The organism is Halopseudomonas aestusnigri (genome assembly GCF_002197985.1).
GTDB classification, from domain to species: Bacteria; Pseudomonadota; Gammaproteobacteria; order Pseudomonadales; family Pseudomonadaceae; genus Halopseudomonas; species Halopseudomonas aestusnigri.
In genome coordinates this window covers 56,275-110,563 of record NZ_NBYK01000011.1, presented here as the reverse complement: position 1 = coordinate 110,563, position 54,289 = coordinate 56,275, and the positions used below count along the sequence as shown (strand labels likewise).

Genomic DNA, 54,289 nt, shown 5'->3' with positions numbered 1-54,289 from the left:
CCAATCCTGCGCTACTCGCCCGCGTAAACGGGACTAACCCCGGGTGCGCACTCCACCTGCTGAGCAGTCGGCAGAGGGCCTTGGTGCAATAGCCTGAACCTTCGTTCCGGAACACCGGAATTCACTTACTTACCCGGCGGCCTTCAGTCGGTGCTCCCACAACCTGCGTGCCAGACGACGCATGTTCGGAATCTCGTCGGTTTCATCGAGGATCGGACGACCGATCAGCGTCTCGATGATGTCTTCCATAGTCACCAGTCCGCACCAGCTGCCGAACTCGTCATAGACCAGACACAGGTGCTGTTGCTCCTTGAGCATCTGGGTCATCAGCGCCTCGATATTCTGGCTGTCCTGAACGACCTTGACCGGCTTCATCAGGCTGGATACCAGAGCCTCGCGGTCATCGGTTGCCAGCAGGTCTACGCGAAACAGCACACCCAGCGGGGTTTCGTTCTCGTCGAGCACCGGATAACGCGAGAACTGGCCGTGCTGGACGCGCTGGCGCGCCTGCGCAACCGTCAGCTCCGGACTCAGAGTTTCGCTTACCGTACGCGGGGTCATGACGTCGCGGGCGCGGATGGTATGCAGATCCAGCACGTTATGGATCATTCGTTGTTCTTCCTCGTCCAGCGACTCAAGCTCCTGGCCAAGGCTAGCCAGGGCCTTGATCTCGGCACGCAGGTCATGTTCCGGCGTCTTGCCACCGAGACTGCGGGTGACCAGATCGGATAGCAGAATGAACGGTTTCAGCAACAGGATCATGCTGTTCAGCACGCCGGGCATCAGCGGTGCCAGTGCCGGCCAGTAGCGAGCGCCCAGCGTCTTGGGCAGGATTTCCGAGCCCAGCAGAATCAGCAGGGTCATGATCGCGGACGCGACGCCAAGGTAGCCATCACCGAACACGATTGTCACCTGTGCGCCAACGCCGGTGGCGCCAACGGTGTGAGCGACCGTGTTGAGGGTCAGAATGGCCGCCAGCGGCTGGTCGACGTTTTCTTTCAGCTGTTTCAGTCTGGGATAAAGTCTGGGGCGTTCGAGCTTTTGCCGGGCGATGAAGCTGGGTGTCATGGACAGCAGTGCAGCTTCAAGGATGGAACAGATGAAGGAAACCAGAATGGAGAGGACAGCAAACGCTATCAGCAGGGACATGGGGATCTTGAGTGGCCAATGATGTGGCTAGTATAAGACCGTCGCATTCCGGCTCAATTATCTGGCTGATTCAGGATGTTTCAGACTGCTCTGCCGGCGTTTCTCCGCTGCGTATGGGCTTCAATGCTATCCATGTCCAGTGCGGCGATAACGTCTGCTGATTATGGGGAACGTCGTAGCTGTTTTGTTGCGACAGTGTCTGCATCCGGCACCCAGTCGCTGACGATGATGCTGTCGGCACGCCTGGTACGTTCGACCTTTTTGCGGGCACTGATCTGCGCGACGCACTGGTCGTCGTTATTGAGGATCACGATGCACTCCAGGCACTGAATGCATTCGTCGTAGTCGATCGCGCCACTGCGTTTGATGGCGCCGATCTCGCACTTGTTGTGGCAGTGTTGGCAGGGTTTGCCGCAGGCGTCAATGCGCGTCAGCCAAGAGAACAGGCGCAACCGGCCGACGATCGCCAGGCCAGCGCCGAGAGGGCAGACATAGCGGCAATAGAATTTGTGCACGAACAGGCCGATACCCAACAGCAGCACCGCGTACAGTACAAATGGCCAGCTGCGCACGAACACCAGGGTGATTGAGGTCTTGAAGGGTTCCACCTCGGCCAGCCGCTCGGCCAGGGTCAGTGAGTAGAAGGCGGTGGGAATCAGGCCGATCAGAATCAGGTATTTCAGCCACTGCAGTCTGTGGTGCCAGCGCTCGCTGATCTTCCACTGGCGCAGGTGCAGCTTTTTCGCCAGCCAGCTGACCATCTCCTGCAGTGCACCAAAGGGGCAGAGCCAGCCGCAGAACAGGCCGCGCCCCCAAAGGAACAGGCTGATGAAGGTAAAGGTCCAGAGAGTGAAAATCACCGGGTCCATCAGAAAAACGGTGATGTCGAAGCCATGCCATACGGCGAGCAGCAGGGTGAAAATATTGACCACCGAGAGCTGGCCCTGGGCGTAGAACCCGATGAACAGCAGGGTGAACAGCAGGAAACCGGCGCGCAGCAGATGAAAGCTGCGGGCGTGCCGGCTGACACGCTGCTGATAGATGAATAGCGCGGTGACCAGCGCCAGTGACAGCAGCAGAGCGCCGATTTGCCAGGCACGTTGCTGCCACATCTGCAGCCAGATTGGCGTGGGGGCGGGAGCGGCGCTGGCTTCTTGCAGCTCGAACAGTCCAGGCTCCAGTGTCAACGCATGCTCAAAGTGGCTTTGCTGCTCGCTCAGCGGGTTACGGCGCAGGGTAACGTTGAGTTGCAGCGCGGCAGGCTCTACCGGATTGAATGCCGCGTGGGTTTTGATGCGGAAGATATTGGCCTGCCAGTCGCCTGGCGGTGCTGCCAGCAACGGAAGCAGGATGCCGTTGTTGAAGTTCATATCGTGCAGCTCGATCGCCTTGCCATGCTGCAGCAGGTTGATACGACTGGGCGCGGTGGCGGGAATAAAGTCTTCCGGTACGTGCGGGTACTGGCCGCGTGAGAGCACCAGCAACGCCTGCTCGCCCGGCAGCAGTTCGTCTTGCAGACGACTGAAGGCTGCCTCGCCGAGCAGATTGCGGCCGGTCATCGGGGTGTTCAGGTAGGCAAAGTACAGCTCGCTGAACGGCAGGTCGCTATCGTCTGAAAAGCCCGGGTACAGATTCAGGCTGTTGCCCAGTGCTGCTTCCACTGCGGGCGTATCCAGCTGCCACTGCTGCAACAACCCTCGAGTCAGCAACTGCTGCCAGTCCAGTGGCTCGAACAGCTCGGGACGGGCGACTGCCTGTGGTCCCTGGGCAAACTCCGGCAGCAGCGCGCGAGCAACCGTCATCGCCGATTGCAGTACCGTTTCGTTGAGGATGACGACTGACACGGTGGCCTTGCTGACGCCGTCGATGTAACCCACCGCATCGCCATCGACACTGCCGCCGTGGGTACTGCCGACGACGATGGGCGTGGCGATGTTGCGGCCCGTGTACTGGCCGGCGAAGTCGAACAGGGCCTGTTCTCCCAGGCCATGCAGGAACACCGGTTCATGGTGCTCCAGCACGCTCACCCCGGTCAGCTTGCCTTCCGGAGTCATGCCGATCAGCAGCCGAATCGGCTTACCGGAAAAGCCCTGCAGGCTGGAGTAGTCGGTTGACTCAAAGGCGTAGCCGAGCAGCTGATCCAGCTGGAATGCCTGATACACGGGCGGGCTGCCCTGCTTTTCGATCAACCGGGTGGCACTGGGAAACAGATACTGCACGGCCTGCTGCCAGCCGGGCGCCGGCGGGCTCTCGGCTCGCAGATTTAAGCTCAACAGGCAAAGCAGACAGACCAGCAGAAGCTGACGGAGCGTTGGGTGACGCGCAGACATGGAGGCTCATCCTTGTTGTTGTGCTCCCATGCTGGCGAGCACAAGGGCAGGCGAGCCATCCAACTTAGGGGGCGAGCCGTTGCTACTTCAGTCTTAGTTCGCCGCCCTGGCGCTTATAAAAAACGCCTCGTTGGGGTAGTCTGCCGGGACCGCCTGCGGGGCCCCCTGGAGCACGCAGCATTACAACAACAACGCGGATGCCAGAGCATGTCCTACGATGTCAGCCAATTGCGCAAGTTTGTCACGCCCGAGATTATTTTTGGCGCAGGATCGCGCAAGACCGTCGCCAATTACGCCTCTACTTTCGGTGCCCGCAAGGTGCTGCTGGTATCTGACCCGGGAGTGCAGGCCGCCGGTTGGGTAGTCGATGTTGAGCAAAGCCTGATGGAGCAGGGTCTCGACTATGTACTGTTCACCCAGGTCTCTGCCAATCCGCGCACCGAAGAGGTCATGCATGGTGCCGAGGTGTACCGGGCAGCCGGTTGCAACGTCATTGTCGCCATTGGCGGCGGCAGCCCGATCGACTGCGCCAAGGCCATCGGCATTGCCGTGGCGCATGATCGGCATATTCTCGAATTTGAAGGCGTGGATACTATCCGCGCTCCCATCCCGCCGCTGATCTGCATTCCGACCACCGCCGGTACCTCGGCTGATGTGTCGCAATTCGTGATCATTTCCGATCAGCAGGAGAAGGTGAAGTTCTCCATCATCAGCAAGGCGGTGGTGCCGGACGTGTCGCTGATCGACCCGGAAACCACGTCAACCATGGACACCTTCCTGTCTGCCTGTACCGGAATCGATGCCATGGTGCACGCCATTGAGGCCTTCGTCTCGACCGGCAGCGGGCCGATGACCGACGCTCATGCCCTGGAGGCGATGCGCCTGCTTAACGGTAATCTGGTACAGATGATCCAGAACCCGCAGGACATTGCCCTGCGCGAGCAGATCATGCTCGGCAGCCTGCAGGCGGGGCTGGCGTTTTCCAACGCCATTCTTGGCGCTGTACACGCTATGTCACACAGCCTCGGCGGCTTCCTTGATCTGCCGCACGGGCTATGCAACGCGATCCTGGTCGAACATGTGGTGGCGTTCAATTTTGACGCCGCGCCGGAGCGCTTCAAGGTGATCGCCAATACTCTGGGCATTGATACCCGCGGAATGACGACTCCGCAGGTGCGCCAGCGGCTGGTTCAACATCTGATCGAGCTGAAACAGGCAATGGGCTTTCACCAGAGTCTGCGCATGCATGGCGTTGATACCAGCGACCTGCGCACCCTGTCGCTGCACGCGATGGATGACCCCTGCATCCTGACCAATCCGCGTGAATCCAGTCTGCAGGATGTCGAGGTGGTCTATGCCGAAGCCCTCTGATCCGCGCCGTGAGGTGCTGACGGGGCTGCTGGGGCTGGGGTCGCAGTCCTCGCGCAAGAGCTACTACCCGGAATTGCTGGCGCGGCTTGAGGAGCTGGAGGACGAGCGCAACCGCTACAAGTGGCTGTTCGAGAATGCGGTGCACGGGATTTTTCAGGCCAGCCTGACGGATGGGCTGCGGGCAGCCAACCAGTCGCTGGCGCGGATGCTTGGCTATGACTCGGTCGGTGCGCTGGTGCACGCTCGGCGCTCGCTGGCCGAGCAGTTTTTCATCGAGGGGGCAGAGGAATTCCAGCGCATTCGCAATCACCTGCTGCGCAAGGGCGAACTGACCGGCTATGAAACCCGGCTGCGTCGTGCCGACGGCAGCCTGATGGACGTACGCATGAACATTCTGCTGCGCCCTGACGCTTCCGACCATGTGATTGAAGCCTTTGTTGCCGACGTGACCGAGCGCAAGCAGGCGCAGCAGGCAATGCAGCAACTGAACGATGAACTGGAACAGCGGGTCCTGCAGCGCACCCGGGAGCTGGAGGCGCTGAACGAAAGCCTGCGTTTCGAGATTATCGAGCACGAGCGTACCCAGGGTGAGTTGCGCGAGGCGCGAGATGCTGCCGAGCAGGCCAATCGCAGCAAGGACCGCTATCTGGCAGCTGCCAGTCACGATCTGCTGCAGCCGCTCAATGCCGCGCGGTTGCTGATCTCTACCCTGCGTGAGACCCCCTTGGATGACGCTGCGGGTCTGCTGGTCGAGCGTTCGCACACGGCGCTGGAAAGTGCCGAAGACATGCTCAGCGACTTGCTGGACATCTCGCGGCTGGACCAGCCGAATCTGCAGCCCGATTGCGGTGACTGCGCGGTATCCGACATTCTGGAGCCGCTGTTGTGTGAGTTCGGCAGCGTGGCTGAGGCCGCCGGAGTGGGCCTGCGCGGGCGCTTTGGTGATCAGGTGGTGCGGACCGATTACCGTCTGCTCAGCCGGATCCTGCGCAACTTTATCAGCAACGCCATTCGTTACACCGAACGCGGTGGCGTGCTGGTTGGCTGCCGGACGCGCGGCAGTGAGCTGTGTATTCAGGTTTGGGACACTGGTCGTGGTATCGCACGCAGCGACTTCAAGCGCATTTTTCAGGAGTTCAATCAACTGGACGTGGAGCGGTCCGGCCAGCGTCGCGGTGTCGGGCTGGGACTGGCGATTGTCGATCGTATTGCAAGGCTGCTGAATGCCCGCATCGAGGTACAGTCACGCCTGGGCCGGGGCTCGATGTTCTCGGTCAGTATTCCGCTGGCGGTCGCCGCCCCTCAGCGAAGCAATGCTCAGGCCAGCCAACTGCTCAGTGCAATCGAGGTGCCGCTGCAAGGGCGCCGGTTGCTGGTATTGGATAACGAGCAGATCATTCTGCAGAGCATGCGCAGCCTGCTGGAGCAGTGGGGTGCCGAGGTGCTGACTGCCGTCGATCTGGAGCAGGCGCAGGCTCGGTTGGGAGCGCACCCGCCAGATGCGCTGCTGGTGGACTTTCATCTGGATGACAACCGCTCCGGCGCTGAAGCGGTAGCGGCGCTCAGAGCGCGCTATGCCCGTGAACTGCCGGCCATCATGATTACCGCAGATCGCAGCGAAGCCTGTCGGCAGATTGCCCGAGAGATGGACATCATCGTGCTCAACAAGCCGCTGAAGGCCGGCAAACTGAGGGCTACTCTCGGCAAGCTGCTCAGTAAGGATGACTAGGCTATGCGCAGGTCCGGCAGTTGGGCAGGTTGTTGCCGCCCGGCAGGTATCACCCTGCCAGAGGGAGCCGGCACCAGCCGGTCGTGCGTACTTGCATACAGTCGCCGCATGCTGCCGGCAATGGAACTGTAATGGTTGTTTCTGCAGTGTTGCATTGTCATGAAAGAGACTTGGACATGTCTTCGGAACGCCGCTGAAAGTTCATCGTTCATTGCCTGATCTGTCACGTTCGCTCGCCATCCTGTTCGGGTTTCCAAGCAAACCAAACCTGAGAGGAAGGAACCGATGTCCATCGAACAACGTGACCAGTTGGTTATCATCGATCACGGTGAGGGTGATGAACCCCTCAGCAACCGACAGATGAACCGTCTGTTCTCCAGTGTGCTGGAGGCCCGTCTTGCCCGCCGCCAGCTGCTCAAGGGTAGCGCCGGTGCGGCTGCCCTGGGCTTTTTCGGTCTGGGACTGGCTGGCTGCAAGAGCAGTTCCAGCAGCGACGACAATGGCGGCTCGCCGTCACCCGCTCCGTTGCTGGGCTTTTCCGCCGTTGCTGTCAGCAGTGCCGACGAGATTGTCGTTCCGGAGGGCTACAGCTACCAGGTGATCATCCCCTGGGGTACGCCGATTCTGGGCAGCTTCCCGTCATTTTCGGTCAACAGCACCGGTGCCGATCAGGCCGAGCAGGTTGGCTCGCACCACGATGGCATGCATTTTTACCCGATTGATGGCAGTTCCGATGACGGCCTGCTGGTGCTCAATCACGAGTATGTCGAACCCCGCCTGATGCACGCCGCAGCCCAAGGGCTTGCGCTCACCAGCAGTGCCTTGCCGCCGCTGGTTGATGGCGAGCGCCCGGCTGACCAGGTACGCAAGGAAGCCAACGCCCACGGCGTATCGGTGGTCCGCATCGTCAAGGGTGCCAACAACGAGTGGAGCGTTCAGCCGGATGCGCTGAACCGCCGTATCACCGCGCTGACGCCGATGGAGATCCATGGCCCGGTTCGCGGCAGTGATTTCGTCAAGACGCTCTATAGCCCGAACGGCACCATGACCCGCGGCACCCTGAACAACTGCGGTAATGGCTATACGCCCTGGGGCACCTACATGGCCGCCGAGGAGAACTGGGCCGGCTATTTCACCAACAAAGGTGATAACCCGCGCGAGCATTCCCGTTACGGTGTGCAGACCGGCGCGACCAGCCGTTATGCCTGGGAACTGGCTGACAACGGTGCGGACGAGTTTGTCCGCTTCGATGCCAGCATCAAGGGCGCAACCGCCGCAGATGACTATCGCAACGAGCCGGTCTGCTTCGGCTGGATGGTCGAGATCGATCCATTCGACCCGACCAGCAACCCGAAGAAGCGCACCGCCATGGGCCGTTTCGGCCACGAGGGTGTGGTTTTTGCCCCGGCTGAAGAGGGCAAGCCGGTCGTCTGCTACTCGGGCGACGATTCCCGCTTCGAGTACATCTACAAGTTTGTCACTGCGGCGAACTACAACGCGGCGACCGCCAATGGCAGCCTGCTGGATGAAGGCACTCTGTATGTCGCCAGGTTCAATGATGACGGCACCGGCGAGTGGTTGCCGCTGGTCTACGGCCAGAACGGTCTGGACGAAGCCAACGGCTTCACCAGTCAGGCCGACGTGCTGGTCAACACCCGCCTGGCTGCCGACTTCATGGGCGCTACCCCGATGGACCGCCCGGAGTGGGGCGCGGTTGACCCGGCCAATGGCGATGTTTACTTCACCCTGACCAACAACACCAGCCGCAACGCCGGCAATGTCAACGAAGCCAACCCGCGGGTTGCCAACCGCCACGGTCATATCATTCGCTGGAAGGAAGACGGTGGTGATCAGGCAGCGACGACCTTCAGCTGGGACATTTTCCTGTTTGGCGGCGACAGCGGCGAGAGCGGCGTCGACACCAATATCGGTTATGACCCGAACGGCGACGTGCTGACCGCAGACAATATCCTCAGCTCGCCGGATGGTCTGTGGATTGACCCTGACAGCCGCGTCTGGATTCAGATGGACAGTGGTTACACGGACCCCTTCGGCAACTGCGCCATGCTGGTTGCCGATCCGACTACCGGCGATCTCAAGCGCTTCCTGGTTGGCCCAATCGATCAGGAAATCACCGGCATCACCATGACGCCGGACCAGAAGACCCTGTTCATCAACGTTCAGCATCCGGGTGAAGGCACCAGCGCCACCGACTTTGCTGCCGGCAACTACACCAGCAGCTGGCCGGACTTCACGCCGGCAACCCGTCCGCCGCGCTCGGCCACGGTCGTGGTGTGGAAGAACGATGGCGGTATTGTCGGTAGCTGAGACGTGATTCAGGCAGCGCTGCCGGCGCTGCCTGGATAGAAAAAATGCCGGATCATTGCGGGGTCGGCAGCTGCTGACCCCGGTTTTTACGGAGAAATCGTCATGGGTATAGGTGGAATCAGTATCGGCTCTCTGCTGATCGTGCTGGTGATTGTCATGCTGCTGTTTGGTACCAAGCGCCTGCGTAATATCGGTAGCGACCTGGGGGGCGCCTTGAGCGGCTTTCGCAAGGCGGTTCGCGATACCGACGAAGCTCGCGATGCGCTGACCATGGATGTCCATGAGCAGGTTGCCGAGCGCAGCGAAACGCGCTCGCGCGCCTGAGGCCGGTGCCGCATGTTCGGTAACGGCATGACGGAATGGCTGGTGGTCGGGGTGGTGGCGCTGATCGTACTCGGCCCCGAACGTCTGCCTTCGCTGGTGCGTATGGCGGGGCGGGCGACCGGCAAGGTACGCGGGCTGTGGGCTGACGTACAGCGGGAGCTGGACGGTAGCCTGCCAGCTGATGAGGTCAGGGAGTTGGCCGAAAACGTTCGTGAGCTGCGCGCTCAAACCAACGTCAAACAGTTTGTTCGGCGTCTGGCGGTAGATGAAGAACGCCGCCAGGGCTGAGCCCCGGCGGCGACAGGACTGTGTCGATCCGATCAGTCAGGTGTGCAGGATGGCAGGCCCGCGCGCGGATAGTTCCCTTCTGCGACCGGTCCGTCAATAGTGTAAGTGCAGCCAAAGTCTTCTGCCGCCACGGTGGCGGGCGTCAGCCAGTCATCGCCGCCTGGTTTCGGCCCGCCTTGCTCCCAGTCAAGCATGGCCGCCAGGGTGGCAGTGAACTCTGCTTCGGTAAAGTCGCAGTGGCCGGGAGCCCGTATAGCGCGCTGTACCAGCAGGTCGTCACTGCCATTTTCTGCTGCGCGCCGCGCGTATTCCTGTTCCATCAGAATCGGCACAAACAGATCACCAATGGTATGTGCGGTGACAACGGGTACATCAAACTCGCCATTGACCTTCGGAATCCAGCGCAGGCCGTCATCGCGCAGATCGTTGGCACCCTCTGTTGCTGTGGCCTTGACGATCATGCTGTTGAAATTGATTTCGTCTGTGGTTAAGGGCTCGCCCAACTCGCTTTCAAAGCGATAGGTAATGGCGTTGGTGTCGACCACGTTATCCAGCAAAATGCCGTCGACAGTGCCGTCTGATCCGGCAAAGCCCTGCAGCAGGTCCTGGAACAGGCCAAAGCTGATTGGATACATCGGTCGCTCACCGCCACTGAGGTTCTTCAGCGTCTGATAGAACGCCAACCCTTGCTGTGTCAGGCCACTCGGAAACTTGTTCGTGGTGTAGTCGTTCCAGAGCACAGTGCGGGCGTTGGCTACGATCGTTGCAGCTTCTTCTTGGGTCAAAGGGAATTCATCAATAGGGTTACCGGATAGTGTTGCAAGCGCGATGGTGTAGCCTGCAAAGAAATTGAAGAGCTCGGTATCTCCGACGACGCCGCACATCGGTGCGGAACCGGAGTAATTGACGACATTATTGGCTGTCGCCAGCGTCTCCCGCTCTACCGCCGCCGCAGCAATGTGACCACCCATGGAAACACCGGTAATGTAGTATTTATCCGGCGTATCCAGTGTGCGGCCGTTTTCGGCGGCAATATCAGTGAACGCCAGGGCCAAAGCGTTGGTATCTTCCAGACCTGCACGCACATCGTAGAAGTTGGCGCTGTAACTGGAGGCTGCCCAAGCGTAGCCCTCTTCGAGCAAATAACGGCGCATGGGCGGAGTGTCGACTGTCAACTGGTCGATGTTGTTGATGCGGAAACCGTGGGTGTACATCACCAGCATACCGTTCCAGTTTGCCGGCACTTCAATTCGGTAGCCTGCACCGTTCAGTACGCCTGTCCAGCGGCTTGAGTCGCTGTATTCCGGCAAGGCATCGAATGGCAAGCCGGCTTCATTCACGTTAAAAAAGCCTTCCTCCACACGTTGGTCCTGCAACCGGACCCGATTGTCGGCCTGATCGTTGGATGACGATCCACCGCCACCCCCACTCAGACAACCTGTCAGCGTCAGGCTGCTGATCACCATGGTCAGCAACGCCGTCTTTTTCAGCCTTGTCATTCTTGTTGTTCTCCACGCGCAAGTTGATTGTTGTTTATTGGTTCTTGCGGTTTTGAGTAAAGGGTGACTGCTGGCAAAGGGCAAGTATCGGGTGTCTCTTTTTGAGACGTTCTCGCGCGTGTGGATACGCAGCTATCAGCGGATTGGATTGCTGTAACAGGGAGATCACCCATTGGGGTGATCTTTATCCCATGCTTTTTCGTGGATTAACCCAAATGGGTGATTTGGCTGGGTCGGGGGACTCGCTAGCGTCGTCGCTCCGGTGCGATCCGTCTGGATTAACCTGTTCAGGGGGGTTGCCGGGAGATTGCATTATCGTGACAATCGAAACGGCCTCGCAGACACATTGCAGGCGTATAACAATAATTTTGCAAAGAAAGGTCAGTACCTTATCCCCAACTGCCCCGTGCCCGATCAGAATCGGGTTTCTTTGCCATGGAGAGAGCATGCCCCAGGTTGCCCGTTTATCGCTGGAAAACCTTGTTACGCTGGTTTGCGGCGTGTTCGTACTGGTTGCGGCGTGGCTTCTCGGGCGTCTTGTCTGGGTTCTGATCGAGCCGCAAAGCGTGTTGCCGGCCGTCGATCCTGTCCCTTACTCCGTCTCTGCTTCCGAACTCACTACCACCCGGCCCGGCTTTCGCGAGCTGGCCATGCTGTCCCCCTACGGCCAGGCTGATCGGGCTCCCGTGGTGGTAAACGCGCCCGACACCAAGCTCAGCTGGACGCTCAAGGGCGTGCTGGCCGACCCGGACCCGGCGCGCAGTGCCGCCATTCTGGTCACGCAGGGTCAACCTGAAAAACTCTATCGCGTCGGAGCGACGCTGCCAGGGCAGGTCCGCCTGGAGCAGGTGCTGGGCGACCGGGTGATGCTGATGCGAGATGGTCAGCTGGAAACCCTGCGACTCAAGCGTAATGATCTGGCTGGTAACGGGCGTCCTTCCCGCAGTGCCGGTCGTGCCTCGGCGCTGCCCGAGGTGGATTCCAGCCAGACCCTGGCCCCCGATGGCGGTCTGGCCCGTATCGACCGTGAGGCCTGGCTCAATGATCCCCAGCGGTTTGCCGATGTCATCAGCGCCAATCCGGTGATGGTGGATGGTTCCCTGTACGGAATAGAAGTGTCCCCTGCACGTAACGCCCGCGAGTTTGAAGCGGCAGGCCTGCAGGCGGGTGATGTGATTACCGACGTCGATGGCACACCGGTTTCGCAGATCGAGGACTACCGCGAGATTCTCGGCCAGATGTCCGGCGCCAGCTCGGTGTCGGTCTCGCTTGAGCGCGATGGGCAGCCCATGAACATTACGATAACGATGGATTGATACTGATGCCGATGCAGTTTCGCAAACAACGGCTGGCGCTGGCGCTGGCGTTGAGTCTGGGGGTGGTGGGTAGTCCGGTGTTGGCACAGTCAGCGACGGAGACGGCGGAGCGGGACCAGGACCTGGTGCTGAATCTGCGCGACGCGGACATCAATGGCCTGATCGAGATTGTCAGCCAGGAAACCGGCATCAACTTTATCGTCGACCCGCGGGTCCGCGGGCAGGTCAATGTCGTTTCCGGCCAGCCGATCCGGCGCGAGGAGCTGTACGACCTGTTTTTGGGGGTGCTCAAATCGCAGGGCTTTGCGGCGGTGCGCGGCAGTGACGGCATGGTGCGCATCGTGCCGGAGGTGCAGGCCAAGGAGAACGAGGTCGCAGGCCTGACCGGGGACACGCCCGGCGACGAATACATCACCGAAGTGATTACCGTGAACAATATGGATGCCGGCCAGCTGGTGCGTATCCTCCGGCCGCTGGTGCCCAAGGGCGGGCATCTGGCTGCCGCGGCTGCCTCCAACAGTCTGGTGATTGCCGATACGGCAGCCAATGTCCGCCGTATTCAGGCGCTGATTGCGCGCATGGACCGTGAGTCGACCGAAGACTTCGAAGTGCTGCCGCTGGAGTACGCCTCGGCACTGGACGTGGTGCGCATCGTTCAGGGGCTCGACAGCAACGCGCCGGCGGAGGAGTTTACCCGCGGTCCCAAGCTGATTGCGGATGAGCGCACCAACTCGGTCATTCTGCGTGGTGATCCCGAAGCGCGGGCGACGCTGCGATCGGTCGTGCGCAGGCTGGACGTGGAAGGAGATCAGGGCAACACCCAGGTGCATTACCTGCGTTACGCCAAGGCCGAGGAAGTGGCCGAGGTGCTTCGCGGCATCGCCGAGGGGCGCGAGCGCAACCAGAGCGGCACCGCCTCAACCAGCTCGGGCAATGCTACTGCGAGCACCACGGCCGAGCAGAACCGTGTTCGCATCGAGGCCCATGAGAGTACCAATGCGGTCGTCATCTACGGGCCGGCGGAGCTGTCCCGCGAGTTGTCGTCGATCATTCGTCAGCTCGATATCCGTCGGGCCCAGGTTCTGGTCGAGGCAGTGATCGCCGAGGTGTCCTATGACCGCGCCAAGGAGCTGGGCGTGCAGTGGGGCTTCGGCAGTGAAGACTCCGGAGTCGGCATCATCAATTTCAATCGCAATGGCAACAGCATTGTGGATCTGGCGGCCGGTGTGAATGCCTTCCTGGAAGGGGATGTCAGCAGCCCGCCGTCGCTGGGCAGCGGCCTCAGCCTGGGCGGAATCGGCAGCATTGGCAGCACCCAGATAGCCTTGCTGGTCAATGCCCTGCAGGGTGATACCGCCAGCAATATCCTGTCTACCCCGAGCCTGTTGACCCTCGATAACGAGGAGGCCGAAATTGTAGTCGGTCAGAACGTGCCCTTTATTGTTGGTCGCTCGGTCGAGGATTCGGGGCAGGCATTCGATACCATCCAGCGTGAAGATGTGGGTATCAAACTGAAGATTCGCCCGCAAATTAACGAGGGCAATGCGGTGCGTCTGGAAATCGCCCAGGAAGTTTCGCAGATCGCGCCGGGCACCAGCGGTGCGGCGGATATCATCACCAACAAGCGCAGCCTGACTACCCATGTCATGGTCGACGATAACCAGATGATCGTGCTCGGTGGCCTGATCGACGATCAAATGGTCGAGACGGCCGACAAGGTGCCGGGGCTGGGCGATATTCCGGGGCTTGGCCGACTGTTCCGTTACGATACTGCCTCGCTGCAGAAGCGCAATCTGATGGTCTTCCTGCGCCCGGTGATCGTGCGTGACTCGGCGGTTGCCGAAAGCCTGACCCATGCCAAGTACAGCTATATTCGTGACCGCCAGGTGGCTGAGCAGAACCGCCATGGGCGGATGGATGTCGGCGAGGGTGTTCCGGTGTTGCCGGACTGGAACTACCTGCTGACGTTGCCGCCACCGTTCGAGAACGCCATGCAGGGTACCCCGGCGCCGGCGGCCATCAGTGCACCGCCCAGCGCTGGCCGGGAGTAGTCGATGAGCGAGCAGCAAAGCAGTGTCGCCGCGCCAACCGCCGAGACCGGTTATCGCTACGCCCGGCGAGTAGGGATACTGACCGGGGCCATGCGGGAGGACGGCCAGCTGGAAGTCTTTGTACGCGCCGATTGCGATCCGCAGGGCCTGCTTGAGTTGCGCCGCCGCCACGGTTGCCCGTTGTTGCCCATCGAGCTGGACGACGACGCTTTTGCAGCCCGGTTGCGTGACCGGTACGAACGCTCTGCCAACGATGCAATGCAGTTTGTTGAAGGGCTGGGTGAGGATGCCGACCTGCTGTCGGTAGCCCAGTCGCTGGCCGAGCCTGAGGATCTGCTCGAATCACAGGATGAAGCGCCGATCATCCGGTTGATCAACGCGCTGCTGTCCGAGGCGGTCAAGGAAAACGCGTCGGATATTCACATCGAACCCTTTGAGAATCGCCTGTCCATCCGTCTGCGGGTGGACGGTGTATTGCGCGAGGTGCTGGAGCCGCCGCGCGCACTGGCGCCAGTGATCGTCTCGCGGATCAAGGTCATGGCCAAGCTGGATATCGCTGAAAAACGCCTGCCCCAGGACGGTCGGATCGGCCTGCGGCTGGTCGGGCGGGCGGTGGACGTGCGGGTTTCGACCTTGCCGTCCGGTCACGGCGAACGGGTGGTGCTGCGTCTGCTCGACAAGCAGGCCGGGCGCCTTGAGCTGCGTCAGCTGGGCATGTGCACGGAGCATTATGCGGCCATGGAGCGGGTGATCAGCCGCCCGCATGGCATTGTGCTGGTGACCGGGCCGACCGGCTCGGGCAAGACCACCACGCTGTATTCGGCGCTGATGCGGCTCAATGATCGCAGCCGCAACATTCTTACCGTCGAAGATCCTATCGAGTATTACCTCGACGGTATCGGCCAGACCCAGATCAACAACAAGGTCGACATGACCTTTGCCCGTGGTCTGCGCGCAATCCTGCGTCAGGACCCTGACGTGGTGATGGTCGGTGAGATTCGCGATGTCGATACCGTTCAGATCGCCATTCAGGCCAGTCTGACCGGTCACCTGGTGTTTTCCACCCTGCACACCAATACGGCGATTGGTGCCATTACCCGTTTGCGTGACATGGGCATCGAGCCGTTTCTGTTGTCGTCCACGCTCAATGGTGTGCTCGCCCAGCGGCTGGTGCGCACCCTGTGCCCGGACTGCCGCGAGCCGCATCAGGCGAGCAGCAGCGAGTGCCGTCTGATGGGCGTGGATGAGCAGCAGCCTCCGACCCTGTATCGCGCCACCGGTTGCCCTGCCTGTAACGGCAGCGGTTATCGCGGTCGCACCGGGATATACGAATTGATCGAGGTCGACGACACCCTGCGCGGCATGATCCACGATGGTGCCAGTGAGCAGGCGATGGTGCGCCATGCGCGGCTGTCGCAACCGGGTATCCGACAGGACGGAATGCGGCGAATACTGGCGGGTGACACCACGCTGGAAGAAGTTCTGCGCGTTACCCGGGAGGACTGACCGTGCCGGCCTTCGAATATACCGCGCTGGACGCCAGCGGCCGCACCCGCAAGGGCGTAGAGGAGGGGGATTCGCCCCGTCAGGTCCGCGGCCGGCTGCGTGAGCAGGGGCTGACACCAATGAGTGTCAGCCAGGTGGCCGAGCGTGCAGCGGTCTTGCGCATGCCGGTGCTGCAGCAGCGCATCAAGCCGCTGGAACTTGCCCTGGCTACCCGGCAGATGGCAACCCTGGCGCGCGCCGGCCTGCCGATTGAGGAAGTGCTGGCCACGGTGGCGCGGCAGAGTGAATCGCCCAAGGTGCGCTCGGCGCTGACAGCGGTGCGTACGCGGGTGATGGAAGGTTTGCCACTGGCCCACGCGCTCGGCGAATTTCCCTCGGTGTTCCCGGTCATCTATCGCACCACCATCGCTGCCGGTGAGCAGGCGGGGCGGCTGGATCTGGTGCTGGAGCGACTGGCTGATAACGTTGAAGCGCAGAACGCCATGCGCCAGAAAATCCAGCTGGCGATGTTTTATCCGGCCATCCTGACCTGCGTCGCGCTGCTGGTAACGGTGGCGCTGCTGACCTATGTAGTGCCGGAGGTGGTCAAGGTGTTTGACGGCATGAATCAGCAGTTGCCGCTGTTGACCCGCATGCTGATCGCGGTCAGCGATACCCTGCGCGACTGGGGTCTGCTGATGCTGCTGATACTTGGAGGGTTGGGCTATGGCCTGCGCACCCTGTTGCAGCGGCCTGCCTATCAGCGGCGCTGGCATGATCTGCTGCTGCGGCTGCCGCTGATTGGCCGCCTGACCCGCGGTCTCAACACCGCGCGCTTTGCCCGCACCCTGAACATTTTGGCCGCCAGCGGTGTGCCGCTGCTTGATGCGTTGAACATGAGTGCCAGTGTGATCACCAACTTGCCGATGCGCGAGGCGGTCAGCGAGGCGGCCCAGCGTGTGCGCGAGGGGGCCGGAGTCGGGCTGGCGCTGGAGCGCAGTGGCTATTTCCCGGCGATGACCCTGAGCCTGATCAAGAGCGGTGAAAGCAGCGGCACCCTCGACGACATGCTGGAGCGGGCGGCGGAAACCCAGGAGCGCGAGCTCGAGGCGCGTATCGCCATGGTGATGGGTGTTTTCGAGCCGCTGCTGATTCTGACCATGGGCGCGGTAGTGCTGGTGATTGTACTGGCGATTCTGCTGCCAATCTTTGAACTCAACCAACTGGTGAATTGATGATGAGCAATAACCACGTACGCCGTGCCGCGCAGCGCGGTTTTACCCTGATTGAAGTGATGGTTGTGGTAGTCATCCTCGGGATTTTGGCGGCGGTGGTGGTGCCGCGGGTCATGGACCGGCCGGACCAGGCACGTATCACCAAGGTGCAGAGTGACATTCGTGCCATCGAAAGTGCGCTGAATCTGTATCGACTGGATAACTTCAGCTATCCGACCACCGAACAGGGTCTGCGCGCCCTGGTGCAGGAGCCCACCGGCCAGAATGCGCCGCGCAACTGGCGCAAGGGCGGCTACCTGGATCGCCTGCAGCAGGATCCGTGGGGCAACGCCTACCAGTATCAGAACCCGGGTCGCGACGGTCGTCTGTTTGATCTCTACAGCTTCGGCTCCGACGGCCGCAGCGGTGGCACTGACAGCGCTGCCGATATCGGCAACTGGAATCTGGATCAAGAAGACGAGCGCTGACAGTCATGCGAGTTGGTCACCCATCTGCGCCTTCGCGCCAGACCGGCTTCACCCTGTTTGAGGTACTGATTGTTCTGGTGCTGATCGGGGTGATGGCGGGGCTGGCGACGCTGTCGCTGGGTGACGGGGCGGAGCGCGAACTGCGCCGCGAGGCTGATCGGCTGGCTACGGTGCTCAAGCTGGCCCGTGACGAGTTGCTGATCAGTGGCGGCAGCGAGCGGGCGCTGGGGATTCGGCGCGACAGCTACAGCATGCTGGACCTGGTCCTGCTTGATGACGCCACCCGCGAGTGGCAGCCGGTAAATGACGCGCAGCTGGGCCTGCATCGGGTGACCGAGGGCCTGATCGAGCTGGATTTTGAAGCCTCCGATCAGCCCCGCAGCCTGTCGTCCAGCCGGGTCTGGACCCCTCAGCTGCGGCTGAGCAACACCGGCGAGATGACGCCGGGCCTGATTGTCCTGCGGGCACGCGAACATAGTCTGGAGCGCTTTATTCAGGTTGAGTTGACCGGCCATATCGAGGTGCTCAGTGAACGTCCATAGCAGTCGCGGTTTTACCCTGCTGGAAGTTCTGGTCGCGTTGACCGTGCTGGCGGTCGCGCTCGGGGCGCTGGTCAAGGCGGGCAGCGATCATGCCCGCAACACGGCGTATCTTCAGGAGCGTACCTTGGCCCATTGGGCCGGCAGCAACCTGCTGGCCGAATATGAATCAGGCATGCGTCCGGCGACCGACGGTGAGCTGAACGGGGAAACCGGGATGGGGCCTTACCGTTTTGGCTACCGTGCCAGGATCAGCGATTACACCGCGATCTCGCCGTTTCCGCTGCCGGCGGTCAAGCGAATTGATATTCGTCTATGGCTGTTGCCCGGCGATGAAAGCGATCAGCGTGCGCTGGTCAGCGGGTTTGTGCTGCCATGAAGCCGGTCAGCGCACAGCGAGGTTTTACCCTGCTTGAGCTGCTGGTGGCGATGCTGCTGTTTGCGGTCATGAGCGTGGTGGCCTATCAGGGCCTGCGTGCCGTGCTGGAGGCCAATGAGGTCAGTCGCGGGCATGCCGGCCAGCTGGCGGATCTGCAGGTCAGTCTGAGTGTGCTGGAGCGGGATCTGGCCCAGCTGGTGGACGTGCGTGTGCGTGACGAGTTCGGCGATCGCCTGCCGCCGCTGCGCCTGCTGGCCGGTAATGAGCAGCCGCTGCTGGAGCTCGTGCGGGCGGGCGCCGGCGGCGAGCAACGCCTGCGTCGCACCGCCTGGCGGTTGACCGAGCGCGGGCTGGAGCGGGAGTTGTGGCCCGGTGTGGACGTAGCCGATGCCGACAGTGTGCGTCTGCAGCCCTTTGCCGATCTGGTGGCTGAAGACGAGCGTCTCGGGGTGGAAACCGGCTTCCGTTTCATCGTGCGGGGAGCCAGCGGATTGGAGCGGCTCGACAGCTGGCCGCCAGCGGATCTCGACCCCGAGTCCACCCAGTTGCCGCTGGCGGTCGAGGTCCAGCTGGACATCCCTCGTCTGGGAGTGATTCGTCGCCTGATTGCGGTGGGCCAATGAAACGCAGAGAGCAGGGTGTGGCGCTGATTACCGCGTTGCTGATTGTCGCCCTGGCGGTCACCGCGGCGGTCGGCATGGCAATGCGCGGTCAGGCGGATATTCGGCGCAGCAGCGCGGTGTTCGAGCGTGACCTGTCGCGGGAGATTGCGCTGGGTGCCGAGAAAATGGTGTTGCAGGTGCTGGAGCAGGTGGAAGATGCAGATGAGCTGATGTGGGATACCTGCCTGTCACCCGTGTTGCCGTTTGAGGTCGATCAGGTGCGCCTGCAGGCAACGCTGGACAACATGCGCTGCCGATTCAATCTCAACGCGCTGGCGTCTGGTAATGAGGATCTGCAGGCCGAGTTTGCCCGGCTGGTTGACCGGGTTGCTCAGGATTCAGGCGTTGCCATGCCCGCCGGCAGCCAGCTGGCGCTGGCCGTCACGGACTGGATGAATCCCGAAACCGATGATCCGATTTATCAATTGCAGGCCCCGCCGCGCCTGTCGGCCAACCGCACCATGCTGGTCGCTTCCGAGCTGGCCTCGGTCAACGGTATGAGCGCCGAGGCCTGGCAGGCGCTGGCACCCTACGTTACCGCTTACCCGTCCGATCAGAGCCCGATTGACGTGGAGCGCAGCAGTGACCTGATCAAGGCGGTTTTCAGCGACCGTACGCAGCCCGGCGATGATGCACCGTGGTTCATGCGGTTGCAGATTGTTGCGCACTTCGGTGAACGCAATTTCTATCAATGTACGCTGCTCGACGCGCCCAATGGCAAAGTCGTGTTGCGCGAACAGTCGGCCTGCGAGCCGTAATGACCACAGGAAGCTAGGCATGCTGATAGTGCTGTTGAGCAACCCCGACCAGCCGCTGCACTGGTGGCATCTGGAACGGGATGGGCAGATTCGGGATCAGGGCTGCGATACGCTCGCCGTGCTGCAGGGACGCTACCCGGGAGAGCGCGTCAGGGCGCTGCTGGCTGATGGCGTCAATCTGGTGCGCGCCAACCTGCCTGCGCAACGGGCGGCCGCACTCAGGGCGGCGTTGCCCTATGCCCTGGAAGACCAGCTAAGCCAGGATCTGGATGAACTGCACATTGTCATGGGGCCCCGCCGCAGCGACGGGCGTATCAGTGCGGTGGTGGTTGAACGGCAACTGCTCGATGACTGGCTGGTGCGCTTTGCCGACGCCGGCCTGCGTCTGGAGGCCATTTCGCCGGTAACCGCTGTGCCGGCTGCTGCGGTGCCAGCCTCCGGGTTGCGGGTGCAGGCCTCCCCATTGCCGCAGGACACGCGCTGGCTGGTCAGCGACAGTGCCGCAGAGGCTGTGTTGCTGGAGACGGGCATGCTTGCCCTGTGGCTGCGCAAGCGCCTGCTTGAACTGCCCGAGGTCGAGCGCAGTGTCGAGCTCGCGGGTGCTCAGGCGGCGGAGCTGGCATCGGTGTTGCCAACGGGCGTGATTGTTACCCGGAGCGAGACTACCTTGCCGCTGCTGTCGGTGCTGATGACCGCCGACTTCAATCTGCTGTCCGGGCCCTATGCGGTCAGCATGGCTCCGCCCCCGTGGCGGGCCATGCGCCCGGCCCTGCTGGCGCTGGCGGCGGTGCTGGTGCTTGGTATCGGTGTGCTGGCAGCTGAGCGTATCGCCCTGGAGCAGCAGCGCACTCTGCTGCAGGCCCGTATCGATCGCAGTTTTTCCGATGCCTTGCCGGGCGAGCCCATGCTGGACCCGGTGATGCAGTTCCGTCAGCGGCTGGGGACTGTTGCGGGCGGCGACGATCAGTCCGGCGCCGGTCAGTTGCTGTATGCGCTCTACCATGCGGTGGCGCAGCAGCAGGGTGTTCAGGTGAAACAGGTGCGTGCGGGCAGCGATGAACTGGAGGTCGACCTGCAGGTCGCGACCTTTGCCGATCTCGAACAGTTACGTGCGGCTCTGGCTGCGACCGAAGGCATGAGCGAAAGCCTGCTCGGAGCCGATTCGGACAGCGGCGCGGTGACCGCGCGGCTGCGTATTTCCAGGAGCGGATCATGAAGGCATGGTGGGCAGGGCTGGCGCCGAGGGAGCGTCGTATTCTCGTGTTGGGCGCAGTGGCATTGGGCCTGATCCTCGCCTGGGTCGCGGTCTGGGAGCCGCTGCTGCAAGGTCGCAGTGCACTGCGCAGTGACGTCGCCAGACTGTCGGCGGAGGCGGTCTGGATGGAGCAGGTGGCGGATGACGTGCGTCGACGGGCACGTCTGGAGCAGCGTGCCCCGGCGCTGCCCGGAGCAGGTGGCTCGGTGCTGACACTGATCGAGGTCTCGGCCAATGCGGCGGGCCTGCGCTCCGCGCTCACCCGGGTACAACCCGAAGGCGAGGGCGCCCGGCTGATCATGGACGCGGTCGGTTTTGATGCGCTCATGGGGTGGCTCGCGGAGCTGGAGCAGCGGCAGGGGCTGCGGGTCAGTGAACTGATGATCGAGGGCCAGCATGCTGCCGGTCAGGTGTCTGCACGTCTGTTGCTGGAGCGTCGCTGATGGGCTGGCTGAAAGGGCGACGGCTCTGGTTGTTGGCAAGTCTGGTCCTGCTCGCGACGCTGATCAGCAATCTCCCGGCGCAGCTGGTCTGGCGGCAGGTACAACCCCACCTGCCGGTGAAGGTTGAGCTGGACGGGTTGACCGGTACGCTGTGGCGCGGCAGCCTGGCGCGCCTGCAGGTTGATGGCATTGATCAGGGTGCCCTGGAGTGGCGTTGGCAGCCTGCGGGGCTGTTGGCGGGTGAGCTTGAACTGGATCTGAATTGGCGGCCGCGTGACGGTCAGGTACAGGCGGTATTGCGTATGGCCGTCGACCGGCTGTCGCTGGAAGGCGTGCGTGGTCGCCTCAGCGCTGCCAGTATGGCGCAGGTGAACAAGGCGCCGTTTGTGTTGCAGGGAGACTGGCTGCTGGATATTCCCAGGCTGACCCTGGCGGATCTGCGCAAGGTAACCGAGGCCAGTGGACGGATTGCCTGGCAGGATGCCGGTGGCGGGCTGCCAAGCCCCCTCGCGCTAGGGAATCTGGGTGCCGATCTGGCGGCGGAAAACGGCTGGCTGGTGATGAATCTCGCAGACAATGGTGGCCCCCTGGGCCTGGCCGGTACCGCCCGCTGGCAACCGGCCAAACCGCTGAAACTCGATACCCGGCTGCTTGCCCGGGCCGATGCTGATCGGGATCTGGCCGCGGGTCTGCAGCTGCTGGGCCGGGCTGATCCCGACGGCTGGGTGCGCTGGCGCGTGCAACTGCAATGACAGAGATGAAAACGATGAAGACAACTCGAATGGGCTGCTGGATTGTTCTGGCATTGAGCCTGACGGGCTGCGCCGGCAATCAGGTGCGCTCACAGGGCCAGGAGGCAGCGCTGGCCGATGTCCGGGCACGACTGGCGATGGGGCAATGTGATACCGCACTCACGCAGCAGGTGCAGGCCCTTGGGGAGCCGGCGGTCCTGCTTGAGGCGGCCTACCAGTGCCTGACCCTTGCCCGGCTCGATGTGGCGCAGGTTCTCGTGGACAGCTACCGGCAGCAAGGCGAGGCCAGCGAGGCTGATTATGCCGCGTACCTGGCAGCGTTGATTCCCTATGCCCGCTTCGAACTCGCGCGCGGTGACAGCCAGCTGCAGCTGCAACTTGGTCGGGAGGCCCATGCCGCACTGACCGGGTTTGTCAGGGCCTATTCCCAGTCGGGATACCGGGCCGAGATGGTGCCTCGGGTGCAGGCTGTCCTTGAGGGTATGGCCCGGGCTGAATACGATCTTGCCGTACTGGATCAGGAACGGGGGGATCTGGCTCGCGCCAAGGCTCGGATGCGCTATGTGCAGAGAGGTTATCCGCGCAGCGCAGCGGCGGCCGACGCAACCGCCTGGCTGCTTGACAATCAGGGCTGACATCTCTTTCGGAAGACGATCATTTGCAGCGGTTCGGGGCAGGGCCGATGCGTTGAAATGGCGCATCGGAGCTGGTCTGGAGGGGGCCTCTTGCCCTTTGATTGTGCACAGCCGGCGAGACTCCTGTCATCTCTTTGTCAAAAGCCGCTGTAAGTCACTGAAATCTCATGCCATATCGTAACCTATTGATTTTACAGATAAAAAAATAGGTTAAAAAATAACCATTTTAAGTGGTAGCCCCGTTCCATATACCCTGAGGCGACTTTTCGGCAGGCTGTCCACACTGTTATCCACAGGTTTTGTGGATAGATTGATGTATGCCCCAAGGGCTGGGGGGTGTCGCCCCGCACAGGGGGGCGACAAAGGGAGGGAGAGGGTTCAGATACCCTGCGGGATGTCCTCGCCACCCAGCGCATTGGTGATTGCCGGCAGCAGCTCGCTGAGGGTGCTGGCCATGATGGTGAAGCTGGCATCCAGTTGACTGGCCATGTCATCGCCGGCGTTGTCGTCCGCTTCCTCACGCAGCAGGTCTTCGAACCTGACGCGCTTGAGGGTCAGCTTGTCATCAAGCACAAAGCTAAGCTTTTCCTGCCACTGCAGCGCCAGCTGGCTGACCTGCTTGCCGGTGCTCAGGTGCAGCTGGATTTCGTCGCTGGCCAGATCCTGACGCTTGCAGCGAACCACGCCGCCGTCTTCAGAGGTGTCACGCAGCTCACACTCGTCGCCGATCTGCAGTTGTTCCGGTGCCTGGTTGTCTTTCACCCACTGGGTCATGCAGCTGGCAGGTGCGATCTTGACGTTTAGCGGCCGCACCGGCAGGGAACCGGTGCATTCGCGCAGCAGGCTGAGCAGATCTTCGGCGCGCTTGTGACTGGAGCTGTCTACCGCGATCCAGCCTTCAGCCGGACAGATGCAGGCGAAGGTGGTCTGGGTGCGGGTGAAGGCCCGAGGCAGCAGGGACATCACGATCTCGTCCTTCAGTGTGTCGCGCTCCTTCTTGTAGACCTTGCGCGCGTCCCGATTCTCGATTTCCTCGACCTTCTCTGCCAGTGCGTCTTTCACAACGCTGCCGGGGAGAATGCGTTCTTCCTTGCGCATTGCGATCAGCCAGTAGCCGTTGCTGACTTCTACACGGTTTTCCGAGTGACGTCCCCAGGGCGTGGTCCAGCCGAGGGTGTGGGTTTCCTGACTGGCGCAGGGGCGCGAGGGCTTCTGCTCAAGGGCCTCAATCAGCTGGGATTCGCTGAAGGGGACGGGTTGGCTGAAACGGTAGATAAGCAGATTGCGAAACCACATGGGTGCTGTCCTTCTGTTGCCGTGGGCAGGGCTGCCCGAGAAAACGGCCAATATTGCCCCAGCAGACCGCCGGCAGCCAGTGTTTCCGCGGCCTCCAAATAAGATATTGAAATAACCTGAATTTTTTTTAAAAAAGGTGTTGCCAGAACCGAAAAAGCTCCCTAGAATGCGCACCACTTCGAGAGCAAACGGGTGATTAGCTCAGCTGGGAGAGCATCTGCCTTACAAGCAGAGGGTCGGCGGTTCGATCCCGTCATCACCCACCACTCGAGAAGAATAGCGCAGCGGTAGTTCAGTTGGTTAGAATACCGGCCTGTCACGCCGGGGGTCGCGGGTTCGAGTCCCGTCCGCTGCGCCATTTCCCCCTCCTGCAGTATCTTCCCTCAGGTTTTATCCGGTACGTTCCGTACCTGTTCACATTCCCGTTTCTTCCGGTAGCCGGACGTTTAAAGCCCTGCTAAGCTGGCGCTTCTTTTCGCCCGTAAAGGGCTTGTCTACTGAGGTAAGCATGAAGCGTAATCTGCTGGCAGTCAGCATTGCAGTCGGGGCTCTGGCTCTGGCCGGTTGTAACAAGGATGAACCGGAACTCACTACTCCCATTCAACAAGCGTCTTACGGCATCGGCCTGAACATGGGTCAGAGTTTGCTGCAGGACGGTTTGGGTGATATCGACCCGCAAGCGCTGGCGCTGGGCCTGCAGGATGCCCTGGGCAGCCAGGAGCAGCGTGTTGGCGATGAAGAGCTGACTAACGCTTTCAACGAGTTGCAGCAGCGCTCCCAGGAGCGCGCCGAGGCGCTGGCTCAGGAAGCGCTGGATGCCAACAAGAAGTATCTTGAAGAGAATGCCGCCAAAGACGGCGTGACCGAAACCGACTCCGGCCTGCAGTACGAGGTGGTGACATCTGGTGATGCGGACGGTCCGCAGCCGCAGGCTGATGACGTGGTTGTCGTTCACTACGAAGGTCGCCTGCTGGATGGCACCGTGTTCGACAGCTCCGTTCAGCGTGGTGAACCGGCCGAGCTGCCCGTGGCTGGTGTGATTCCGGGTTGGGTTGAAGTGCTGCAGATGATGCACGTTGGTGACAAGTGGACTGTTACCGTGCCGGCCGAGCTGGCCTATGGTCCGCGTAGCCCGAGTCCGGTCATCCCGCCGAACTCCATCCTGGTGTTCGACATGGAACTGATGTCGATCAAGCCGCGCGGCGAGTAAGCGCGCGGTAACACGTTGGAATGCCCGGTGCAAGGCCTCCGGGCGTTCCCGTGTTACCTTTATGCACATTCTTCGGTAACGTCCGCTGTTTACTTTCCGCTGTTTTTCTGATCCCGCTTCTTCTCGCTAACTCGCTGAAAAAACTGCATTTTTTGCTTTGGTTAAAATGTGCGCGGTTTGTCTGCAGGCGCATGTAAACGGGCGTTTGAGCGACTTTTCCTGATTTTCTTCACAGACTTATCCACAGAAGCTGTGGGTAACCTCCGGGGTTACTGGTAGCGGTCTACCAGGTCGGTGATCTGCCCCTCATCCAGCAGGCGATGAATGGCATCAATCAACCGCCGGTGGTCCTCCGGTTGTCTCGGCGTGGCGCAGCGCAGGGCGAAGCGCTCGATTTCCCAGTCACTGATGCGGATGTCGGCCGGCTTGCCAAGCAGATAGTGCTGCAACGGCCGACGCAGCTCTACGGTCGCGTCTAGGCGGCGGCGTTCCAGCATCTTGATGCGGGTATTGAGATCGCGGACGTCATGGCGGGTCAGTTGGCCGCTCTCGAACGCGTCCGTGAGCTTGCTGCTGTAGTGGTAACCCAGTGTGGTACCCACCATAGCCCCCCTGAGGTCACTTATGCTGGAGGGAAGCTGGCTGGTGCTGCGCGTGGCGATGACGTCAGCGTCCTCGTACAGCACCTCACTCCAGAGCAGCTGCTCGGGGTGAGTGTGCCAGGAGGGTTGGGTATTGCAGATAATGTCGATTCGCCCTCGGTTGAAGGCGTCGTCGATCCGGTTGTTGGGTACCGGGATAAACAGCACTGAGCGGTCAGTAGCATTGGCTACCAGCTGGCCAAGGTCTTTGGTCAGGCTGGATTGCAGGCTGGCGCCGTCCATCACCACATACGGAGGCGGATCTGAAGGCGAGAAGCCCCATTTGATGGGGGCGGCAAGGCTGGAAGCCGACCACGGCAGCAACAGCACCCCCAGATAGATTGGTATCAGCCTCACGATATGACCTGTATCTTGGACTTACCTAAGCATAGATCAACGCCGGCATTCAGCTACACAGATTGAGGTGTCGCTCGCTGCCGTCGAAACCGTCAATCGGTAGATCCTGAATGACCAGGCTGAAGCCCCGCTGCCGTTTTGCCTCGTGCTTTGCCCTGGACGCCAGTTCGGCCAGACGTGCGGGGTCGAACTGGCGAGCCCGGCTTCCAATCAGGGGCAGAATGCCGATCGACAGATTCAGCAGATCATGGCTGCGCCAGCGGCCTTCCCGGTCGGGTGCGGTGAAGCTCCGGCTTTGCAGGTGCTCGGCCCGGTACAGGGTGCGGCATAGCTGCTGGAAGCGGTTATCCAGGCTATGCAGGCGCTCCCGCCAGTCGTCACTTTGCATTACCAGGATGAAGTCGTCGCCGCCGATGTGGCCGACGAAGTCGCAACGCGGATCACAGAGCTCGCGCAGCAGCTGCGCGAGGCCAAGCAGGATTTCGTCACCCTTGCCATAGCCATACAGGTCGTTGAAGGGCTTGAAGTTGTCCAGGTCGATATAGCACAGCTGTGCATCGACTCCGCGCTCCAGCAGGCGTTGCAGGCACTGCTGGATCGGTATATTGCCAGGCAGCAGGGTCAGCGGGTTGGCGTGTCTTGCCTGCTGCAGTTTCAGCTCGGTGATCTGACGGAGCACGTCGATCCCGCGTCCCAGTCCCTTGTAAATACCCTGATCGACAATGATGAAGTCATCCTCAAGGCGCTGGCGCGCGCGGCTCGTCAGCAGTCGGCTGACACGTTGCAGGCTCTGACGGATATCGACGATCAGGCAGTCGGGGTCCATCAACTGTCGAATCGGCTTGCGGCTGTGGATTTCCTGGGCAAAGGGCTTGAGCATGATATGGCTCAGGGCATGCCGTTGCACTGCGCCGACGGGGTGACCCTGCTCATTGATGATCGCCAGGGTGTTGAGGGTTGGCTGCTGCTGAAAGCTGTCGAGGACGGTCTGTACTTTGGTGTCGTCCGGTACGCCCGGTATGGGTAGCAGCAGGCTGTGAATCGGTGCGTCATCCACCACGCTGGACGGACTCTGACCGATGCGTTCGCCTAGCTGGATTTCGTCGACGCGCGGGTGGCTGTCTGGGCGTCCGAGCAGGTAGCCCTGAACCCAGTCGATGCCTATGTCCTCCAGCACTGCCAGCTCTTCGGGCTGCTCGATACCCTCTGCGATTACGCAGGCACGGGACGCTTTGGCCATATGCAGGATGGAGGCGACAAACTCCCGTTTTACCGGGTCTCGGTGAATGCCATCAATAAAATGGCGGTCGATCTTCACAAACTCCGGTTGCAGCTCTGACCACAGGCGCAGGCTGGAATAGCCAGCGCCAAGGTCATCCAGGGCGATTGAGAATCCCATGTCGCGATAGTGATGCAATGCGCTGCGCAGCAGTGACAGGTCTTCGATAGGTGCCTGCTCCGTCAGCTCAATGACGACCTGGTCAGGCTTGAGTCCATTGCGCTGCAGAATCTCCAGTGTCCGCCCCGGGTAGTGCTGATGCTCAAGCAGACTCTCCGGCGAGACATTGAGAAATAGCTTGCCCGGCAGGTTCAGGTTGCAGAAGCGGCTGACGGCGCGATCCCGGCAGAGCATCTCCAATTCGGTCAGGATGCCGTGGTGGCGGGCTGCGGCGAACAGGGTGACCGGGGAATGCAGCGGGCTATCGGACGGACCGCGGCTGAGCGCCTCAAAACCGACAATACGCTCTTCCAGCGTCGAGACGATCGGCTGAAACAGGCTGGTGACCGCGCCGCGGTTGAGTATGGAGATGAGGGCCTGACGTTGTTCGGACACGGTCATAGAGGTTCCCAGGCAAATGAAAGTGGCCGTACCTGGCCGCCCGGGCTCGCGCTAGAGGCGTGCGCGGGATTCGTCCTGACCGCGCAAGTGTGTCACTGGGGTGTGACAGAAGGATGACAGTATGATTGCCATCCGACGGCATGGGCCGTCGGATGGCGGCTGGACGGGGTCAGTCGACGGTAGCGACCTGATGCTCGAGTTGCAGCAGGTCGAGCAGGATGTGACTGGTTTCGACCAGGAAGGCATCGTCCTGTGCCTGATTTTCCTTTTCCTCGCTGTGGTCGGGCTCCAGTAGCGGGTCGCGGTTCTCCAGCGTACTTAGCGGCTCTTCGCCCCGCGCAGTCAGGCGCTGGTTTTCCAGTGCGAGCAGGCGGGCCTCATAGTCGTCCTGGCGCTGCTTGCGCTTGGCTTCATTCAGCGGCACGGTCTGTTGTGCGCGAATCTCGGCATCCAGATTGATGCGGGCCAGGGTGTAGATGAAGTCCGGGTCCTTCGCTGCACGCGCCTCGTGCTGTTTCTGCAGCTGCGAGATGAACGGCTGCAACTGGCTGCTGGCACGGAAGCGCGCCGGCGCGATGGTATCCCACGGCATGGCGTGGGGCAGGGCGCTTTCGCCAATTTCCTTGCTGTCGAGCAGCGACGGATAGCTGATGTCCGGTACCACACCCCGGTGCTGGGTGCTCTGACCGGACACCCGGTAGAACTTGGCCAGGGTCAGCTTGAGTTCACCGTGGTTGAGTGGCTGAATCGATTGCACGGTGCCCTTGCCGAAGGTGGACTCGCCGATGACCAGTGCGCGGCCGTAGTCCTGCATCGCACCGGCGAAAATTTCCGAGGCCGAGGCAGACAGGCGGTTGACCAGCACGGCCAGCGGGCCGTTGTAGGCGATACCGGCTTCCGGGTCGTCCAGTTGCTGGACCTGACCCTGGCTGTCGCGCACCTGCACGGTGGGGCCCTGGTCAATAAACAGGCCGGTCAGCTCGGTTGCCTCCTGCAGTGAGCCGCCACCGTTATCACGCAGATCCAGCACGACGCCGTCCACATTCTGGGTGCTCAGTTCGCCAAGCAGGCGGCGCACGTCACGGGTGGTGCTGCGGTAGTCGGGGTCACCCTGGCGGTAGGCCTTGAAGTCGATGTAAAAACCGGGCCCCTCGATCACGCCGATGCGGTAATCGTGGCCTTGCTGGTTGATCGTGATGATCGACGATTTGGCAGCCTGATCCTCCAGCTTGACCGCTTCGCGGGTCAGCTGGATTACCTTGCTGGTCAGATCGCCAGGCGGGTTGCTGGCCGGGATGACTTCCAGGCGCACGGGCGAGCCTTTGGGGCCGCGGATCAGCTTGACGACTTCGTCCAGACGCCAGCCAACCACATCGACCATGTCGTCGTTACCCTGGGCTACGCCGATGATCTTGTCACTGGTTGCCAGCTGCTGGCTGCGCTGCGCAGGCCCCGCCGGTACCAGACGCACGATCCTGGTGTATTCGTTGTCGCTTTGCAGTACCGCACCGATACCCTCAAGCGACAGGCTCATGTTGATGTCGAAGTTCTCGGCGTTTTCCGGCGAGAGGTACTGGGTATGCGGATCGTAGACCTGGGCCATGGCGTTGATATAGCTCTGGAACAGATCCTCGGAGCGGGTCTGGTTGATCCGGATCTGCTGGCCACGGTAACGCTTGCCCAGCAGCTCCTTGATTCCGGTCATGTCCTTGCCAGCCAGCTTCAGGCGCAGTACCTCGTCCTTGGCCTGTGCGCGCCAGAGTTGTTCAAGACCCTGTTCGTCAGCGACCCAAGGCGCGTCTTCGCGATCAACCAGAATCTCCTGGTCGCTGCTGAAGTCAAGCGTGTCCAGCTTGTTGTCGATCAGGTCCAGGGTGAAGGCCAGACGTTGCTGGACGCGCTGCAGCTGGCGTTTGTGCATGGCGAAGCCAACGTTCAGATCGCCAGCCTTTAGCAGGTCGTCGAAGCGCAGACGATTGCCGGCAAAGGCATCGATATCCTGCTGGGTAAACAGGCTGCGCTGGGGGTCGAGCTGCTTGATATAGGTGTCATAGATCTGGGCGGACAGATCGTCGTCCAGACGAATGCGGTTGTAGTGGTGGCGGCGCAGTAATTCGACGGTATTCAGGCTGGCAATGACCTGATCCCGGGTCGGCTGCAGTGAATCGAGGTCGAGGGCTTGATTCTGCTCGGCCGAGAGCACACTGCCGCTGAAGCTCAGCAGGGCAATGAGACAGGACTGGCGCAGGAGAGGGAAACCTTTCATCTGGGGTATCGTGTCCGGAGAGAGTATGCTTTTGGAGTTCCGACGGGAGCGCAGAGTTCCCGCGTATGGCCACTATTGAATGAACTATGGAGGTAGCGTGAGAGGATTGCAAGCTGAGGGCGGAGAGCTGTCCTGGCAGGTCCAGCCTGCTGCAGAGCTGAAATCTGGCGAAGTTCGCGTTCGTGTGATGGCCGCCGGTTTGAACCGTGCCGACCTGCTGCAGAAAGCGGGTATGTATCCACCGCCACCCGGGGTAACCCGTGTGCTGGGCCTGGAGTGTGCCGGCGAGGTGATCGAGGTAACCGAAGGGGCGCGCTGGAAGATCGGTGATCGCGTGTGTGCGTTGCTGGCTGGCGGCGGTATGGCTGAAGAAGTGGTGGTTGACCAGCGCCATCTGCTGGCGGTGCCGGACAACCTGAACTGGGCCGAGGCGGCAGCCATTCCTGAGGTGTTCAGCACCGCCTGGTTGAATGTATTTGTGTTGGGCAATGCGCGCCCGGGCGAGAAGGTGCTGATTCACGCCGGTGCCAGTGGTGTGGGCACTGCGGCAATTCAGCTGTGCAAGGCGCAGGGCAATCCTTGCTGGGTCAGTGTCGGCAGTCAGGACAAGCTGGATGCCTGTGTTGAACTGGGTGCCGAGGGTGGCGTGCTGCGTCAGGGCGGGATTGCTGCGCTGAAGGATTTTGGTCCGTTCAATGTTGCGCTTGATCCGGTCGGCGCTACCTACGCTGCTGATCATCTGGATCTCTTGGCGCTGGATGCGCGCTGGGTACTGATTGGTCTGATGGGCGGCCGCGATGCGACGCTGGATCTGGCCAAGGTGCTGGCCAAGCGCATCAGCCTGATCGGCTCGACCCTGCGGACCCGTGATGCCGAGTTCAAGGCGACCCTGCTGGCCGACATGGAGCAGCGCCTGATGCCCCAGTTTGCATCCGGTGAGCTCAAGCCGATGGTGGCAAAAACCTTCGGGTTTGCCGATGCGGCTGCTGCGTTTGAAGAGCTCGCGCGTGATCAGGTGGTCGGCAAGGTGATTCTGGTGCGCGAAGACTGATTGTCCGCGCTCCGAGCCACGACAAGCCCCAGGCGTTGCTGACGCTTGGGGCTTTTTTGTGGTGTTGCGCGGGAGTCTGCCAGCACTTGTTGTGATCGGGCTTTCGCGGACACGCTGCGCTTAGTCCGCCCTGCAGCACAGCGCGGGTCCGTAGGGCGGACTAAGCGCAGCGTGTCCGCCAAGGGCGGCGCTCAGATCAGCTGTGCGCTGTTGTAGAACGCGGTCAGCACGGTAATCAGATAGCCCGGGTCGCGGCTGCCGGCCAGTTCGCGGATCGAGTGCATGGCAAAGGTCGGCGCGCCGATGTCGACAGTGCGCACGCCCAGACGGCTCGCGGTGATTGGGCCGATGGTGCTGCCGCAGCCCATGTCACTGCGCACTACGAAGGCCTGGACCGGGACGTCTGCACTGGCGCAAAGGTGGCGGAAGAACGCAGCGGTTTCGCTGTTGGTGGCGTAGCGCTGGTTGCTGTTGATCTTGATGACCGGGCCGGCGTTGAGTTTGGGGCCATGGTTTTCGTCATGCTTCATGGCGAAGTTCGGGTGCACGGCGTGGGCGTTGTCGGCTGAGACCAGCAGCGAGCGCTGGATCAGCTGAATCCGTTCGGCGTCGTCCGGCACCAGGCGGCGCAGCACGTCCTCAAGGAAGGGGCCGTCGGCGCCGCAGCAGGAGGCTGAGCCGATTTCCTCGTGGTCGGTGCAGACCAGCAGGCACGGTTGCTCGCCATCGCTGTTCAGCAATGCCTGCAGGCCGGCGTGACAGGACAGCAGGTTGTCCAGACGGGCGGCGCTGAAAAAATCACCCTCAAGGCCAATCTGTGCCGGCGGCTGGGTGTCGTAGAAGCTCAGCTCGTAGTCCAGCACGGCAACGTCGGTGCAATCCGGGTGCTGTTGTTGCAGTTGGGCCGCCAGCAGGGCGCGCAGGTCACGGCCGGCCTCCAGGCTGTGTGCCAGCAATGGCGGCATGTCGGTTTGCGGGTTGATCGCCTGACCGTCGTTGACGCCACGATTGAGGTGAATCGCCAGGTTGGGAATGACCGCGATTGGTCGTTGAAAATCGATCAGCCGACTTTCCAGCGCACCATCGGCGCGACGGAAGGTCACGCGGCCGGCCAGCGACAGGTCGCGGTCGAACCAGGGCGCAAGCAGGGCGCCGCCGTAAATCTCCACGCCCAGTTGCCAGAGGCCTTGCTGGTCTTTTTCCGGCTGCGGCTTGACCCGCAGGCACGGGCTGTCGGTGTGCGCCCCGATCAGCCGCAGGCCGCGACTTGCCAACGCGCCCTCGGCACCCAGCTGAAAGGCAATGATCGAGGAGTCGTTGCGGCTGACCAGATAGCGCCCACCCGCTTTCAACTGCCAGTCTTCACGCTCGTTCAGTGCTTCAAATCCGGCTGCGATCAGGCGTTCGCGCAGGGTGGTGGTAGCATGGAAGGGGGTGGGTGAACTGGCGATGAAGTCGGCCAGATCCTGAAGCTGTTGGTCCTGCATGACGGTCTCCTGCAAGGTTGAATTCAGGCCCGTGTTCAGAACGGGCAGGGGCTCTCGAATGCCATGCGCTCGCCGGTTTCCGGATGGCTGATGGTCAGTCTCGCGGCGTGCAGTGCCAGACGCGGGCAGGCGTCGAGTGCGGCTCCCTCGGCGTACAGGCGGTCACCCAGCAGTGGATGCCCGATGGCCAGCATGTGCACGCGCAGCTGGTGCGAGCGGCCGGTAATGGGGGTCAGCTCCACCCGGCAGTAGTCCTGATGGCGCTCGAGCACCCGCCAGAACGTCTGTGCGTGCTTGCCCAGTTCGTGGTCAACGATGTGCCGCGGTTTATTGGGTGGATCATAGCGCAGCGGCAGGTCGATATGTCCCGCGTCGCCTTCGGGCTGGCCCCAGCACAGGGCGATATAGGCCTTCTCGGTCTCGCGGTCATGGAACTGGCGAGACAGTTCGCGATGGGCGTCGGGGTTGCGGGCGATTACCAGCAGGCCGGAGGTTTCCCAGTCCAGTCGATGAACGATGCGGGCTTCGGGGTAGCCGTTATCCTGCAGGCGGGTGATCAGGCAGTCCTTGTTGTCCTCGGCGCGGCCGGGGACAGACAGCAACAGGGTCGGCTTGTCGACGATCAGGAAGGTCGGATCCTGATGAATGATGCCGATATGGGTCAGGGGCATGGGAAATCCGCGGCGCCGCCCGGACGGGCGGCACCGACTTGCTCAAGGGCGTTCGGGCAGGGTGATGTTGAGTTCAAGAATCGAGCAATCATCCTGATTGTCCAGCGCGACGTGTACCTGTTCGCGATCGATAGGAACGTACTTGCTGATGACATCGATGATTTCTTGCTGCAGCTGCGGCAGGTAGTCCGGCTGATTACGCTGGCCACGCTCGTGGGCGACGATGATCTGCAGGCGCTCCTTGGCAATCGACGCGGGCGTCGACTTCTTGCGATCGCGGAAATAATCGAAAATGCTCATTAACGCCCTCCGAACAGGCGCTGCAGCAGGCCCTTCTTCTGTGCTTCCAGGAACCGGTGCGGAATATCCTTGCCCAGCAGGCGCTCGACGGCGTCACTGTAGGCCTGACCGGCATCGCTTTTCTCGTCCATGATCACCGGAATACCCTGGTTCGAGGCCTTGAGAACGGCCTGTGACTCGGGGATAACGCCCAGCAGCGGGATGGAGAGAATGTCTTCCACGTCTGACACTGACAGCATTTCGCCGTTTTCAACACGCTCGGGGTTGTAGCGGGTCAGCAGCAGGTTTTCCTTGATCTTCTCGCCGTTCTCGGCGCGGCGGGATTTGCTCGAGAGCAGACCCAGCATGCGGTCGGAGTCGCGCACGGAGGAGACTTCCGGGTTGGTGACCACAACGGCCTCGTCGGCGAAATACATGGCCAGGTGAGCACCTTTCTCGATGCCGGCCGGGGAGTCGCAGACGATGTAGTCGAAGGTTTCCTTCAGCTCGTTCAGAACACGCTCCACGCCTTCGACGGTCAGGGCGTCCTTGTCGCGGGTCTGGGACGCCGGCAGGATGAACAGGTTGTCGGAGCGCTTGTCCTTGATCAGGGTCTGATTCAGATTGGAATCGCCATTGATCAGGTTTACGAAGTCGTAGACCACGCGGCGTTCGCAGCCCATGATCAGATCCAGATTACGCAGGCCCACGTCGAAGTCGACGATGACGGTCTTGAAACCGCGCAGTGCCAGTCCGGTACCGATGGCGGCACTGGTGGTCGTTTTGCCCACCCCGCCTTTGCCTGATGTGACAACGATGACTTTTGCCAAAATGACCTTCCTGTCGAAATTGTCTGGATAGTGGAGCGCACCGGACTCAATTGGTTCCCGGTGCGGTGATAAGGAATATGGCTACGGCGGAACTCGGTCACAGACCAGAGAAAGAGGGCCCCCGAATGGCTCGACAGTATCGGTTAAAGCCCGCTGATCTTCAAGCTGTCACCCTCCAGGCTGATCTGCACGGCCTGCTTCCATTGTTGCTTGCGCAGATCTTCGGCCACCTTGTACTGCCCGGCAATGGAAACCAGCTCGGCTTCCAGGCTCTGACAGAAAATACGCGCCTCCTGGTTGCCCTGCACACCGGCAAGGGCGCGCCCGCGTAGCGGCCCGTAGACGTGGATATGGCCGTCGGCGAGCAGCTCGGCACCGGCGCTCACCGGGGCCATGACGATCAGGTCGCCGCCGCGGGCATACACCTGCTGGCCACCGCGGACCGGATCGGTGATGATTTTGCCAGCGATGGCGGCCGGTGGTGGCGGGATTTCGACGGCCGGTGCCGGTGCCGGTTTGGGGGGCGGTTCAGGCAGATCCAGGCTGCGCTCGCGCTGACGGCCGGGGGGCAGCAGTACCATATTGGCGCCCTGAGCCAGCTCGCGGAACGCCTCGCCGCCGCGCAGGGCAACCGGCTGCAGGCCGTGGTCACGGCAGAGGTTCAACAGGTGGCGCAAGGTAAGGTCGGTCAGCGGCTCGTTCAGTTTGTCGAGGGCAATCACCACCGGGGTGTCGACGAAGAAATTGGGCGCCTGCTCGACCTTTTCAGCCAGCTGCCGGGCGAACTGGTCCGGTGCCAGGCGAATCAGCTCGACCAGCGTCATCGTCAGCATGCCGCCCTTGAGGTGGAATACCGGGTCGTTGTCGAGCAGGTCGAGGGTAGTATCAGCAGTCATGATCAATCCAGTTTGCAAATTGGGGCGCGCCCCGGCGCTCGGAGCGGCCGCGGGCGTACCCGCTGTTCTGCGCTTCCTTATATAGATACAGCCGGTTGATCGCAAGCCGGCTTCGGTCTGACTGGCGGGGCTTTGGCGTCGTTCGGGCATCGCGGCTGGCGATCAGGCGGCTACAGGTCATAGAATGTGGGTTTTCGTTGAATGGATCCGTTGATGGAAAGGCCGGGCTTTTCTGCAGCATTGCTGCATCCGCGTTACTGGTTACTCTGGCTTGGGCTGGGACTGCTGTGGCTGGTGATCCAGTTGCCGTACCGCTGGCTGCTGGCTCTTGGGCGGGTTGTAGGGTGGGGCATGTTCCATCTCATGGGCGAGCGCCGTGAGGTCGCCCGTACCAACCTGGCGCTGTGCTTTCCCGAGATGTCGGAGATTGCGCGTGAGCGCCTGTTGCGCGAGAACTTTGCCTCCAACGGCATCGCCCTGTTTGAAATGGCCATGGCCTGGTGGTGGCCGCGCAAGCGGCTGGCTGGTCTGGCGCATATCGAGGGACTTGAGCATTTGACCAATGCTGCAGCCCAGGGCAAGGGTGTGGTCCTGATGTCGCTGCACTTCACCACTCTGGAGATCGGTGCTGCCCTGCTGGGGCAGGCGGTAACCATCGATGGCATGTACCGTGAGCATCGCAACGCGGCCTTTGATTTTGTGCAGCGTCGGGGCCGCGAGCGTCACAATCTAGATGCCAAGGCAGTGGAGCGCGAGGACGTGCGCAGCATGATGCGTTCGCTGCGCACCGGCCGGGCAATCTGGTATGCGCCGGACCAGGACTACGGCCGTAAGGCCAGTGTCTTTGTGCCGTTATTCGGGGTTGAAGCGGCGACCGTTACCGCCACCAGTACCTTTGCTCGTCTGGGCAAGGCGCTGGTGGTGCCCTTTACCCAGACCCGGCTGCCAAACGGACAGGGCTACCGGCTGACCGTGCATCCGCCGCTGACTGATTTTCCCGGCGAAAGCGAGACCGCGGACGCGCTGCGCATCAATCAGTGGGTTGAACAGGCTGTGCGTGAGCAGCCTGAGCAATACATGTGGGTGCATCGCCGCTTCAAGACGCGGCCTGAAGGGCAAAGTCGGCCGTATGCCAAGCGGCGTCGGCGCAAGCGCCGGGCACGGCGCAGCTGATGACTCCGCGTATCGGCAGTGATTGCGCCGGGCTGATCCTGTCTGGAGGCGGTGCCCGTGCGGCCTATCAGGTCGGCGTGCTGTCGGTCATCGCCGAGCTGTTGCCGGAGGGCGCGGCGAACCCCTTTCCGGTCATCTGCGGCACGTCTGCGGGCGCAATCAACGCGCTGGCGCTGGCGACCCATGCGCAGCATTTTGCCGAAGGGGTGAATCGTCTGGATGCGGTCTGGTCCGGTTTTCACTGTGACCAGGTGTACCGGACAGACTGGCCGGGCGTTACTGCTCAGGCCTGGCGCTGGCTCAAGGCCAACCTGCTGGGGTTTCCAGGCAGGCAGCCGACGGCCCTGCTGGATAACACGCCGTTGCGCGCTCTGCTGCAGCGCACCCTGCACTTTGGCCGGATTGATGAGGCGCTGCAGGCCGGCCTGCTGCAGGCGGTATCGGTCAGTGCATTTGGCTATCAGTCGGCCGAGTCGGTCAATTTCTATCAGGGTCGCGAACGGATCGCGCCCTGGTCGCGGCACCGGCGGGTAGGTGTGCAGACGCGGCTGGGGCTGGAACACCTGATGGCGTCGTCGGCCATTCCGCTGGTATTTCCCCCGGTTCTGCTCAACCGCGAGTGGTTCGGCGATGGGGCTGTGCGCCAGCAGGCGCCCATCAGCCCGGCGCTGCATCTGGGTGCCAACAAGGTTTTGGTGATCGGCGTGTCGGACAATCTGGCCGATCCTCCAGGCGGGCGACGCGGGCCGCGCCTGCGGGCTGCTGCGCCGCCAACGCTGGCGCAGATCGGCGGGCATCTGCTGAACAGTACCTTTGTCGATAATCTTGAAGCGGATGTCGAGCTGCTGGACCGGATGAATCGGCTTGCCGGTTACCTGCCAAGCGCTGCACGGCAGTCGGGCAGGGGGGTACGTCAGGTTGAGGTACAGATCATTTCGCCGAGCGAACCGCTGGATGTGATCGCGGCCAGACACCGCAAGCTGCTGCCTCGCTCCTTGCGGACCTTCCTGCGCGGCAGCGGTGCAACCCGGGCATCAGGCGGCAGCGTGGTCAGCTATCTGCTGTTTGAGGCGGATTACACCCGCGAGCTGATAGAGCTGGGCCGGCGTGATGCGATGGCCCAGCGCGATGCCCTGCAGCGCTTTTTGGGGCTGCTCTGTCTGGTGCCGAACGCTTCCTGAGCGGCTTCGGCACCAGCCGGATCCGCCCTTAGCCAGCCACCAGTACGCGAATCGCATCGAGCCGCAGTTTGGCCTGTTGCAGCAGGTGGTCACCCTCACGCAGGCGTTGCTCCAGCGCCTCGATTTCTTCATCGCGGACCAGCGGGTTGACCTGCTGCAGGGCCTTCAGCCGCTCAATCTCTTCGCGCAGCTCGTTGCCCAGCTGCTGTCGTGCGGCTTCAACCAGTTGCTGGTGCTGCGCGGCTGCTGCCTGCTCCCCTTTGCCCAGCACCTTCTCGATAGGCTCGCGCTGGGTTTTGGCGATCTTCACAGCCAGCTGCCGCGGCACTGATTCGACCTGCGAATCCAGCGTGTCAAAGCTGACCTTGGCTGCCAGGTTGTTACCGTTGATATCCAGCAGGCAGCGGATCGGCGTGGGCGGCAGTACACGCTGCAGCTGCAGCGCGCGCGGGGCCACCGCCTCGCAGACGTAGATACACTCCAGCAGCATGGTGCCGGGTTTGAGGGCCTTGTTCTTCAGCAAGCCGACGGCACTGTTGCCCATGCTGCCGGACAGCACCAGATCCATGCCGCCCTGCAGCATCGGGTGTTCCCAGGTGAGAAACTGCATGTCTTCGCGTGACAGGGCCGTGTCGCGATCATAGGTGATGGTCACGCCTTCGTCGTTACCCAGCGGGAAGCCGGCATCCAGCATGCGTTCGCCCGGGCGCAGAATCAGTGCGTTGTCGGAATGATCCTCGCTGTCGACGCCGAATACATCGAACAGGCGTTCCATGTAGATAGGCAGCTGGAAGTCACTGTCCTGACGGGCGATGGTCTCCAGCATCTGTTCGGAGTCCTTGTGGCCGCGCGAATGCAGTTCCAGCAGCCGGTCACGGCCGTTGTGCATCTCCTCTTCCAGCGCCAGACGCTGCGTGCGGGCACGTTCGATCAGGCTTTCCCAGCCGTCCTGGTGCGGATGGTCCAGGTGCTGCAGCAGCTCGCTGCCAAACTGGTGCTGCAGGGCATTGCCGGTCGGGCAGGTAGCACGGAAGGCGTTCAGCGCGCTGTCGTACCACTCGACCAGATGCGCCTGGGCGGTCCCTTCAAGATAGGGCACATGCAGCTGGATGGTGTGCTGCTGGCCGATACGGTCGAGACGGCCGATGCGCTGCTCGAGCAGGTCCGGATGGCTTGGCAGATCAAACATGACCAGATGGTGGGCAAACTGGAAGTTGCGGCCCTCGCTGCCGATTTCCGAGCAGATCAGCACCTGGGCACCAAACTCCTCGTCGGCGAAGAAGGCCGCCGCACGATCGCGCTCGATGATGCTCATGCCTTCATGGAAAACGGAGGCCGGAATCCCGCTGCGCACGCGCAGGGCGTCCTCCAGATCGAGTGCTGTTTCGGCGTGGGCACAGATGACCAGAATCTTGGTGCGCTTGAGCAGCTTGAGGGTGTCGATCAGCCATTCGACCCGTGGGTCGGCCTGCCACCAGGGGGCGTCGGCGTCCCGATCTGCCTGCATCGTCTGTTCCGGATACAGGGCAGCCTGGCCTTCTAGGTCCTGATATTGCTCGGGGCAGGGCAGCGGGTAGGCGTGCAGCTCGCGCTCCGGAAAGCCGGCGATTGCGGCGCGGGTATTGCGATAGAGAACGCGGCCTGTGCCGTGGCGGTCCAGCAGCTGGCGGATCAGGCTCTCGCGGGCAGCCGCGGCGTCAGCGCTATCGCTGTTCACGCTATTCAGCAGGCTGGTGGCGCTGTCACCCAGCCAACCGGTGATGGCAGCACTGTCCTCTGCGCTTAGGCTGTCCTGCTCGAGCAGGTGCTGTACCGCTTCGGCGACCGGCTGGTACCGCTCGGTTTCCCTGATGAACTCTTCCAGGCTGTGGAAGCGGTCCGGGTCAAGCAGGCGCAGACGGGCAAAGTGACTGGCCTGGCCCAGTTGTTCCGGGGTCGCTGTCAGCAACAGTACCGCCGGTGTGCGCCGGGCAAGGCCTTCAATCAGTGTGTACTCTTCGCTTGGCTGCTCTTCGTGCCAGACCAGGTGATGCGCTTCATCGACAATGAGCATGTCCCAGTCGGACTGGTCCAGGTAGTCCCGTGCCTTGTCGTTTTCCAGCAGGAACTCCAGCGCGACCAATGCCAGCTGGGCCTCTTCGAACGGGTTGTTTTCGGCACCGTTGCAGCGGTCGGCATTGAACAGGGCGAACTCGAGATTGAAGCGACGGCGCATCTCGACCAGCCATTGATGCTGCAGGTTCTCGGGCACGACGATCAGCACGCGACGGATGCGGCCGGTCTGCAGCTGGCGATGCAGGATCAGGCCGGCTTCGATGGTTTTGCCCAGACCCACTTCGTCAGCCAGCAGCACGCGTGGGGCCATGCGGTCGGCAACGTCGCGGGCGATATGCAGCTGATGGCCGATCGGTTGGGTGCGCACTCCGGCCAGGCCAAGCAGCGGCGAGCGCTGGATGCGGCAGAAATGGCGCAGGCTTTCAAAGCGCAGGCTGAACCAGGGCAGGGGGTCGATCTGGCTGGCGAACAGACGATCGCTGGCCAGCCGGAACTGAATGAAATTGTCCAGCATGGTTTCGGCAAAGGCGGCCGGGGTGCCGTCGTCCCGCAGGCCGGCGTACGCCAGCAGACCATCCTCTTCGACCACGTCGCTGACGATCATGCTCCAGCCTTCGTGGTGGGTAATGCTGTCGCCCGGACTGAAACGCACGCGGGTAAGCGGCGCGTTGCGCAGCGCGTAGTGGCGGGTTTCGCCGCTGGCGGGGAAGAGCATGACTACCAGGCGGGCGTCCTGCGACAGTACCGTACCGAGACCCAGTTCCGATTCGCTGTCGCTGACCCAGCGTTGTCCGGGGGTAAAACCTGTCATGCCGCTCTCCTGGTGGTGCAAAAAAGGGCGCATATCTTACCCGATCGTCCGGGTACCCGAAACCGCGGTGTTGCGCCGATCAGGTCGGTCTGAACATCTTGCATTGATTAAAAATTGCTCAGTTTTGTGCGCAATGACACAGTACAGAGGTAAACCTATTGGTCTAACAGTCGATAACCATTGTAGACGTGGTGTGTGTTGACGCTGGAAATCCGGCGTCCGGGCGATGAGGTTCAACAATCATGCTGATTCCGGGTTTGCCGCCTGCAGGAGCGCAAAATGATGCGTTCAGGGCCAAAACAGAGGTCAAGCCGTCCGCGGCCACCGAGCCCGTGCACGACGCCACAACTGAGCAGGTTGAGCGTCGTCGCCAGGACAAGGGGCGCTGGCCGGACCGCCGCCGTCGCCGCCGTCGCGTGCATACCCTGCAGGAGCAGCCGCCGGAGGAACGCGAGCTGGACCTGCCAAAGAAGGGGTTGCTGGTTGACATCGAAGTCTGAGGCGATGCTAGTCTGATGGCTCTCAACATCGTCCGTGAAGGTCAAGCGATGACAGATAAACATGACACCCCTGCTGTAATCGACTTTGCCGAGGCGCGTCGTCAACGCATTCACGATATCCACGATGCTCGCCTGGAGGCTATGCGTGATGCGTTCTCCCGGGCGCTGCCGCTGCCGTCTGGCAAGGCCGGTGGCAAGAAGCGCAAGAAAGGAAAGAAATCGCGTTAGTGTGGCAACACCTGCCATTGATCCGTGTCAATAACCCCGCATGTCGTAAGGCTTAACCTGCAGTCATTGAAAACGCAGGAGGTGCCTTATGTACATTGATGAAGCGGTCATTGCTGGTGTGATTACTGTCGGTCTGATGGTTGCCTTTCTGGGCGGTGTTGGTCTGTTCATCTGGCGCGATGCGCACAAAAAGAAAAACCAGTGATCTGCCTGGTGTTGTTGACTGGGGCATAATGGACTGCCGTGTAATGCTGGTAGCCCGTGATGCCCCAAGGTTCTCGTCCGCGCTGTAAGGCCTGTGCGCGTCCGCTCAGCCACTGTCTGTGTCACCTGATTCCCAGGCTGTGGCCCGATACTCAGTTGCTGGTGATTCAGCATCCGGATGAAGCCTCCCACGCCCTCAATACCGCCCGCCTGCTGGTTGCAGGTCTGGTTAATGCTCACTTGCTGGTCACCGAGTCACTGGCGGATCATCCCGATTGGGTCAGGCGTCTGAGTGATTCCGGCTGGCGCAATGAATTGCTGTTTCCCGGTCCGGATGCCCGTGAACTGGGTGTTGCTTGCGACACGCGCCCGCGGCGCCTGATCCTGCTCGACGGCACCTGGCGCAAGGCGCGCAAGTTGCTGTATCTCAATCCGATTCTGCAATCGCTGCCGCAGGTCAGGCTTGCTTCAGGTCTGAGCAGCCGATATCGCCTGCGCAAGGTACCCCATGCCGATGCGCTGTCCACCATCGAGGCCGGCGCCGAGGCGTTGTCGCTGCTGCACCCCGGATTTGAGCGCGATCGGCTGCTCGCGCCGTTCGAGGCGCTGATCGACGGTCAGATCAGCGCAATGGGCGAACAACGCTACCAGCGCAATTACCGCGATCGCCAGTAAAGCCGGCGCGACGGATCAACGCTTCCCTAGAGCTGTCCATTCACGACTTTTATTATCCGTGTTATTTGCCGCGCTAGCCCCGTGCGCTCGCTAGACTGCGAGCTACAGACTTACAGTCCGTAACAAAACAACAAGAACAGTCGTATCAGCACTGTCTGGTGACAGATAAGGGGAACACATGCAAACAACAGGACAGCGGGTCGTGATTACCGGGGCAGGCAGTGGCCTGGGTCGCGAACTGGCGCTGCGCTACGCGCGTGAGGGGGCACGTCTGGCCCTCGCCGATATCAATGACGCCGGGCTGGAAGAAACGCGGCGAATGGCAACGGCTGCCGGCGGCTGGGCATTCACCCAGCGCTGCGATGTGCGTGATTTCAGTCAGCTGGCTGCGCTGGAGCAAAGCTGCGAAGAGCGCATGCAGGGTGTTGATGTCCTGATCAACAACGCTGGCATTGCGTCTGGCGGCATGTTCTGGGACCTGTCGCTGGAGGACTGGGATTCGCAGATCTGCATCAACCTGATGGGCGTGGTCAAGGGCTGCAAGGCATTCATGCCGATTTTCATGAAGCAGGGTCACGGTCGGATCATCAATATCGCCTCAATGGCAGCGCACATTCAGACGCCGGGTATGAGTAATTACAACGTCGCCAAGGCCGGCGTTGTGGCGCTGTCGGAGAGCCTGCTGGCCGAGTTGCACCCGCTGGGTATCAAGGTCAGCGTAGTGTGTCCGTCATTTTTCCAGACCAATCTGCTGGAGTCCTATCACGGGCCCGACAGCAAGGCGCGCGACGATATGGCCAAGCTGCTGCAGAACTCGCCGATCAGCGCGGCCGAGGTGGCTGACATTACCTACCGTGAAAGTGAGGCGGATCAGTTCATGATCCTGCCGCATGAGCGTGGTCGCCTGGCGCTGGAGCAGAAGCGCGCCAACCCGCAGGTGATCTACGACGAGATGTTCCGCCTCGCTGCCAAGCGCCTGCAAGCCGGCTGATTCGCGCCCTGCAATGTGGCATCTGTCAGCAGTATGGCGTCTGATCGCCGGCTGCTGACGGGTGTTCGCTGCCAAATAGCGTTTTATCACGCCTGCCTATTGTGTTTACCCTGCGTCGTGACGCCTTTATTCTTGTCGTCCTCCGGACGGCTGGGTCGTCCCAATCCATCGGCAAGAAATGAGGGTATCGCAATGCGTGAAGTCGTAATCGTCGACAGTGTACGAACTGGCCTGGCCAAGTCCTTCCGTGGCAAATTCAACATGACCCGCCCGGATGACATGGCTGCCCACTGTGTCAATGCCCTGCTGGAGCGCACTGGTGTTGATCCGAAGATGATCGATGACTGCATTGTTGGTGCAGGCTCCAACGAAGGTGCTCAGGGCCACAACATCGGTCGTAACGTCGCTGTTCTGTCCAAGATGGGTATCGACGTTGCCGGTATGACCCTGAACCGCTATTGCTCTTCCGGCCTGCAGGCTATCGCCATTGCGGCCAACCAGGTCGCATCGGGCTGCTCCGATGCCATCGTTGCCGGTGGTGTTGAGTCCATCACCCTGACCGCCAAGAGCCGCAATACCGATCACTTCGTGAACCCGATTCTGGAAAAAGACTTCCCGGGCATCTACTACCCGATGGGTCAGACCGCCGAGATCGTTGCGCGCCGCTACAACGTGACCCGCGAGCAGCAGGACGCCTACGCTCTGCAGAGCCAGCAGCGTACTGCCCGTGCCCAGGCTGAAGGTCTGTTCGACGACGAAATCGTACCTATGGCGGTCAAATATCAGGTTCAGGACAAGGCCACCGGTGAAATCAGCATCGTTGATGGCGTTGTTGATGCCGACGAGTGCAATCGCCCGGACACGACCATCGAAGGCCTGAACAGCCTGAAGCCGGTCTTCGCCGAAGACGGTTCCGTGACTGCCGGTAACGCTTCGCAGCTGTCCGACGGTGCATCCATGACGCTGGTCATGAGCCTGGACAAGGCGCTCGAACTGGGCCTGAAGCCGCTGGCTTACTTCCGTGGCTTCACCGTTGCCGGTTGCGAGCCTGACGAAATGGGCATCGGCCCGGTCTACTCGGTACCCAAGCTGCTGAAAGCCCGTGGCCTGACTGTTGACGATATCGATCTGTGGGAGCTGAACGAAGCCTTCGCTTCCCAGTGCCTGTACGCCCGTGACTTCCTGAAGATCGACAACGAGAAGTACAACGTCAACGGCGGCTCCATCTCCATCGGCCACCCGTTCGGCATGACCGGCTCCCGTCAGGTCGGCCATCTGGTTCGCGAACTGCAGCGTCGCGGCAAGCGCTATGGCGTCGTCACCATGTGTGTTGGCGGTGGCATGGGTGCAACCGGCCTGTTCGAAGCCTATCGCGGCTGATCTGCGTGGCCGCGCAAGCGGCCCTGCGGGAAAAGGCGCCTGCCCTTCGGGACAGGCGCCTTTTTTGTTGCAGATTTAACGCTACTGTTACGGTGTGCGGCACAAGCCCTTGTGGCACAATGCGGGTTTTAATGTTGAGACGGAATACGTCCGGTGACGCTTCTGAGCGAGCTGCTGCACGAGATGGGTAATCATGGCCACTGAGCTGCGCCGGGTTGTCTTCGTGCTCCTGCCCGGCACCCACCCCGGCTGTCTGATGCCGGCACTGTCGGTCCTGCTGTCGGCCAATCGTATGGCTGAGGAACTGTGCTACCAGATTGAATGCTGCACGCTGGATGAACAGTCAATGCGCGCTGCAGATGGTCTGCTGCTCCAGCCCTCTCCCCTTGACCAGTGTGCACCCGGCTTCGCCCAGCTGTGGCTGGTGGCTGAACATCTGTCGGCGTCCGATCAGTTGCCCGACTGGCTGGCGTCACGGCTGCAGCAATGGCAGTCCGAGGGTGTGCTTATCGGCGGTCTGGAGGGCGGTGTTGCGGCGCTTGCCGCCTGCGGGTTGCTCGACGGCGGGCAATGCGCGGTTCATTGGCGAATGGTTGACGAGTTTCGTGAGCGTTTCCCCGCGGTTGAGGCAGTCACCCAGTTGTTTACGCGTGACGCTCAGGTGTGCTCCAGCAGCGGCGGGCAGGCCAGCACCGATCTTCTGTTGGCCATTGTCGCGCAGGAGCAGGGGCAGGATCTGGCAGCGCTGATTGCGGAGGACCTGGTAATCGAGCGGATGCGCGATGGCAGCGAGCGTCAGCGCATGCCGCTGCGCAATAGGCTGGGCAGCAGCCATCCGAAGCTGACGCAAGCCGTGATCCTGATGGAATCGAATATTGAGGAGCCGCTCACGACCGACGAGATTGCGCGTCACGTCTGCGTATCACGCCGCCAGCTGGAGCGAATTTTCAAGCAGTATCTTAATAGCGTACCGTCGCAGTATTACCTTGAGCTGCGCCTGAACCGGGCGCGTCAGATGTTGCTGCAGACCAGCAAATCCATCATTCAGATAGGGTTGTCCTGCGGCTTTTCGTCCGGGCCGCATTTTTCCAGTGCCTATCGTAATTGTTTCGGCGTCACACCGCGGGAAGATCGCAACCAGCGGCGCGCGCAGCAGGCCGCTGAGGGTACAGCCAAAGACAACTGAGTTCGCCGCCGGCGGATTCATATTTATGCGCACCCGGTTGGGGCGCCATTGAAGAGAAAGGAGATGACAGTGTCAGCAACGGTCGGTCGGTCCGATTTTGATCGGGTGATGGTTCCCAATTACGCACCGGTGAATATGGTTCCGGTTCGCGGCGCGGGCTCGCGCCTGTGGGATCAGCAGGACCGAGAATACGTCGACCTGGCCGGTGGCATCGCGGTCAACGCGCTGGGGCACGCGCACCCGGCGATGATCGAGGCTCTGACCGAGCAGGCGCACAAGCTGTGGCACGTCTCCAATATCATGACCAATGAGCCGGCGCTGCGCCTGGCTGACAAGCTGGTGCAGGCGACGTTTGCCGAGCGGGTGTTCTTCGCCAACTCGGGTGCCGAGGCCAACGAGGCCGCGTTCAAGCTGGCGCGTCGCTGGGGGCACAATACCGGCGGGGCGCAGAAGCATCAGATTATCGCCTGTACCAACAGTTTCCATGGTCGCTCGCTGTTTACCGTCAGCGTCGGTGGCCAGCCCAAGTACTCCGAAGGCTTCGGCCCGGCGATGGGTGGCATCATCCATGTGCCGTATCAGGACATTGCGGCGCTGGAAGCCGCCATGTCTGATGCGACCTGCGCCGTGGTCCTTGAGCCGGTGCAGGGCGAGGGCGGTGTGATTCCGGCCAGTGCCGAGTATCTGCAGGCCGTGCGCGCACTGTGTGACAAGCACAACGCGCTGCTGGTGTTTGATGAGGTGCAGAGCGGCATGGGGCGGACCGGCAAGCTGTTTGCCTACATGCACAGCGGCGTGGTGCCCGACATTTTGACCAGTGCCAAGAGTCTCGGCGGCGGCTTCCCGATTTCGGCGATGCTGACCACCTCGGCGATTGCCGAGCACTTTGCGGTCGGTACCCATGGCAGCACCTATGGCGGTAACCCGCTGGCCTGCGCGGTTGCTGAGCGGGTGCTCGATATCGTCAACACCCCTGAGGTGCTTGATGGGGTCCAGCAGCGTCATGAGCGCCTGCGTGGCGAGCTTGAAGCAATGGGGCGTGAATTTGGCGTGTTTTCGTCGGTGCGTGGCAGTGGTCTGCTGCTCGGTGCGGTGATGAGCGACGGCTTCAAGGGGCGGGCCAAGGATGTTCAGGCGCTGGCGCAGGAAGAAGGCGTGCTGGTGCTGCAGGCTGGCCCGGATGTGGTGCGTCTGGCGCCGAGCCTGATCATCGACGAAGTGGATATGGCCGAAGGCATGGCGCGCTTGCGTGCTGCTCTGCGGCGGATGGTCGGCTAGACCTCGGGAGGTAAGTGGATGCTGATGCTGCGCTTGGGCAGGGCTGCGGACCTGCCTCAGATTGAACGCCTGGCGGCGGCCAGCCCGGTTGGGGTAAGCGCGCTGCCGGCCAGTCGCGAGCGACTGGCGGAAATCCTTGGCGCATCCGAAGCATCCATGGCCGAGGGGGTTGTCTTCAGCGGCGAGGAGCGCTACTTCTTCGTGCTTGAAGACACCGAAACCGGTGTGTTGGCCGGGTGCAGCGGCATTATTGCCGCGTCCGGCTTCCGGTCACCGTTTTATACCTTTCGCAACGAAATGTTTGTGCATGCCTCGCGCGAGCTGGGGCTGCACAACCGCATCCATGTTTTGTCGCTCTGCCATGACCTGACCGGTCACAGCCTGCTGGTGGGGTATCACCTGTCTGACGAATACCATCAGCCCGACGTGATGGAGCTCAATGCGCGCGGGCGCCTGCTGTTTATGGCCAGTCATCCGCAACGGTTTGCCGAGTCGACCTCGGTAGAGGTGGTTGGTATCAGTGATGAGCAGGGGCACGCGCCGTTCTGGGACGCTGTCGGCCGCCACTTCTTTGCTGTCAGCTATACCGAGGCCGAGCGCATCGGCAGCGAGCGCGGGCGGGGTTATCTGGCGGAGCTGATGCCGGGCTATCCGATCTATGTGCCCATGCTGTCGGACGAGGCGCAGGAAGTGATAGGGCAGGTGAATCCATCCGTTCAGGATGTGTTCGACATCCTCATGGACGAAGGTTTCGAGACCGACAACTACGTTGACATCTTCGATGGCGGCCCCGTGGTTCATGCAAAGACGGCATTGCTCAAGACCGTGCGTCACAGCGAGCTGGCGGTCGTTGAGCTTGGTGAGCCGCAAGAAGGCGACACCTTGTGGCTGGTTGCCAATACCAGAGTAGGTGATTTTCGTGCCTGCGCCCTGCATATGGATTGGCAGCCGGGCGCGCCGGTTGTTCTGTCTGCATTGACGGCGCAGGCACTCAAGGTGGCCGCTGGCGATCAGCTGCGCCTGGTCAGGGGAGGTTGAAATGCTGGTAAGAGCAGCCTGTCAGCAGGATCTTGAAGGCCTTGTAGCGCTGGCAACCAGTGCTGGAGGCGGCCTGACCTCTCTGCCTGCCAGCGAAGAAAAGCTGCATGAGCGGCTGCTTCAGATCGAGCGCAGTTTCGCCGGTGCCGCGATGCAGGCTGATGCCGATTATCTGCTGGTCATGGAAGGCCCGGACGGCCGTATTGTCGGCTCCAGTGGCATGCTGGGCGCGGCCGGTCTGCGTGAGCCTTGGTACAGCTACCGGATGGGGTTGACTGTCGCAGCCAGCAGCGAGTTGGGTGTGTATCGGCAGCATCCGACGCTGTTCCTGGTCAATGACCTGACCGGCGCGACTGCGCTGTGCTCTTACTTTCTGGTGCCGGAATTTCGCTGCGGTGACTTCCCGCGGCTGTTATCCAAAGCGCGCTTCATGTTTATGGCAGATGCACCACAGGAGTTCTCCGAGCGCGTGGTAGTCGAGATGCGCGGCGTTTCCGACGCCGATGAGCGATCACCCTTCTGGGACAGCCTGGGGCAGCATTTCTTCCGGATGGATTTTGCCCGTGCCGACTACCTGACCGGTATCGGCAACAAGGCGTTTATTGCTGAAATGATGCCCAAGTTTCCGCTCTACGCCTGCTTTCTCAGTCAGGCTGCCCGTGATGCGATTGGCCAGGTGCATCCTGATTCGGAGGCTGGTCGGCTGGTGCTGGAAGAAGAGGGCATGCGCTATCAGGGCTACATCGACATTTTTGACGGTGGCGCTACGCTGGAAGCACAGCGCGGCCAGATTCGTGCGATCCGTGACAGCCGCACTCTGCTGTTGGCGATCGGTACGCCGGGAGATGAGGCGCAACCCTATCTTGTTTCCAATCGCGGCCGGGAAAACTGCCGCATGATTTCCGCGCCAGCCAGGGTAGCAGCCGGAACGCTGGTGGTTGCTGCCGAGTCCGCAGAGCGACTCAAACTGCGTGCAGGCACGCTGGTCAGAGCGGTTTCGCTGACAGGCTGAGCTGGCGCCGGCTTACCCGTCACGCTCCGTTGTTGAACTGGCTGGCTCTGCGGCGGGTCAAAATCTATGGTTGCCATAGTGAATATCAACGGAGCAGTTAATGCATAGTGCGCTCTGATGCCTATATAATGCGGCTCTTTGCCAGATTGCGCGCTCTTTTCGGGGCAACCTCTCCACGCGGCGCAGATCGCGACATGCTTCCGACGTTCAGCTGGCCGACCCGTCTCTGGTAAGGGAATTATGAAAAGCGCAGACATCCGTGAATCCTTCCTCCGTTTCTTTGAAGAAAAGGGCCACACCCGCGTTGCCTCCAGCTCGCTGATCCCGGCAAACGATCCCACGCTGCTGTTCACTAACGCCGGCATGAATCAGTTCAAGGACTGCTTCCTCGGGCTTGAGAAGCGCGCCTACACCCGCGCCACGAGCAGCCAGAAGTGTGTGCGTGCAGGCGGCAAGCACAATGACCTGGAGAACGTCGGCTATACCGCGCGTCACCACACGTTCTTTGAGATGCTCGGTAACTTCAGCTTTGGCGATTACTTCAAGCGTGACGCCATTCATTACGCCTGGGAGTTTCTGACCTCGGACAAGTGGCTGAACCTGCCCCAGGAAAAGCTCTGGGTCACGGTCTACGCCAGCGATGACGAAGCCTACGATATCTGGACAAAGGAAGTTGGCGTGCCGGCCGAGCGCATGGTGCGTATTGGTGACAACAAGGGCGCGCCCTATGCGTCCGACAACTTCTGGGCGATGGGTGATACCGGACCCTGCGGTCCCTGCACAGAGATTTTCTACGACCATGGCGCCGATATCTGGGGTGGCCCGCCGGGCTCGCCGGAAGAGGACGGTGACCGTTATATCGAAATCTGGAACAACGTCTTCATGCAGTTCAATCGCACCGCCGACGGTGAGTTGCATCCGCTGCCGGCGCCGAGCGTTGACACCGGCATGGGGCTGGAGCGTATCAGCGCGGTCATGCAGCACGTGCATGCCAACTACGAGATTGATCTGTTCCAGAACCTGCTGGCTGCTGCTGCCGAAGCTATCGGCTGCCCGCAGGATAATGCCGCGTCACTGAAAGTAGTGGCAGACCATATTCGTTCCTGCAGCTTTTTGATTGCCGACGGCGTACTGCCGTCCAACGAAGGTCGTGGCTATGTGCTGCGCCGCATCATCCGTCGCGCCTGCCGTCACGGCAACAAGCTGGGCGCCAAGGGCGTGTTCTTCCACAAGATCGTTGCGGCGCTGGTTGCCGAGATGGGTGAGGCTTTCCCTGAGCTCAAGACCCAGCAGGCGCATATCGAACGGGTGCTCAAGACCGAGGAGGAACAGTTCGCCAAGACTCTGGATCAGGGCCTGCGCATCCTCGAGCAGGATCTGGCCGAGCTGAAAGGCAGCGAAATCCCTGGCGATGTTGTGTTCAAACTGTACGACACCTACGGCTTTCCGGTTGACCTGACCGGTGATATCGCCCGTGAGCGCGATCTGACCATCGATGAGGCTGGCTTTGAGGCAGCGATGGAAGCGCAGCGCGAGCGCGCGCGTTCCGCCAGTCAGTTCGGGCTGGATTACAACGCCCTGGTCAAGGTGGATATCGAAACCCGTTTCCAGGGCTACGAAGGTACCGACGGGCAGGGTACAGTCGTTGCGCTGTTCCGTGACGGTGAGCCGGTCGAGGTGCTGAACGAAGGCGATAACGGTGTGGTCGTGCTGAATCAGACCCCGTTCTACGCCGAATCCGGTGGCCAGGTTGGTGACACCGGTTATCTGTCGGCCTCCGGCCTGCGCGCCGAAGTGTCAGATACCACCAAGGCGGGTAATGCCCATCTGCACCATGTCATCGTTCAGCAAGGCACTCTGCGTGACGGCGAAGAGGTGCAAGCCACGGTCGACGCCGGCGTGCGTCAGGCCACCGCGCTGAATCACTCGGCAACTCACCTGCTGCATGCTGCGCTGCGCGAGGTGCTGGGTGATCACGTTCAGCAGAAAGGGTCGCTGGTCGACAGTCAGCGCCTGCGCTTCGACTTCAGTCACTATGAAGCGATCAAGCCCGAGCAGCTGCGCGCTCTGGAAGACCGGGTCAACGAGCAGATTCGCCTGAACTCCGTCGTTGGTGTGGAGGTCACTGATATTGAGTCGGCCAAAAACAAGGGCGCGATGGCTCTGTTTGGCGAGAAGTATGGTGACCAGGTGCGTGTACTGACCATGGGTAACGGCTTCTCCGTCGAGCTGTGTGGTGGCACTCACGTATCGCGCACGGGTGATATCGGTCTGTTCAAGATCACCGCAGAAAGCGGTATTGCCTCTGGCGTGCGCCGCATTGAAGCGGTGACTGGCGCCGGTGCGCTGGCCTGGATTGCCGACACCGAGGAGCGGTTGCGCGAAGCAGCTGCTACCGTGAAGGGCAGTCGCGACAATATGCTCGATAAGCTGGCGGCGCTGGTAGAGCGCAGTCGCCAGCTGGAAAAGGAAGTTGATCAGCTCAAGGCCAAGGCTGCCAGCGCCGCGGGCTCGGATCTGGCAGCAGCAGCGCAACAGATTGGCGGTCGCACGGTGCTGGTTCAGCGGGTTGACGGTCAGGACGGTAAGGGTCTGATGGCACTGGTGGATCAGCTGAAGAACAAGCTCGGTTCGGCGGCGATCCTGCTGGGCGGCGAGAGCGACGGCAAGGTCGTACTGGTTGCCGGTGTAACCAAGGATCTGGCTAGCCAGCTCAAGGCGGGTGACTGGATTCGTACCACGGCGCAGGCGGTCGGCGGCAAGGGCGGTGGGCGTCCGGACATGGCACAGGGCGGTGGCACCGATGTCGCAGCGCTGGATCAGGCCCTCGTCGACGCCGTCAGCTGGGTCGGGCAGCAATAAGGGCAGCGCTCGGCTGAGCGCTGGTGCAATGGTCGGGGAACCGGCCTCTGGGTGAGGATAGACGTAGCAAAATGGCGCTTATTGTCCAGAAGTTTGGTGGTACCTCGGTCGGCAGCGTGGAGCGAATCCAGCAGGTCGCCGAGAAAATCAAGGGCTTCAAGGAGCGTGGCGACGATCTGGTTGTGGTGGTATCCGCCATGAGCGGTGAAACCAATCGTTTGATCGATCTGGCCAAACAGATTCAGGCTGATCCGGATCCGCGCGAGATGGACGTGATCGTGTCCACCGGTGAGCAGGTCACCATTGGCCTGTTGGCCATGGCGCTGAAGGCGATCGGTGTCGAGGCGGTCTCAATGACTGGCCCGCAGGTGCGCATCCTGACAGACAGTGCACACGGCAAGGCGCGCATCCAGCAGATTGATGATGCACGCATGCGTGCCGAGTTGGCTGCAGGTCGCGTTGTCATCGTTGCCGGTTTCCAGGGTGCAGATGAGACTGGTGCGATTACCACATTGGGGCGTGGCGGGTCCGATACGACCGGGGTTGCCCTGGCGGCTGCGCTCAAGGCCGATGAGTGTCAGATCTATACTGATGTAGATGGTGTCTACACTACCGATCCGCGGGTCGTAGAGTGCGCCCGGCGTCTGGATCGCATTACCTTTGAAGAAATGCTGGAAATGGCCAGCCTCGGATCGAAGGTTTTGCAGATTCGTTCGGTCGAGTTCGCCGGCAAGTACGCAGTGCCGCTTCGAGTGCTGCACAGTTTTAAAGAAGGCCCTGGCACCCTTATTACCCTTGAGGACAACGTATCAATGGAACAACCCGTCATCTCCGGTATTGCGTTCAATCGTGACGAAGCCAAGCTGACCATTCGCGGCGTGCCGGACACTCCCGGCGTCGCGTTCAAGATCCTCGGTCCGGTTAGCGCAGCTAATATCGAAGTCGACATGATCGTGCAGAACGTGTCGATGGATAACACCACGGACTTTACGTTTACCGTACATCGCAATGAGTTCCGTAAGGCAGAAGCTATCCTTAAGCAGGTGGCGGCTGAGATCGGCGCACGTGAAGTGGCGGCGGATGACAAGATCGCCAAGGTCTCCATCGTGGGTGTCGGCATGCGCTCGCACGCGGGTGTCGCCAGCAGCATGTTTGAGGCGCTGGCCAAGGAAGGGATCAACATCCAGATGATTTCGACCTCCGAGATCAAGGTCTCGGTCGTTATTGATGAGAAGTATCTTGAGCTGGCAGTTCGTTCGCTGCATACCGCGTTCGGGCTGGATGCTCCTGCCTCCAGTGATGCCTGACAGGTATTGCCGAGGATAGGCGGGCTGCCTGATACGGCCCGCTGCAAGGGCACGGTCTCTGGCTGCCGTGTCCGCCTGCGTTGCCTGCTGTCCGGGTTGCGTCAGGCTCTTAGCCGGTTTTTTGCAGAGCTGTGTCCTGATCATTAGCAAGGAGAAATGGAATGCTGATTCTGACTCGACGGGTCGGTGAGACCCTGATGGTAGGGGATGAAGTGACCGTGACTGTTCTGGGTGTCAAAGGCAACCAGGTACGTATCGGCGTCAATGCGCCCAAAGAAGTCGCGGTTCACCGCGAGGAAATTTACCAGCGCATCCAGAAAGAAAAGGACGAAGAACCAAATAACTAATTTTATTGAGTTTTTCGTTGCAATAATAAAATCGCGCGGGTAATATTCCCCGCGTGTTCGGAGAGGTGGCCGAGAGGCCGAAGGCGCTCCCCTGCTAAGGGAGTATACCTCAAAAGGGTATCGCGGGTTCGAATCCCGCCCTCTCCGCCATTTTATGAATTGCAGGCTTTGTCAGACGTTAGCTTTTGAATTCAAAAGAAAATATTTGACGATGCAGGAAAAGAGCCTATAATTCGCCCCCA

48 protein-coding genes and 3 tRNA genes are annotated in these 54,289 nt (G+C 61.4%); 38 read left to right on the top strand and 13 right to left on the bottom strand.

The features are described from left to right. Positions 1 to 129: 129 nt before the first annotated feature. Both B7O88_RS14255 and B7O88_RS14250 read right to left on the bottom strand, forming a co-directional pair. Positions 130 to 1,149, bottom strand: a complete 1,020-nt coding sequence (locus B7O88_RS14255; RefSeq protein ID WP_088276812.1) for a CNNM domain-containing protein — start codon at positions 1,147 to 1,149, stop codon at positions 130 to 132. Between the two features lie 161 nt (positions 1,150 to 1,310). Continuing rightward, positions 1,311 to 3,479 (bottom strand): NosR/NirI family protein, encoded by a 2,169-nt coding sequence (locus B7O88_RS14250; RefSeq protein ID WP_088276810.1) that lies wholly within the window; start codon positions 3,477 to 3,479, stop codon positions 1,311 to 1,313. Between the two features lie 207 nt (positions 3,480 to 3,686). Between B7O88_RS14250 and ercA the strand changes: the two genes are divergently transcribed. The 5 genes from ercA (at position 3,687) to tatB (ending at position 9,519) form a co-directional block, all read left to right on the top strand. Further along, entirely contained in the window at positions 3,687 to 4,850 is a 1,164-nt protein-coding gene (gene ercA, locus B7O88_RS14245; protein WP_088276808.1) for an alcohol dehydrogenase-like regulatory protein ErcA, read from the top strand. Further along, on the top strand, positions 4,834 to 6,579 hold the full coding sequence (locus tag B7O88_RS14240; RefSeq protein ID WP_088276806.1) for a PAS domain-containing hybrid sensor histidine kinase/response regulator: 1,746 nt from the start codon (positions 4,834 to 4,836) through the stop codon (positions 6,577 to 6,579). The genes ercA and B7O88_RS14240 overlap by 17 nt, the downstream gene beginning before the upstream one ends. 285 nt (positions 6,580 to 6,864) lie before the next feature. Continuing rightward, a complete protein-coding gene (locus B7O88_RS14235) occupies positions 6,865 to 8,907 on the top strand; it encodes a PhoX family protein (protein WP_088276804.1) in 2,043 nt (680 codons plus the stop codon). Positions 8,908 to 9,009: 102 nt separating this feature from the next. Then, positions 9,010 to 9,231, top strand: coding sequence for a twin-arginine translocase TatA/TatE family subunit (gene tatA / locus B7O88_RS14230; RefSeq protein ID WP_088276802.1), 222 nt, complete (start codon positions 9,010 to 9,012; stop codon positions 9,229 to 9,231). A 12-nt stretch (positions 9,232 to 9,243) separates the two neighbouring features. Then, positions 9,244 to 9,519, top strand: coding sequence for a Sec-independent protein translocase protein TatB (gene tatB, locus B7O88_RS14225; protein WP_088276800.1), 276 nt, complete (start codon positions 9,244 to 9,246; stop codon positions 9,517 to 9,519). Between the two features lie 32 nt (positions 9,520 to 9,551). Here tatB and B7O88_RS14220 read toward each other — a convergent pair whose 3' ends face one another. Next, the gene (locus B7O88_RS14220) at positions 9,552 to 11,102 is read right to left on the bottom strand and encodes an alpha/beta hydrolase family protein (RefSeq protein ID WP_200818465.1); all 1,551 of its coding nucleotides are present in this window, start codon (positions 11,100 to 11,102) and stop codon (positions 9,552 to 9,554) included. A gap of 362 nt (positions 11,103 to 11,464) precedes the next feature. Between B7O88_RS14220 and gspC the strand changes: the two genes are divergently transcribed. From gspC to bamD, 13 genes are read left to right on the top strand one after another with little or no spacing between them, the layout of a single operon-like run. Further along, on the top strand, positions 11,465 to 12,334 hold the full coding sequence (gene gspC, locus B7O88_RS14215; protein WP_160003190.1) for a type II secretion system protein GspC: 870 nt from the start codon (positions 11,465 to 11,467) through the stop codon (positions 12,332 to 12,334). A gap of 5 nt (positions 12,335 to 12,339) precedes the next feature. Next, positions 12,340 to 14,385: a type II secretion system secretin GspD gene (gene gspD / locus B7O88_RS14210; RefSeq protein ID WP_200818466.1), complete on the top strand. Its 2,046-nt coding sequence runs from the start codon at positions 12,340 to 12,342 to the stop codon at positions 14,383 to 14,385. Positions 14,386 to 14,388: 3 nt separating this feature from the next. After that, a complete protein-coding gene (gene gspE, locus B7O88_RS14205) occupies positions 14,389 to 15,891 on the top strand; it encodes a type II secretion system ATPase GspE (protein WP_088276796.1) in 1,503 nt (500 codons plus the stop codon). Between the two features lie 2 nt (positions 15,892 to 15,893). Beyond that, the gene (gene gspF / locus B7O88_RS14200) at positions 15,894 to 17,105 is read left to right on the top strand and encodes a type II secretion system inner membrane protein GspF (protein WP_088276794.1); all 1,212 of its coding nucleotides are present in this window, start codon (positions 15,894 to 15,896) and stop codon (positions 17,103 to 17,105) included. Further along, complete coding sequence (gspG, locus tag B7O88_RS14195) at positions 17,105 to 17,572, top strand: type II secretion system major pseudopilin GspG (protein ID WP_233049283.1); 468 nt, start codon at positions 17,105 to 17,107, stop codon at positions 17,570 to 17,572. Before gspF ends, gspG begins: the two co-directional genes overlap by 1 nt. 5 nt (positions 17,573 to 17,577) lie before the next feature. Beyond that, positions 17,578 to 18,114: a GspH/FimT family pseudopilin gene (locus B7O88_RS14190; RefSeq protein WP_088276790.1), complete on the top strand. Its 537-nt coding sequence runs from the start codon at positions 17,578 to 17,580 to the stop codon at positions 18,112 to 18,114. Beyond that, positions 18,101 to 18,490 (top strand): type II secretion system minor pseudopilin GspI, encoded by a 390-nt coding sequence (gspI, locus tag B7O88_RS14185; RefSeq protein WP_088276788.1) that lies wholly within the window; start codon positions 18,101 to 18,103, stop codon positions 18,488 to 18,490. The genes B7O88_RS14190 and gspI overlap by 14 nt, the downstream gene beginning before the upstream one ends. Further along, the gene (gene gspJ, locus B7O88_RS14180; protein ID WP_088276786.1) at positions 18,487 to 19,113 is read left to right on the top strand and encodes a type II secretion system minor pseudopilin GspJ; all 627 of its coding nucleotides are present in this window, start codon (positions 18,487 to 18,489) and stop codon (positions 19,111 to 19,113) included. Before gspI ends, gspJ begins: the two co-directional genes overlap by 4 nt. Further along, positions 19,110 to 19,910 (top strand): type II secretion system minor pseudopilin, encoded by an 801-nt coding sequence (locus B7O88_RS14175; RefSeq protein WP_088276784.1) that lies wholly within the window; start codon positions 19,110 to 19,112, stop codon positions 19,908 to 19,910. The genes gspJ and B7O88_RS14175 overlap by 4 nt, the downstream gene beginning before the upstream one ends. Positions 19,911 to 19,929: 19 nt before the next feature. Continuing rightward, positions 19,930 to 21,126 carry a type II secretion system protein GspL gene (gspL, locus tag B7O88_RS14170; protein WP_160003191.1) on the top strand — a complete coding sequence of 399 codons (1,197 nt, stop codon included), beginning with the start codon at positions 19,930 to 19,932 and terminating at the stop codon, positions 21,124 to 21,126. Continuing rightward, positions 21,123 to 21,608, top strand: a complete 486-nt coding sequence (gene gspM, locus B7O88_RS14165; RefSeq protein ID WP_088276780.1) for a type II secretion system protein GspM — start codon at positions 21,123 to 21,125, stop codon at positions 21,606 to 21,608. The genes gspL and gspM overlap by 4 nt, the downstream gene beginning before the upstream one ends. Beyond that, on the top strand, positions 21,608 to 22,360 hold the full coding sequence (locus tag B7O88_RS14160) for a type II secretion system protein N (protein WP_088276778.1): 753 nt from the start codon (positions 21,608 to 21,610) through the stop codon (positions 22,358 to 22,360). The genes gspM and B7O88_RS14160 overlap by 1 nt, the downstream gene beginning before the upstream one ends. Positions 22,361 to 22,374: 14 nt before the next feature. Beyond that, positions 22,375 to 22,995 carry an outer membrane protein assembly factor BamD gene (gene bamD, locus B7O88_RS14155; RefSeq protein WP_160003192.1) on the top strand — a complete coding sequence of 207 codons (621 nt, stop codon included), beginning with the start codon at positions 22,375 to 22,377 and terminating at the stop codon, positions 22,993 to 22,995. A 378-nt stretch (positions 22,996 to 23,373) separates the two neighbouring features. On the opposite strand, the gene rdgC is transcribed toward bamD, so the two are convergent. Next, entirely contained in the window at positions 23,374 to 24,291 is a 918-nt protein-coding gene (gene rdgC / locus B7O88_RS14150) for a recombination-associated protein RdgC (RefSeq protein ID WP_088276774.1), read from the bottom strand. A gap of 190 nt (positions 24,292 to 24,481) precedes the next feature. Between rdgC and B7O88_RS14145 the strand changes: the two genes are divergently transcribed. The 3 genes from B7O88_RS14145 to B7O88_RS14135 all read left to right on the top strand — a co-directional run bounded on the left by B7O88_RS14145 (position 24,482) and on the right by B7O88_RS14135 (position 25,501). Continuing rightward, positions 24,482 to 24,557: transfer RNA gene (locus B7O88_RS14145), tRNA-Val, on the top strand. 15 nt (positions 24,558 to 24,572) lie between these two features. After that, a tRNA-Asp gene (locus B7O88_RS14140) sits at positions 24,573 to 24,649 on the top strand. A 150-nt stretch (positions 24,650 to 24,799) separates the two neighbouring features. Then, a complete protein-coding gene (locus tag B7O88_RS14135; RefSeq protein WP_088276772.1) occupies positions 24,800 to 25,501 on the top strand; it encodes an FKBP-type peptidyl-prolyl cis-trans isomerase in 702 nt (233 codons plus the stop codon). Between the two features lie 269 nt (positions 25,502 to 25,770). On the opposite strand, the gene B7O88_RS14130 is transcribed toward B7O88_RS14135, so the two are convergent. The 3 genes from B7O88_RS14130 to B7O88_RS14120 form a co-directional block, all read right to left on the bottom strand. Further along, positions 25,771 to 26,499 carry a substrate-binding periplasmic protein gene (locus tag B7O88_RS14130; protein WP_140418586.1) on the bottom strand — a complete coding sequence of 243 codons (729 nt, stop codon included), beginning with the start codon at positions 26,497 to 26,499 and terminating at the stop codon, positions 25,771 to 25,773. A gap of 49 nt (positions 26,500 to 26,548) precedes the next feature. Beyond that, positions 26,549 to 28,339, bottom strand: coding sequence for a bifunctional diguanylate cyclase/phosphodiesterase (locus B7O88_RS14125; RefSeq protein ID WP_088276768.1), 1,791 nt, complete (start codon positions 28,337 to 28,339; stop codon positions 26,549 to 26,551). A gap of 169 nt (positions 28,340 to 28,508) precedes the next feature. After that, positions 28,509 to 30,605 (bottom strand): carboxy terminal-processing peptidase, encoded by a 2,097-nt coding sequence (locus tag B7O88_RS14120; protein WP_088276765.1) that lies wholly within the window; start codon positions 30,603 to 30,605, stop codon positions 28,509 to 28,511. A 97-nt stretch (positions 30,606 to 30,702) separates the two neighbouring features. On the opposite strand from B7O88_RS14120, the gene B7O88_RS14115 reads away from it, so the two are divergent. After that, the gene (locus B7O88_RS14115) at positions 30,703 to 31,656 is read left to right on the top strand and encodes an NAD(P)H-quinone oxidoreductase (protein WP_235821150.1); all 954 of its coding nucleotides are present in this window, start codon (positions 30,703 to 30,705) and stop codon (positions 31,654 to 31,656) included. 191 nt (positions 31,657 to 31,847) lie between these two features. Here B7O88_RS14115 and B7O88_RS14110 read toward each other — a convergent pair whose 3' ends face one another. The 5 genes from B7O88_RS14110 to minC all read right to left on the bottom strand — a co-directional run bounded on the left by B7O88_RS14110 (position 31,848) and on the right by minC (position 35,819). After that, positions 31,848 to 33,143, bottom strand: a complete 1,296-nt coding sequence (locus tag B7O88_RS14110; RefSeq protein ID WP_088276761.1) for a M18 family aminopeptidase — start codon at positions 33,141 to 33,143, stop codon at positions 31,848 to 31,850. A gap of 35 nt (positions 33,144 to 33,178) precedes the next feature. Continuing rightward, entirely contained in the window at positions 33,179 to 33,814 is a 636-nt protein-coding gene (locus tag B7O88_RS14105; protein ID WP_088276759.1) for an RluA family pseudouridine synthase, read from the bottom strand. 42 nt (positions 33,815 to 33,856) lie between these two features. Continuing rightward, a complete protein-coding gene (gene minE / locus B7O88_RS14100; protein ID WP_088276757.1) occupies positions 33,857 to 34,114 on the bottom strand; it encodes a cell division topological specificity factor MinE in 258 nt (85 codons plus the stop codon). Beyond that, a complete protein-coding gene (minD, locus tag B7O88_RS14095; RefSeq protein ID WP_088276755.1) occupies positions 34,114 to 34,923 on the bottom strand; it encodes a septum site-determining protein MinD in 810 nt (269 codons plus the stop codon). Before minD ends, minE begins: the two co-directional genes overlap by 1 nt. A 143-nt stretch (positions 34,924 to 35,066) precedes the next feature. Further along, positions 35,067 to 35,819: a septum site-determining protein MinC gene (minC, locus tag B7O88_RS14090; protein ID WP_088276753.1), complete on the bottom strand. Its 753-nt coding sequence runs from the start codon at positions 35,817 to 35,819 to the stop codon at positions 35,067 to 35,069. A gap of 213 nt (positions 35,820 to 36,032) precedes the next feature. Between minC and B7O88_RS14085 the strand changes: the two genes are divergently transcribed. Both B7O88_RS14085 and B7O88_RS14080 read left to right on the top strand, forming a co-directional pair. Continuing rightward, positions 36,033 to 36,992: a lipid A biosynthesis lauroyl acyltransferase gene (locus B7O88_RS14085; protein WP_088276751.1), complete on the top strand. Its 960-nt coding sequence runs from the start codon at positions 36,033 to 36,035 to the stop codon at positions 36,990 to 36,992. Beyond that, the gene (locus B7O88_RS14080; RefSeq protein ID WP_088276749.1) at positions 36,992 to 38,173 is read left to right on the top strand and encodes a patatin-like phospholipase family protein; all 1,182 of its coding nucleotides are present in this window, start codon (positions 36,992 to 36,994) and stop codon (positions 38,171 to 38,173) included. Before B7O88_RS14085 ends, B7O88_RS14080 begins: the two co-directional genes overlap by 1 nt. A 28-nt stretch (positions 38,174 to 38,201) precedes the next feature. Here the strand turns inward: B7O88_RS14080 and rapA are convergent, their stop codons facing one another. Beyond that, positions 38,202 to 41,039, bottom strand: a complete 2,838-nt coding sequence (gene rapA / locus B7O88_RS14075) for an RNA polymerase-associated protein RapA (RefSeq protein ID WP_088276747.1) — start codon at positions 41,037 to 41,039, stop codon at positions 38,202 to 38,204. 332 nt (positions 41,040 to 41,371) lie between these two features. Here rapA and B7O88_RS14070 point away from each other — a divergent pair, with 332 nt between their 5' ends. The 14 genes from B7O88_RS14070 (at position 41,372) to B7O88_RS14010 (ending at position 54,197) form a co-directional block, all read left to right on the top strand. After that, entirely contained in the window at positions 41,372 to 41,539 is a 168-nt protein-coding gene (locus tag B7O88_RS14070; RefSeq protein WP_172409676.1) for a hypothetical protein, read from the top strand. Positions 41,540 to 41,587: 48 nt separating this feature from the next. After that, on the top strand, positions 41,588 to 41,767 hold the full coding sequence (locus tag B7O88_RS14065) for a hypothetical protein (protein ID WP_088276834.1): 180 nt from the start codon (positions 41,588 to 41,590) through the stop codon (positions 41,765 to 41,767). Between the two features lie 88 nt (positions 41,768 to 41,855). Continuing rightward, positions 41,856 to 41,972, top strand: coding sequence for a cytochrome c oxidase subunit CcoM (gene ccoM, locus B7O88_RS18295; protein ID WP_276527219.1), 117 nt, complete (start codon positions 41,856 to 41,858; stop codon positions 41,970 to 41,972). A gap of 59 nt (positions 41,973 to 42,031) precedes the next feature. Next, the gene (locus tag B7O88_RS14060; RefSeq protein WP_088276743.1) at positions 42,032 to 42,646 is read left to right on the top strand and encodes a tRNA-uridine aminocarboxypropyltransferase; all 615 of its coding nucleotides are present in this window, start codon (positions 42,032 to 42,034) and stop codon (positions 42,644 to 42,646) included. 178 nt (positions 42,647 to 42,824) lie between these two features. After that, the gene (locus tag B7O88_RS14055; RefSeq protein ID WP_088276741.1) at positions 42,825 to 43,637 is read left to right on the top strand and encodes an SDR family oxidoreductase; all 813 of its coding nucleotides are present in this window, start codon (positions 42,825 to 42,827) and stop codon (positions 43,635 to 43,637) included. A gap of 192 nt (positions 43,638 to 43,829) precedes the next feature. Beyond that, positions 43,830 to 45,017, top strand: a complete 1,188-nt coding sequence (locus B7O88_RS14050; protein ID WP_088276739.1) for a thiolase family protein — start codon at positions 43,830 to 43,832, stop codon at positions 45,015 to 45,017. A 193-nt stretch (positions 45,018 to 45,210) separates the two neighbouring features. Next, complete coding sequence (locus B7O88_RS14045; RefSeq protein ID WP_088276737.1) at positions 45,211 to 46,203, top strand: GlxA family transcriptional regulator; 993 nt, start codon at positions 45,211 to 45,213, stop codon at positions 46,201 to 46,203. A 69-nt stretch (positions 46,204 to 46,272) separates the two neighbouring features. Next, complete coding sequence (locus B7O88_RS14040) at positions 46,273 to 47,481, top strand: aspartate aminotransferase family protein (protein ID WP_412779078.1); 1,209 nt, start codon at positions 46,273 to 46,275, stop codon at positions 47,479 to 47,481. 18 nt (positions 47,482 to 47,499) lie between these two features. Continuing rightward, entirely contained in the window at positions 47,500 to 48,519 is a 1,020-nt protein-coding gene (locus tag B7O88_RS14035; protein ID WP_088276733.1) for an arginine N-succinyltransferase, read from the top strand. A gap of 1 nt (position 48,520) precedes the next feature. Then, positions 48,521 to 49,531: an arginine N-succinyltransferase gene (astA, locus tag B7O88_RS14030; protein ID WP_088276731.1), complete on the top strand. Its 1,011-nt coding sequence runs from the start codon at positions 48,521 to 48,523 to the stop codon at positions 49,529 to 49,531. A 240-nt stretch (positions 49,532 to 49,771) separates the two neighbouring features. Further along, positions 49,772 to 52,393 carry an alanine--tRNA ligase gene (gene alaS / locus B7O88_RS14025; RefSeq protein WP_088276728.1) on the top strand — a complete coding sequence of 874 codons (2,622 nt, stop codon included), beginning with the start codon at positions 49,772 to 49,774 and terminating at the stop codon, positions 52,391 to 52,393. Between the two features lie 71 nt (positions 52,394 to 52,464). Continuing rightward, positions 52,465 to 53,700 (top strand): aspartate kinase, encoded by a 1,236-nt coding sequence (locus tag B7O88_RS14020; protein WP_088276726.1) that lies wholly within the window; start codon positions 52,465 to 52,467, stop codon positions 53,698 to 53,700. Positions 53,701 to 53,861: 161 nt separating this feature from the next. Continuing rightward, positions 53,862 to 54,047, top strand: coding sequence for a carbon storage regulator CsrA (gene csrA, locus B7O88_RS14015; protein ID WP_083724804.1), 186 nt, complete (start codon positions 53,862 to 53,864; stop codon positions 54,045 to 54,047). A gap of 59 nt (positions 54,048 to 54,106) precedes the next feature. Further along, positions 54,107 to 54,197 (top strand) — tRNA-Ser (locus tag B7O88_RS14010). The last annotated feature ends 92 nt before the right edge of the window (positions 54,198 to 54,289 follow it).

Bases quoted from the DNA above. Each gene is read 5' to 3' on its own strand.
- B7O88_RS14255 (WP_088276812.1), bottom strand. From the start codon at position 1,149: ATGTCCCTGCTGATAGCGTTTGCTGTCCTCTCCATTCTGGTTTCCTTC.
- bamD (WP_160003192.1), top strand. From the start codon at position 22,375: ATGAAGACAACTCGAATGGGCTGCTGGATTGTTCTGGCATTGAGCCTG.
- B7O88_RS14125 (WP_088276768.1), bottom strand. From the start codon at position 28,339: ATGACCGTGTCCGAACAACGTCAGGCCCTCATCTCCATACTCAACCGC.
- rdgC (WP_088276774.1), bottom strand. From the start codon at position 24,291: ATGTGGTTTCGCAATCTGCTTATCTACCGTTTCAGCCAACCCGTCCCC.
- B7O88_RS14065 (WP_088276834.1), top strand. From the start codon at position 41,588: ATGACAGATAAACATGACACCCCTGCTGTAATCGACTTTGCCGAGGCG.
- ercA (WP_088276808.1), top strand. From the start codon at position 3,687: ATGTCCTACGATGTCAGCCAATTGCGCAAGTTTGTCACGCCCGAGATT.
- B7O88_RS14250 (WP_088276810.1), bottom strand. From the start codon at position 3,479: ATGTCTGCGCGTCACCCAACGCTCCGTCAGCTTCTGCTGGTCTGTCTG.
- B7O88_RS14135 (WP_088276772.1), top strand. From the start codon at position 24,800: ATGAAGCGTAATCTGCTGGCAGTCAGCATTGCAGTCGGGGCTCTGGCT.
- minC (WP_088276753.1), bottom strand. From the start codon at position 35,819: ATGACTGCTGATACTACCCTCGACCTGCTCGACAACGACCCGGTATTC.
- B7O88_RS14020 (WP_088276726.1), top strand. From the start codon at position 52,465: ATGGCGCTTATTGTCCAGAAGTTTGGTGGTACCTCGGTCGGCAGCGTG.
- B7O88_RS14035 (WP_088276733.1), top strand. From the start codon at position 47,500: ATGCTGATGCTGCGCTTGGGCAGGGCTGCGGACCTGCCTCAGATTGAA.
- gspJ (WP_088276786.1), top strand. From the start codon at position 18,487: ATGAAGCCGGTCAGCGCACAGCGAGGTTTTACCCTGCTTGAGCTGCTG.
- csrA (WP_083724804.1), top strand. From the start codon at position 53,862: ATGCTGATTCTGACTCGACGGGTCGGTGAGACCCTGATGGTAGGGGAT.
- alaS (WP_088276728.1), top strand. From the start codon at position 49,772: ATGAAAAGCGCAGACATCCGTGAATCCTTCCTCCGTTTCTTTGAAGAA.
- rapA (WP_088276747.1), bottom strand. From the start codon at position 41,039: ATGACAGGTTTTACCCCCGGACAACGCTGGGTCAGCGACAGCGAATCG.
- gspL (WP_160003191.1), top strand. From the start codon at position 19,930: ATGCTGATAGTGCTGTTGAGCAACCCCGACCAGCCGCTGCACTGGTGG.
- B7O88_RS14085 (WP_088276751.1), top strand. From the start codon at position 36,033: ATGGAAAGGCCGGGCTTTTCTGCAGCATTGCTGCATCCGCGTTACTGG.
- gspC (WP_160003190.1), top strand. From the start codon at position 11,465: ATGCCCCAGGTTGCCCGTTTATCGCTGGAAAACCTTGTTACGCTGGTT.
- B7O88_RS14080 (WP_088276749.1), top strand. From the start codon at position 36,992: ATGACTCCGCGTATCGGCAGTGATTGCGCCGGGCTGATCCTGTCTGGA.
- B7O88_RS14060 (WP_088276743.1), top strand. From the start codon at position 42,032: ATGCCCCAAGGTTCTCGTCCGCGCTGTAAGGCCTGTGCGCGTCCGCTC.
- B7O88_RS14045 (WP_088276737.1), top strand. From the start codon at position 45,211: ATGGCCACTGAGCTGCGCCGGGTTGTCTTCGTGCTCCTGCCCGGCACC.
- B7O88_RS14105 (WP_088276759.1), bottom strand. From the start codon at position 33,814: ATGCCCCTGACCCATATCGGCATCATTCATCAGGATCCGACCTTCCTG.
- B7O88_RS14055 (WP_088276741.1), top strand. From the start codon at position 42,825: ATGCAAACAACAGGACAGCGGGTCGTGATTACCGGGGCAGGCAGTGGC.
- tatB (WP_088276800.1), top strand. From the start codon at position 9,244: ATGTTCGGTAACGGCATGACGGAATGGCTGGTGGTCGGGGTGGTGGCG.
- minE (WP_088276757.1), bottom strand. From the start codon at position 34,114: ATGAGCATTTTCGATTATTTCCGCGATCGCAAGAAGTCGACGCCCGCG.
- gspE (WP_088276796.1), top strand. From the start codon at position 14,389: ATGAGCGAGCAGCAAAGCAGTGTCGCCGCGCCAACCGCCGAGACCGGT.
- astA (WP_088276731.1), top strand. From the start codon at position 48,521: ATGCTGGTAAGAGCAGCCTGTCAGCAGGATCTTGAAGGCCTTGTAGCG.
- B7O88_RS14240 (WP_088276806.1), top strand. From the start codon at position 4,834: ATGCCGAAGCCCTCTGATCCGCGCCGTGAGGTGCTGACGGGGCTGCTG.
- B7O88_RS14235 (WP_088276804.1), top strand. From the start codon at position 6,865: ATGTCCATCGAACAACGTGACCAGTTGGTTATCATCGATCACGGTGAG.
- tatA (WP_088276802.1), top strand. From the start codon at position 9,010: ATGGGTATAGGTGGAATCAGTATCGGCTCTCTGCTGATCGTGCTGGTG.
- B7O88_RS14050 (WP_088276739.1), top strand. From the start codon at position 43,830: ATGCGTGAAGTCGTAATCGTCGACAGTGTACGAACTGGCCTGGCCAAG.
- gspM (WP_088276780.1), top strand. From the start codon at position 21,123: ATGAAGGCATGGTGGGCAGGGCTGGCGCCGAGGGAGCGTCGTATTCTC.
- B7O88_RS14190 (WP_088276790.1), top strand. From the start codon at position 17,578: ATGCGAGTTGGTCACCCATCTGCGCCTTCGCGCCAGACCGGCTTCACC.
- gspG (WP_233049283.1), top strand. From the start codon at position 17,105: ATGATGAGCAATAACCACGTACGCCGTGCCGCGCAGCGCGGTTTTACC.
- B7O88_RS14120 (WP_088276765.1), bottom strand. From the start codon at position 30,605: ATGAAAGGTTTCCCTCTCCTGCGCCAGTCCTGTCTCATTGCCCTGCTG.
- B7O88_RS14160 (WP_088276778.1), top strand. From the start codon at position 21,608: ATGGGCTGGCTGAAAGGGCGACGGCTCTGGTTGTTGGCAAGTCTGGTC.
- B7O88_RS14175 (WP_088276784.1), top strand. From the start codon at position 19,110: ATGAAACGCAGAGAGCAGGGTGTGGCGCTGATTACCGCGTTGCTGATT.
- ccoM (WP_276527219.1), top strand. From the start codon at position 41,856: ATGTACATTGATGAAGCGGTCATTGCTGGTGTGATTACTGTCGGTCTG.
- B7O88_RS14110 (WP_088276761.1), bottom strand. From the start codon at position 33,143: ATGCAGGACCAACAGCTTCAGGATCTGGCCGACTTCATCGCCAGTTCA.
- gspD (WP_200818466.1), top strand. From the start codon at position 12,340: ATGCCGATGCAGTTTCGCAAACAACGGCTGGCGCTGGCGCTGGCGTTG.